We start from the raw sequence: 57,671 nt of genomic DNA, 5'->3' as shown, positions 1-57,671 counted from the left end.
AAGCATTAAAAGCTTCATAAAAAATAAGTCAGGGGTGGATAATAAAAATAAAAATATATCTATAAACACTCCTACAAGAACCATGTTAACTATGCCGCCAGCCTGCGGCAATTCTTTTAGCAAAAGGGAGGTCGTCCCTATTATAAAAATTCCAATTATAATGCTCCATGTGCCAACCGTCAATCCCAGTTGACTTTGAAGCCCAATATGAAGGACATCCCATGGAGCGCTTCCTAATTCTGCTCTAATCATCATAGCGATGCCAAATGACATAATCATTAGTCCTGCTATAAAAATAAGCCACCTTGAAAAAAGGTGTTCTCCACTAGCGAAAGTTCTCTCCATTATTTCCCTGCTCTCTATTTTATCTAAAGATAACACTTTGTAAAATAATACGTTTACTTTCCAATCATGTGCCATTATAGCATGAAAACAAACATTTTTGCATGACAGGAGCTTACTGGTTATGTCTCAATTTCTTTGTGCCTATGTCTCAGACAGTTTGTCTGATATACTAGAACTGATGTTCCATAAAAATATAAAAAGGAGATTTCCATAATGAATCAGCAGCAGCCTCTGGCATATAGATTACGGCCACATACGATTGATGATGTTATCGGACAACATCATTTGCTTAATAAAGGAAAACTGCTCAGAAGAATGGTTGAAACAAAAAAACTCTCTTCCATGATTTTATATGGACCTCCAGGCACTGGAAAAACTTCTATCGCCTCTGCCATTGCAGGAAGTACAGATACCCCTTATAAACTCATGAATGCTGTGGTTCATAATAAAAAAGACATGGAAATCGCTGTAGAAGAAGCAAAGATATCTAATCAGCTAATCGTCATTATGGATGAAGTTCACCGGTTAGATAAAACAAAACAAGACTTTTTGCTGCCGCATCTTGAAAGGGGTCTAATTATTTTAATAGGAGCTACTACAGCAAATCCGTACCACTCCATTAACCCAGCTATTCGCAGCCGCTGTCAAATATTTGAACTGCATCATTTAACATCAGATGAAATTACTGAAGCTCTATATCGAGCATTGAAAAATAAGGAAAATGGATTGGGGGCCTATCCTGCTGAATTAACTGAAAAAGCAGCAGCACACCTTGCTGCTGCCAGCGGCGGCGACATGCGCACTGCTTTAAATGCCCTGGAATTAGCTGTGCTTTCCACTCCTAAAAATGAAGAAGGTATTATCTTCATTGATTTACCAACAGCAGAAGAGTGTATCCAAAAGAAAAGCTTTCAACATGATAAAGATGGAGATGCCCATTATGATGTATTATCAGCATTTCAAAAATCAATTCGAGGTAGCGATGTAAATGGTGCACTTCATTATCTTTCTAGGTTAATTGAAGCGGGTGACCTAATTAGTATTGGCCGGCGGTTAATTGTTACTGCCTACGAAGACATAGGTGTTGCCAGCCCGCAAGCAGGTCCTCGGGCTTTAGCAGCAGTCGAGGCTGCAGAACGACTAGGATTGCCGGAAGCCAGAATCCCGTTGGCCGCTGTAGTTGTAGAACTATGTCTTTCCCCTAAGTCTAATAGTGCTTATAAAGCTTTAGACAAAGCAAGAGAAAGACTTCTTGAAAAAGGTACACCAGAAATACCTTTGCATTTAAAAGATTCTCATTATAAAGGTGCCAAAAATTTAGGAAGAGGGACAGCATATCAATATCCCCATAATGATCCCAGGGGCTGGCTTCCCCAACAATACCTTCCAGATGCTCTTCTACATGACGAATATTATACTCCAAAAGATACTAGCAAATTTGAACGCTCTTTATCAGAAATTTACCATAACCTAAAACATAAATAATAGGCCGGACTTTGTTTTAGTCCGGCATCACCACTCCCTTTATCTTTATTTCCTTTCAAAGAAAATTCCATCGCTTTCACTTCATTTTTACTAGGTTTAAACATCAATGTTTTAACTTTCTTTTATTTGCATTCAGTTTTAGTACAGAGGGCGACAGTGATGTATTCATTTTAACTCTGCCTCCTTTTTTTGAGCTTTAAATAAAAACACTATATCTTTAATAATGTCATTTTAACTGATGATTCTCCCTGTGCAGTTTGAGTGGGAAGTGTGCATAACAACCATCAACGTTTGCCCAGGATTTTATTTGTTATTCAGACGTATAAATTTTAATTTTAGCGCCCAAACTGTTAACGGCAAATCTACTTTGACTTACAAAAATGAACTATGTATTAAATTATGAGATTTACTAAGCTCAGCTATATATTTTAGCTATATATTAAGGAGGAAATAAGAATGAACGTTAGACAGGATGCGTGGTCTGATAAAGATGACCGACTACTAGCAAATACTGTGTTAAAACATATTAGAGAAGGAAGCACTCAGTTAAAAGCTTTTGATGAAACAGGGGACATGTTAGACAGAACTTCTGCTGCGTGCGGATTTCGTTGGAATGCCATTGTCCGGCAAAAATATGAACACAAAGTAAAAGAAGCAAAACGAGAACGAAAAATGAGAATGCGTGCGTCTGCAAAACAGGCAGCCAATCATATTAACCCAGCTCGTCATAGTAGTTTTCTTACTACCATGGATCAAATTATTAATTACTTAGAAGGGACAGCTGATCAATTAGAACAAGGTTTTCACAACCAGTCTGTAGAAGAAATTGAAAAAGAAATCACTTCTTTAGAACATTCCAAAGAATCCTTACAACAAGAGATAAGTAATATGAAAAAGGAATATGCTGCAATGAAACGCGATTATGAAACTATCGTTCATATGATGAATCGAGCAAGAGAAATGGCTATGACAGAAGAAACCATACCATCTTCTAATATTTTTAGAATGGACCGTAACGGTAATTTAGAAAAGCTTTCCATTTAACATACGATATGATAAGAGAAACACTGACTTGTCGTCAAACTCCTGGTGGCGCAAGTCTTTTTTTGTGTGTTCTTCAGATAACATTCTTCCTGATAATATCAATGAACTGTCTCCGTTATTAAGCAGAGACAGTTTTTTCTATAAAACATGAAGGAAAAAATTATTGGTGCATTCGCTGAATCTCTATTCCATCCAATAATTTATTTATAACATGACCAGCTGCGATTAACCCGGCAACAGAGGGTACAAACGCATTAGAAGAAGGAGGCATCTTTGCTTTTCGAATGCTTCCTTTTTCTGCTGTTTCGGGAACTACTTTACTTCGTACTTCTTCTTTAATTTTAATGGGTGTTTCATCGGAAAATACCACATCTACTCCTTGGTAAATTCCGCTTTTTCTTAATTCTCTTCTCATCACTCGGGCCATTGGATCATTTTCTGTCTCAAATAAATCTACTATTTTTAATCGGGAAGGGTCCATTTTATTAGCTGCTCCCATACTTGATATGATTGGAATTCTGCGTTTTTGGCATTCCTCAATTAAATGTATTTTGTAAGAAATAGTGTCTGAGGCATCAATTATATAATCGGGTTGGAATGCAAAAAAATCTTGATAAGTGTCTTCAGTATAAAACATTTTTACTTCTTCTATTTCACTCTCAGGGTTAATGTCGAGGAGTCTCTTTTTCATCACTTCAACTTTAGGTTTTCCGACAGTGGAGGTAAGTGCGTGCAACTGCCTGTTAACATTGGTTATATCGATGTCATCTTTGTCGACAAGAATAACACGCCCAACTCCCGAACGAACGAGAGCTTCAGCTGAGAAAGAACCTACTCCCCCAACTCCCAGGACAGCCACTGATTTACCTTTTAACCGATTTAAGCCCTCTTGTCCAATTGCTAGCTCATTTCTAGAAAACTGATGAAGCATTGCAGTCTCTCCTTTTTTCACTGTTTCACGTAAAAACCCCCGGGGAGTATTTCCCCAGGGGGTTGATTTTCAAAGATGGAAGAGTCCCGATGTGCCGTCAAACTAACTTAGTTTTGAAGCCTGCTCTTGGCAGGTGGGTGCCCTGTTCAATCCTTCAAACGTCCACTTTACAGAGGCTTGTTATCCAGATTGAAACTGCAGGCTCCCAATGTAAAAATGTTGGCTCAAAACGATGAGTGTCCCACGTACACCTCAGGACTCTTCAAATTGATTTGAGTATATAATAGCACGGACCTTTTATTCAGGTCAAGAGATTTCCAAGCCTACAATCATTCTGTATAACAAAAAAGTGATAATATTCCTGTTTTTAATGACTTCCTTTAATTATTGTTTATTTTAGGTATAAACCGGGTATAATTATTTCGTTAATCATTCACTTTTCATGCAATAATTAGAAAACCTCTGCCTGTTCTGTAAGCATACTGTTATAATTATTGGAGGCAATATATTTGAAAAACCCCGCTTATCACCTTGAAAGACAGCAGTTTCCTTGGCAATAACGGCATTGTAGTACTTCTTCTGTCTTGAAAACCGGAATTTTAACAATAACATCTTAAAAGTGTAAAGAAAGGCAGGTAGTATGACAAAAGAACAATCCAACGTAAATAAACCACTTGCGAGCCATGAAATTATTCAAATTGAGCAGAAAATCGAATGGCTTGAAAAAATTCAGGTCGAATATAAAGATTTTATATATCTTTATCCCCATTCAATCGAAACACCCCTTCACCGCTATCTTTTAAAAGAAGTGTTTGACATTTCTTATAAGTGGTCTCCCGGACAAATTGGTTTCTTATATCTTCATACTACTGGAGGAGTCAGAACCTTTCATACCCGGTCCGACCCCTCCGATTTTGTGCAGCAGTTCAGGGAAACTGAGCATTTATAGCTCATCTTTATTCTTCTTCAAATTGTATTACTTCCAAATTCAGCTCATCAAGCTGACTGCTGCTGACCTCACCAGGAGCCCCGGTTAATGGGCAGCTTGCGCTGGCAGTTTTTGGGAATGCAATGGTATCGCGGAGATTGTTTCTGCCGGCCAGAAGCATGATCAACCTATCAAGTCCAAGAGCAATTCCTCCATGTGGCGGTGTGCCATACTCAAAGGCATCCAATAAAAATCCAAATTGCTCACGAGCTTCTTCTTCACTGAATCCAAGAGCTTCAAACATTTTTTCCTGCAGATCTCTTTGGTAAATACGTTGTGAGCCTCCTCCAAGCTCGTAACCATTTAACACAAGGTCATATGCTTCTGCACGAACTTCTTCTGGATTGTCATTTAACTTGGGAATATCTTCACGAATCGGACTTGTAAACGGATGGTGCATCGCTACATAGCGGTCTGCATCTTTGTCATACTCCATAAGCGGAAATTCTGTAACCCATAGAAAATTGAATTTACTGTGGTCGATCAAGTTAAGTTCTTTACCAAATTTCAAACGAAGTGCTCCCATTGCATCATAAACTATTTGTTTTTTATCTGCCCCAAAAAATAACAAGTCACCTGTTTCCGCATCGAGTGCTTTTCTAATTTCTGCTGTTTCTTCTTCACTGAAGAATTTTGCAATTGGTCCTTTCAAGCTGTCTTCTTCAACTTTTAACCATGCAAGCCCTTTTGCACCATATACAGCAACAAAATCCGCCAAATCATCAATTTCTTTTCTTGACATCTCATTTGCTACGCCTTTTACATTGAGTCCTTTTACAATTCCACCATTTTTCACTGCATTCGCAAACACTTTAAAATCACTGTTTTTTACAATATCCGAGAGCTCCACCAGCTCCATGCCAAAACGTGTGTCAGGTTTATCTGATCCATAACGATTCATTGCCTCTTCATACGTTAGACGTGGAAACGGAGTAGAAATATCCAGACCGTGTACCTCTTTTAAAATCTTTTTCATCATCTCTTCTATCATCGACAGAAAATCTTCTTTATCCATAAAAGAAGTTTCAATGTCGACCTGTGTAAACTCTGGCTGCCGATCCGCTCTTAAGTCTTCATCACGAAAACAACGTACAATCTGGAAGTACCTTTCAAAGCCAGACACCATTAGCAGCTGCTTAAATAATTGCGGTGACTGTGGAAGGGCATAAAACTCACCACGATGAACACGGCTTGGCACCAAATAGTCTCTTGCTCCTTCTGGAGTGCTTTTCGTTAACATTGGTGTTTCTATATCTAAAAATTCATTCTCATCAAGAAAATCACGAATCAATTTTGTCGTTTTATGACGAAGTTTAAATGTTTCCTTCATTTCCGGGCGACGCAAATCTAGATAACGATACCTTAAACGAACATCTTCTGATACATCGGTTTCACCGTCCACTTGAAATGGAAGAGGTTTTGAGTTATTTAAAATATTTAATTCGTCTACTTGAACTTCTACGGTGCCGGTAGGAATTTTCTCGTTATATGTTTCTTCATCCCTCTTAACCACTGTGCCTTTTACATCAAGTACGTATTCACTTCTTACTGTATCCATTTTTTCCAATGCTTCGTCAGATATTTCAGGATTAGCCACGATTTGTACAATACCAGTACGGTCTCTTAAATCCACAAAAATAACTTGGCCAAGGTCTCTTCTCGTTTGTGCCCATCCTTTTAGTTCCACTCGTTGTCCGATTAACTGCTCTGAAATCTCTCCACAATTATGTGTACGTCCTATCATTACTTTTCTTCCTCCATTTTCTCTCTTATATAATTTGTAAATTCTGTTAACGGAATTTCTTTTTGTTCTCCTCTTTCCATTGACTTCACATTAATAATTCCTTTTTGGAGCTCATCCTCTCCTAACACGGCAGTGTAGGAAGCCTGCAATCGATCAGCTGCTTTAAATTGGCCTTTTATTTTTTTATTTAAATAGTCTTTGTCTGCAGAAACACCAGCTCTTCGTAGCTCAGTTAATAACACTGCGGCTTTCTGGGCAGGCTCTTCTCCTAATGCAACAAGGTAACAATCCAACCCTTTCGTGACAGGGAGCTCCACATTTTGGGATTCAAGTGCCATTAATAGCCTTTCAATACTTAATGCAAATCCAATACCTGGAGACTCAGGACCTCCAATATCTTCGACAAGACCGTTGTAGCGGCCGCCTCCCATTAGCGTTGTAATAGCTCCAAAACCTTCGCCTTCAATCATAATTTCAAAGGCTGTATTATTATAATAATCTAATCCGCGTACGAGGCCGGAATCTACTTCATAAGGAATGTCCATTTTATCCAGCAAACTTTTCACCGAGTTAAAATATTGACGAGACTCTTCATTTAAATAATCCAAAATAGAAGGAGCACTTTCCATGAGCGGATGATTTCTATCTTTTTTACAATCAAGAATACGCAGCGGATTAGTCTCTAGCCTGGATTGACAATCACTGCAAAATTCATTGATATGCGGCTTGAAATGAGCAATTAGTGCCTCACGATGAGCTTTTCTGCTGTCTATATCACCAAGACTATTAAGTACAAGTTTTAGCCCTCTCAATCCTAATTCCTTATAAAATTCCATTGCCATCGCAATGACTTCTGCATCAATTGCAGGATCATCACTTCCAATTGCCTCTACTCCGAATTGAAAAAACTGGCGCATCCTGCCCGATTGTGGCCTTTCATAGCGAAACATAGGTCCAATATAATACAGCTTTTCAGGCTGAACCGCACTGCCGTAGAGCTTATTCTCCACATACGAACGAACAACTGAAGCTGTGCCTTCTGGTCTTAATGTTAAGCTGCGGCCGCCTCTATCAGCGAATGTGTACATTTCTTTTTGAACAATATCTGTAGTATCACCTACGCCGCGTTGAAATAATTCTGTTTGTTCAAATATAGGTGTACGAATTTCTGCATAATTGAACCTTCTGCAAATATCATGGATTTTAGCTTCGATAAACTGCCATTTTTCAGAGGTGCCCGGTAATATATCCTGCGTTCCTCTTGGTATGCGGATATCCATATGTATCGCTCCCTTTCCAAGGCTTTTTTATTGTCATTAAATAAACTTGGTTCGCCTCCAAGTCTTAAGGAGAAAGCAGCAGCTTTTCTTATCCTGATACTTGAAGTCGTTTTTACTTTCTTAAACGTATAAAAACAAAAAAACTCGTCTCTCGCAAAAAACGAGGGACGAGTTAGTACCCGTGGTGCCACCCTGGTTGAAGCACATTTATTTTATGCTTCCACTTGTCACAGTTAACGCCTGGTTTTACGTCTTTCCCTACTCACTTTTGCTTTCGAAAAAGAGCCTAAAGAGTGTCTTTCAGCAGGAAGCAAACAGAACTGCTCTCAGCTGCTGCAGCTCCTCTCTGTTTATGCTTTTCCCCTGCTTACTTTCTCCTTCATCAGCATCTCTCATATTAACTGATATCTATCTTACGAATGTAGGTGATCTTTGTCAACCTGCTATTTAGAAAGGACTTTCTAAAATAAGTGTAACTGGTCCATCATTGGTGAAGCTGATCTTCATCATTGCCCCAAATTTTCCAGTTTCTACTTCAATACCTTTTTCTCTAAGAATTTCATTAAACTGATTGTATAGAGTTTCGGCCTTTTCAGGCTTAGCAGCTTCCATAAAATTAGGGCGTCTTCCTTTTTTGCAATCGCCGTATAAAGTGAATTGAGAAATCGATAATATTTTCCCGTCTGTATCTACGAGACCTTTATTCATTTTTCCCGTTTCATCTTCAAAAATCCTTAAATGAATAAGCTTTTCAGCCATCCATTCCAAATCTTTTTCAGTATCATCATGGGTGAAACCAACTAAAGCCACTATCCCGTGATCGATAGACCCTGTAATTTCACCTTCTACAATGCACTCCCCGTTCTGGGAACGCTGAACAACTACTTTCATATCTCAACTAATCCTTTCAAACAGTAACTTTTTTCATTAATGCATAACTCTTCGGACAGAATAAATATCTGGTAATTTTTTGATTTTCTCTACTACTCGGTGCAAATGATCAATATTATGAATGGAAATGGTCATATCAATAACTGCCATTTTATTTTTATCAGAACGTCCGCTGACCGCGCTAATATTAGTCCTGGATTCAGTAACAGATTGAAGCACTTCATTCAGCAATCCACGCCGGTCGTATCCTGTAATTTCTATATCCACGCTATAATTTTTTCGCTTCTCATTCGAACCTTCCCATTCAACAGGAAGCAGACGCTGCTTTGCTTCTTCATTATTCACATTAGGACAGTCGACTCGATGAATCGAAACGCCCCGTCCTTTTGTAATAAACCCTATAATTTCATCACCAGGTACAGGGTTGCAGCATTTTGAAAGACGTATTAAAAGGTTGTCCACGCCTTTTACTCTAACACCTGTGTTTGTCTTCTTGGAGACAGTCTGTGTTGAAACATCTTTTACAGCCTCTGCGACAGATTTTTCTTCTTCTTCGCGCTCTTGCTGCTGACGAAGCTTCTCTGTAAGACGAGTGACAATCTGTTTTGGGCTGACTCCGTTGTATCCTACAGCCGCAAACATATCTTCTTCTCCGCTGAAACTGAATTTATCAGCTGCTTCTTGAATATTTTCTTCAGTTAAAATATTTTTTGGTTCAAAGTCCTGGGCCTTTAACTCTTTCTCTATCATTTCCCGGCCTTTTTGAATATTTTCTTCGCGTCGTTCCTTTTTAAAGAATTGTTTGATTTTATTTTTGGCATGCGAACTCTGGGTTAGTTTTAACCAATCTTTACTTGGACCATAGGAATGCTTAGAGGTCAGCATTTCAACAATGTCCCCTGTATTTAACTGATGATCAAGAGGGACCATCTTACCGTTCACCTTTGCCCCAATTGTGCGATTTCCTATTTCTGTATGGATTCTGTAAGCAAAATCTAGAGGAACCGAACCCCTTGGCAGCTCTATAACATCTCCTTTTGGAGTAAAAACAAAGACCATATCGGAAAAGAGATCTATTTTAAGTGATTCCATAAACTCCTGGGCATCTGTGGCATCGTTCTGCCATTCAATAATTTCACGAAACCACGTAAGTTTATCTTCTAACGATTTTTTTCCAGATACATTTTTCCCTTCTTTATATGCCCAATGCGCCGCTACCCCAAATTCTGCTACCCGGTGCATTTCTTCTGAACGAATTTGTACTTCAAGCGGTTCACCTTTCGGGCCGATCACAGTTGTGTGCAGGGATTGATACATGTTTGCTTTAGGCATTGCAATATAATCTTTAAAACGTCCCGGCATTGGCTTCCAGCACGTGTGTATAATGCCAAGCACAGCATAACAATCTTTAATGCTTTTCACTATAATTCTGACGGCCAGAAGATCATATATTTCATTAAATTGCTTTTTCTGCTTTACCATTTTGCGGTAAATACTATAAATATGCTTTGGACGGCCATAAATTTCGGTTGGTTCTACATTAATGTCGCCCATGCTGTTTTTTATATTCGCGATTACTTCTTCGATATATTGTTCACGTTCTGCTCTTTTTTGCTTCATAAGGTTAACAATTCGATAGTATTGCTGAGGATCTAAATATCTAAGAGCTGTATCTTCAAGCTCCCACTTTATAGTAGAGATCCCTAAACGATGGGCAAGCGGAGCAAATATTTCTAATGTTTCATTGGAAATACGGCGCTGTTTTTCTGGCGGCAGGTGTTTTAATGTCCGCATATTATGAAGACGATCAGCCAGCTTGATCAATATTACTCTTATATCCTTTGCCATCGCCACCACCATTTTTCGGTGGTTTTCGGCTTGTTGTTCTTCTTTTGATTTATATTTAATTTTTTTAAGCTTGGTTACACCGTCAACAAGCATTGCAACTTCTTCATTAAAAGTCTCTTGCAGGTCTTCAACAGTTACGTCCGTATCTTCTACCACATCGTGCAAAAAAGCTCCAGCTATCGTATCCGGGTCCATTTCAAGTTCAATCAAAATACCTGCAACTTGAATAGGGTGTAAAATATATGGTTCTCCTGATTTTCGATACTGTTCTTTATGAGCTTCTTCAGCATATTTATATGCACGTTCCAAAAAAGAAACGTCTTCATTCGACAAATAATATTGAGCTTTTTCCAACACTTCATCGATGGTCATGGAATCACCCTGCATGCCTTTCTAAAATCATTATTTCTTTATATTATCTTTAAGTTTGATGTTTCTGTAAAGTATTATGAAACCTGTCGAATTTTAGCAAAACTCTGCTGGTCTTCTAGTAAAGGCTCCAAAAAAATTCCGCGCTGCTGCAACGAGGTATTAGTACACCCTGTACAATGAACCCGATGTTTTGCTTATACCGTTTACCGATAAAATTTTTTACGCTCCTAACAGCGTTAAGCAAACCACAAGCATATTAACATCATTTTAATAGACTTTATTCACTTTCTATTTAGAAAAACTCGCCGAACGGCGAGCTTAAGCAGGAAAACAAATATGATATACATAATTGCAGATATCTTAACTACAGTTTCAGCTTACATTGCCACCTAAAGACTCTTCGGCAGCGGCGTTATTAGTATATCCAGGACGTTGAAAGCAGTAGTTATTTTACACTGTTTATCGATACTTCCCTAAAGTTTAACAAAATACGCTTTTGATAGGAATGTCTTATTTAATCAAATGTCACAAGGGAATATATGTCATAATTATCAAGGTTTTCCCGGCCATTTAAATAAAGCAGTTCTATCATAAATGCAAGACCGGCAACATTTCCTCCTAATTGTTCGACTAACTTCACTGTAGCATTAACGGTTCCGCCTGTAGCGAGCAAATCATCTGTGATTAATACATTTTGCCCCGGCAGGATAGCGTCTTTATGAATGGAGAGAGAATCTTTCCCATATTCAAGACCGTAATCTGCATCAACAGTTTCTCGAGGAAGCTTTCCCTTTTTACGCACCGGCACAAAACCTTTCCCAAGTGCATAAGCAATCGGACATCCTACTACAAAACCTCTGGCTTCTGGCCCTACGACCACATCAATATCTTGATTGGAAGCAAAAGCAGTCATTTCCTTGATTGCTTTTTTATAAACTTCTCCGTTCTGCATTAATGTTGTTATATCTTTAAAACGAATCCCTTCCTTAGGGTAATTTTCTACTACAGTGATATACTCTTTAAAATCCATTGCCAACCTTCTCCTTCAAATCATTTTTCAAAGTAACATCTGTTACATACGGTGTCAGTTTCTCCTTTAATTCATTATAAGTAGAATACAACAATTCCTGTTCAGCATGTTTTTTTTGAATATGATTCTGGTAATATAAAGAATTTGTTAAATCTTTTTTTGATGGTTTCTTGTTAATAGTAACAATACCGTTGTTCATTGTAACAAAATCCAGTTCAAAAAACACTTCTGTCATAAAAGAAACCGAGGAAGGAAGCCAGCCTTTGCGACGAGCTAATTCATCTCCATGTTTTTTTACATCAAAAGCTTCCCGCTTCTTTAAGAATGCGTAATACCATTTAAAGTCCTCACGTGTTGGAGTGGATTGAAAATATAGTTGATTTTTTTCTTCAAAGAAAGCATAAACTCTTTCTATTCCAGAAATACGTGACAGCTGGTTTTCTAACTCAGATATACTAGAAGGCATGTCAGCAATCACTAGATTATGAGCTAAGATTTCCTCTTCGTCTAACCGGTCAGGCAATATCGGTTTCTTATTTTCTAAAACTGGGAGCAGGCTTGAATATGTACTCTCTTGAAAAACTATTACAGCCGTATCTTCATCAGGCAGTTGATTAATTTGTTCTTCTAATTCATTTGGACTTTTCCTTTTATCAAACAGCTGCCATTCGTTTACCGCTACGTCCTGCAAGAATAATTGGGGTTTTCTAAAACCATTCCACTCATTAATGGACAATTCCCCTACAGCATCTGCTGACGCTCTCTCCGTTATTCCATCTGCGAGATGACCTAAACGAAAACCTATGCAGTCCAGTCGGACAGAATCAGAAGCTAATTCCATTTTCAAATGGTTTTTCTCACTTCCAATTTTTCGTTTAGATGCCACTTCTACATCGTTCAGCATAAAAACAGGCTTAGGATTACCTACGCCAAAAGGAGCCAGTTTTCTCATTTCTTCTAAAGAATTTATTGATACATCTTCGATTGAAATAGGCATATCAATTTTAGTTAAAGGAATTAATGCACTTTCGTCTAAGTCTCTTTGTGCCTGCTCACAGAGCCTGTTTCTCAACTCTTCAATATCATGCATGTTCATTGTAAGACCAGCTGCCATTGGGTGGCCCCCAAAATGAGGAAGAAGTTCTCGATTTTTAGATAACTGCTTGTATATATCAAAGCCCTCTATACTGCGCGCAGATCCCTTTGCTTCTTCTTTTTCTTCATCAATAGCTAATACAATAACCGGGCGGTAAAACCTTTCTGTTAATCTTGAAGCCGTAATACCAATTACTCCTGGATTCCAGCCTTGTTTTCCAACAACGATCACTTTATTATTTTCAGGTGGAAAATTGTTTTCTACTTCTTCTATTGCTTCATTAGTCATTTCATTGACAATGTTTTGGCGTTCTTTGTTTAAACTGTCAATGATCCGGGCCCATTCGTTAGCTTCTTCTTGATGAACAGAAGTAAGGAGATGTACAGCTGGATCAGCCGCTTCCATTCTTCCAGCAGCATTAATTCTTGGTCCCATCGCAAATCCAACATGTTCTTCCTGAATATCTTCTCCATCAATTCCGCAAATAGACTTTAATGCCTTTACTCCCGGTTTTTGTGAACTTGAAAGTTCTTTTAATCCGACTTTTACCATTGCTCTGTTTTCATCTAATAATGGTACCAGATCACTTACCGTTCCTAAGGTAAAGATGTCAAGCATATGTTTTGGAAAATATCCAAGCAACGCTTGAGCTACTTTTAAAGCGATTCCTGCTCCAGCCAGTTCTTTAAAGGGATAAGTACAGCCCGGCTTTTTTGGGTTAACAATAGAGTATGCTTCAGGCAATTCCGGAGGCGGCTCATGATGGTCTGTTACGATTACATCCAGTCCTATATCATTTGCTGCTTTTATTTCTGAAACAGCTGCTATTCCAGTATCTACAGTAATGACTAATGAAGCTCCTTCTTCCCTGGCTGTTTTCAATGCTGGGATATTTGGTCCATACCCTTCTGTAAATCTGTTTGGTATGTACCAGCCAAAGTCAGCTTTCAACTCTTTTAACAGCATAATCATAATAGTTGTACTGGATACACCATCAGCATCATAGTCACCGAACACAAGAATTTTTTCCTTGTTTTGTACTGCTTGTTTGATTCTATTAACTGCTTGCTCCATCCCATCCATTAAAAATGGATCATGTGTTTGAGTTATATCTGAATATAAAAATTTTTGTGCTTCCTCTTTATTTTTATACCCTCGTCTCCATAAAATTTTTGATGTTAAAGAAGATAGGTGTAAATCCTGCTGTAATTCTTCATACCCGTTAAGTTCTTCTTCCGTCCATTCCCAACGTGTTTTTGGTCTTAACATAAAACCACCCCTGACCCACTTATTATACTAAAGCCGATCAGGGGATACAATCAGTCAACACATGTTTCCTATGATCGTCTTTCCTTTCTCTTAGAGGCGGCATCTTCTTTCATGGTGCTTGCAGATCTTGACTTCATTGAATGGCCATCCCTGTCTGCAGGGTTTTGAGCTCTTCTTTTCCAATGTTTAACCTCTTGCTGTAATCGATATACTCGTAACATCCCAAGAGATCCAACTATAATAGCACCCATTAACACAGAGCCTAGTATAACTAAAATTAATGGCCATTCAGCTGAGCCGAACAAATAATTCACTTCCACACCATCCACATTAATTACTGCAAAAATAGCAATTACAAGAGCAGTTATAATTCCTAATATTAAAACAGATTGTCCCCTCATTTTCCTGCTCCTTTCATTTACTCGTCAGCCTTCATAAGGATTGATGTGAATAAATACATCTTTAACGTGCTCATCTTCTAAAAGTTTTTCTTTTACCTTTTTACCAATAGCGTGTCCCTCTTCAACTGTAATTGCTGGATCAACTGCTATTTTTATATCAATTATCACATAATGTCCGTGTTCCCTTGCAAAAAATTCATCAATTTGTATAACACCTTCAATTTCTTCAGCTTGTTCTCTCATTTTCACAGTGTCTTCAACATGTAATACATGATCCAATGCATTATGAATAGATTCTTTACCTAACTTCCAGGCCATTTTCATAATTAAAATAGCTACAAAAACTCCTGCAGCGAGATCACCATATAACAACCAGGAAATATTTAATTGATTCCCTAGAAGCGAAGCCCCTATCCCTAACAGTGCAGCCAGGGATGAAAATACATCCGAACGATGGTGCCAGGCGTCTGTTAAGAGTGCGTCACTTTTATATTTTTTACCCAGAAAATGTTTATAGCGAAACATACTTTCTTTTAAAAGAATGGAAAAAACAACAGCATATAAAGCAGCTGGCTTAGGTACAGTAACAGGATTCCCTGCATCTTTTAATGCATCTAAACCTATTTCAAAACCAACGATAAACAATAGTACTGCAACAATAATAGCTGTAACCGTCTCTGCTTTTCCATGGCCATATGGATGGTCTTTATCTGGAGGGAGTTTGGCAGCACGCACTCCAATTAACACTGCAACAGATCCCACTACATCTGAGGCAGAGTGAACTGCATCAGCGAGAAGTGCACGGCTGTCTGCTACCCATCCTACAACACCTTTTATTAACGCCAGAAAAATGTTACCAAAAATACCGACCAGTGCTCCAGTCCGTACCATTTTATAACGCTGTTCATCATAGTTTTCCAATTTCCCACCACCAATTTAACGTCACCTTTAAATTATACCAATTAAAAGGTCATGGTATGTACCATGACCTTTTAAACAACTATAACTCCGGTTCTAAATCTTCTGGGTCTTCTTTTTTCGGCTTATTCTTTTCTCGTTCCAAACTTTTCCACTTCCAAACCAGCCATAACTGAGAAGCTAGAAATAATGAAGAATACGTACCAGCTATTAAACCTACCAATAAAGCAAATGAAAAGGAACGAATTGCTTCTCCTCCAAGTAGAAATATACAAGCTGCTGCAAAGACAACTGTTAATACTGTGTTGATTGACCTTGCCAACGTTTGGTTCAAACTAATGTCTACGACAGAAGCCAAATTATCAAAAGTCTTTATTTCTTCTTGCTCACGCATATTTTCCCTAATTCGATCAAACGTCACTATCGTATCGTTTATCGAATAACCCACAATCGTTAACACAGCTGCAATAAAAGGAACGTTAACTTCAAATTGCAGAATTGAAAATATAACTATGATAAAAAAAGCATCATGAAGCAGAGCGACTATAGACGCAACCCCATATAAAAATTGGAAACGAATACTTACATAAATGATTATCCCTACAGAAGCAATCAAAACTGAAATTAGTGCATTTTTAGCTAATTCCTGCCCCACCTGCGGCGAAACCGTACTCACACTAGGTTCATTATCATACTTGTCCATAAAATAATTTTGAATTTCAGCTATTTCACTTTGGTCTAACGTACCAATAAAACTTGCATAAGCCATTTCATTGTTATCTCCAGCTAGAGTGACATCATCGGGTTTATAACCGCTCCCGGCTTCGGAAAAGTCTTCATAAACCTGGTCTTCCGTTAATGTGTCACCTGCTAATACTTCTACTTTTGAGCCGCTCTCAAAATCAATACCAAGGTTTAATCCTACAGTGGACAATAATATTATTCCTAAAAGCGTAAAGGCTAGAGAAAACATGAAGAACTTTTTTCGGTGTTTAACAAAAGGCAATTGTTTTTTAGTCTTAAAGTTCACTGATTTCACTCTCCTTTACTCCAAAAACCTGGGGTTTTTTATTAAAGATTCTGCTTTTAACCCATAGTCCGAGAAGAAGCCTGGATCCATAAACTGCAGTCAGAAAGCTTGTTAATATACTTACAATAAGCATTACAGCAAATCCTTGTACAGAACTTGTACCATAGTAAAACAGGACCCCAGCTGCAAGAATGGTCGTAATATTAGCGTCTAAAATGGTTGAAAGCGACCTTCTTGAACCAGATTTAAATGCTGACATGATTGATCTGCCTGATCTTATTTCTTCCTTTATTCGTTCATACGTAATGATATTAGCATCTACTGCCATACCAACACCTAAAATAAGAGCCGCAACACCTGGAAGTGTCAATACGCCTTGCATCCAATAAAAGATTGTTAAAACAATATAAATATATGCGCTTAACGTTACTGCTGCAATTACACCCATAAAACGGTAGTAAACCAGCATGTATGCCAGAATAAGGCCAATACCAATAAAACCTGCAAAAATCGTTTTTTCCATTGCATCTTCTCCAAGGGAAGCACCAACAGCATTGGAGTAAATTTCTTCAAGTTCTACTGGCAGAGATCCTGAATTAAGCACTTCTGCCAAAAACTCTGCTTCTTCTAGTTCAAAATCTCCTTCAATTTGTATGTTTTTATGATAAAGGGGCTGATTTACAGTTGGAGCTGATAAGTATTTAGGTTCCGCTTCTTGCGATTCTTCTGTAAAAGAATCTCCTTCTTCATAATCAAGCCAAATGACAAGACGATTATTAGGAGGGTTATACTCATTCAGTATGTTTTCTGTTACTTTCCCAAAAGCATTTCCATCTCGTAACGTTACGGTCACAACCGGTTGATTTGATTGATCAAAACCTACACTTGCTCCATTTTCTTCAAGGTCTTCACCGGAAAGATGCTCGTTGTCATCTACATCCCGGAAGCTTAAATCAGCTTCGGTAGCTAAAAGCTCCCGAGCTGTTTGCTGATCTTCCACCCCGGCAAGCTGGACCCTGATCCGATCTTCACCTTCTATCGTAATATTTGGTTCAGATACACCCAGCACATTAACTCTTTGGTTTAAGGCACTCACTGTTGCTTGCAAGGTTTCTTCTGTGATTTCCGATCCATCCTCTGCCGGGTTCACTTCATATAAGATTTCGAAACCGCCTTGTAAATCCAGTCCCAAATTAATTCCTTTTGCGGTATTCATAACGGTTTGTGAAATAATCCCGCCCAAAAGGATTACAATCACAAAAAAAACCACAATTCTCCATTTTTTCACCATTGGTGCTTCATCCTCCTTCGGCCGGCTTCCCTAATGCCGTACAAGTAACAAAGGGAAAGGCCGTCTCAAAACAGTAGTTTCCTTGTTATACTATGTTTTAAACATCCTATTTGAAAAGCGTAAGCGCCCTAAATAGCCAATAGTCCTGCCTTTCTTTCTAACAAGTTAGCTTGCTTTTTTGAAGAAAGGTAATTAGTCATTGGCTGGGCGCTGATAGTGAATATCTTTTTTAATCCAACTATGATTCTTAAAAAATTATGTAAATGATTACCTTTGAAAGCAGCATTTTAATTATACTGATGCCTGGTTTTTTATGTCAAATGACGTTTATTTGAAGTGTGGCTTTCAATTTCTCCCATTAAATCGTCCAAACTTGAGGGATCAGAATAATGCAAGCTGCTTTCTTTGTAGGAAGAAATAGTTAATCTGTTCATATATTCACTAAGTCTTAATGTTAATATTATATTGATTAAAACATGAAAACGCATATAACCGTCCATTTTTTTTATTTTTTCCATCACACAATTCCACACTTCTTCTTTATCTGCATGGTGGTAGCCGAGCATATGAAATTCCTCTACTTTGCTCTTTAACGCAGGTTCAGCATCTGATTTCCAAACTTCGAACTGTTGTTCATCCATATTAACTTCCTCCCAACATTCTCTAAAAAAATGTCATGCTTGTCCGCGCATTTGGCATATATATTTCTAGAAGCGGATTGAATTTTACCCTAATGAAACGTTTATTATTAAGACCGGCAAAATAGGGCCTGTTCACAAAGTACGCAAGGGGGCTTCTATGTTGGTGCGTTAATTCTAGCCGCATAAAAAATGGTCTGATGAAGTGCTGCAACTGAAAAAGACGGGGGACGAAAAATGAAACAAACCTTTATTCAAGGAACAATCATATTGATTGCAGCCGGTTTGATTACTCGTATACTCGGCTTTATAAATAGAATTGTTACTGCTAAAATTTTAGGCGCTGAAGGCGTAGGCTTGTACATGATGGCTTTTCCATCTCTTTTACTTATTATTACCTTAACACAATTAGGACTTCCTGTAGCGATATCAAAATTGATTGCAGAAGCAGATATTGAAAATGATACGAAAAAAATGAAAAAAGTACTTGTAGTATCCCTTTGTGTAACAGGATCATTAAGCATTTTCTTTACTATTGCTTTGCTGACAGCAGCACCTTTTTTTGCAAAGTATTTCTTAACAGACGATCGTGCCCTTTTTCCCTTGATTGCTATTGCTCCCATAATACCAATTGTTGCCATTTCCGCAGTACTTAGAGGATATTTTCAAGGTCATCAAAACATGAAACCAACAGCCATTTCACAAGTTATAGAACAAACTGTACGTATTTCGCTCGTTGCAATATGTACGAAAGCTTTACTTCCATATGGGCTCGAATATGCGGCGGCCGGTGCCATGCTTTCAGTCGTTGCCGGTGAACTTGTATCACTAATGTATATGACCAAATGTTTTAAAAGCAGTAAGCCGCTCAAAATTAGAAGCCAATTTTTAGAGGCTCTTAAAGAAAGTAAGACTACTTTTCAAAATTTAATGGGAATTGCTTTGCCAGCAACCGGAAGCCGAATGATTGGGTCAATATCATTATTTTTCGAACCTATAATAATAGCACAAAGTCTTGCACTTGCTGGAGTGGCCACGGCTGCAGCAACAGCCCAATACGGTGAATTAAGCGGGTTTGTCATCCCACTCTTGTTTCTGCCCACTTTTATTACCTATTCGTTTTCTGTTACATTGGTTCCTGCTGTCAGCGAGGCGGCAGCCAATAAAAATTATACAGTTATTCAAAATCGGCTTCGGCAGACCCTTCGCACTGCTTTATTAGCAGGAATGTTTTCTTCTATGTTTTTATACGTATTTGCAGAATTGGTGATGACAGTAATGTATGACGCTCCTCACACCGCCTATTATATTAAAATCCTGGCCCCATTTAGCATTTTCCTATACTTACAAGGTCCTCTTCAGGCAGTTTTACAGGGGTTAAATCTTGCTCGTTCTGCGATGGTTAACACTCTAGTCGGGGCCATCATTAAAATGGCTGCCCTTTTTGTTCTAACGTCGCAGCCAGAATTAGGTATTAAAGGAGCTGCCTTAGCAGTTGCAATTAATATGATGCTTGTAACTCTGCTTCACCTTTATGTAGTCTCAAAAGCAGTTGGTTTTATTTTTGAAGGAGCTTATGGTTTTATTGTATTTTTAATAGCTCTGTTGTCTGTGTCAGGCACCCAATTCATAGTTAAAAATTTTTTAGAAGGACAAACAGCTGTAGTACAAATCGTTTCTGCGGGAATTATTTCATCTGGAATTTATTTTATTTTATTAATGGCAGCCGGAATAATAAAATGGAACCAGCTTAAAAAGCTCGTTCCTAAAATGTAATTTGTACTCTTTATTCATCCTTCAAGTCGATATATAAAATCCCATTTTCCTGCAACACACAGTAAGAAACAGATTTTAAACTATCAATGCCCGCCTTTCTCAATTCTCTTCGCAGCCAAAGTTCATCTTTTTTTGCCCTTTCAAGCTGCTCCATTTGCATTTCTCCATCAATAACTAAGGGGATAGGATAGGAACGTTCCTGTTCGTCCTCTTCTTTTTGTTTTTCAAACACAGATAATTCCCCAGAAGGCTCTAATATAGCAAATTCCACATCAGAGACGTCTTTTACATTATTTTCTCTAATCTGCATTAACAAATCATCAAAGTTATAGCGCTGTTTTTTCATTTCTTTTTCATCAATTTTTCCATCTTTAATTAAAACCGTCGGTTTTCCATCAATTAGGTGGCGCAGCTTTGGACTTTTTAATGACAAATAAGCTAGGACTATTTGAATAATGGAGAGGACAATAATGGGAGTGAAAGCTTCAAATATAGGAATTTTCACATTTTCTATTGAAACGACAGCCAGTTCGGCAATCATAATAGCTACTACAAAATCGATAACAGAAAGCTCTCCAATTTCTCTTTTTCCCATCACTCGTAAAATGATCAGTAAGATCATATATACGAGAAGGGTCCGCAGCACAATTGTAAATACCTCCACACTCTCCACCTTCTTGTCTCACATCGTCTCCGTTATTGTTACCTATTGCCCTTTTATACATGTATTCCTTAATAAAATAATAGATATCTCATGTACACGTAGACGGTTGAAATGATTAGCGATATGAGTGCAGTCGGAGCACCGATTTTAAAAAAGTCCAGGTAACTAAATCCTTTCCCTTGTTTAGAAGCTAAGCCAGCAACTATGACATTTGCTGTTGCGCCAATAATTGTGGCATTTCCTCCTAGACATGCTCCAAGTGCTAAGGCCCACCAAACCGGCTCAAGATCTCCCATTCCATAGCCTTCTAATTCAAGGATTACTGGAATCATTGCCGCAACAAAAGGAATATTATCTACAAAACCTGAAACAATACCTGATATCCATAATAAGGATAAAGACGTCTTTGTCATATCCCCTTCTGTCATAAATATTATTCCTCTAGCCAGTTCCTCTAACAATCCAGTCTCTTCCAGCCCGCCAACAAGCATAAACAAACCCACAAAAAAGAATATTGTCGTCCATTCCATTTGTTTAAAAACAGCCTCAGGATCAGCTTCTTTTTGTGTTAGAAACATTAAAAAGAGAGCACCGCCCATTGCAATGGCAGTTAATTCCACTTTTAATAAAGGCTGAAGCAAAAAAGCAGATATTGTAATTATCAAAACCCAAACTGATTTTCTTAATAAAGGTTTGCTTGAAATAAACTCAGCCGCTTTTAAATTCATCAATTCCTGCCTTGCTTCTTGACTATTTTTTCGATTTAAAACTTTTTTATAGTAAAAGGTCAGTCCTATCATCGTAAGTATAAATATCATAACAGCTGGGGGGCCTAAGTGTATTAAAAAATCGTTAAAAGATAGATCTTTTGCTGCCTGTCCAATCATCAAATTTGGAGGATCACCAATTAACGTTGCCGTACCTCCAATATTTGATGAAATAATAATGGCCATAAGAAAAGGTATAGCTTTTAAGCGCAGCATATTAGTTAATGTAAATACCACAGGAGTAATCAGCAGTACAGTTGTTACGTTGTTAAGAAACGCAGAGCCTGCAGCAGTTAGTAAGGAAAGTAATACTAGAAGTGGAAGCGGCTTACCCTTCACTAACTGTGCTGTACGCACAGCCGCATATTGAAACATACCGCTTTGACTGCTGATTGATACAATGATCATCATAGACAATAATAAAGCAATTGTGTGCCAATCTATATATCGAAAAAAAATAAGACCTAAATCAAGCACTCCGAAAATAACCATTAATAGGCCGCCGGCACATGCCACTAAAGCACGATCTCCTTTTTCTGTTATGAGAAAATAATAGCTGAGCAAAAAAATGAAAAGAGCAGTTAACACTTCTTCCACGTAAGCGACCACCTTTTTAGGGGTTTGTACTAGCCTATGTACAGCGGTCGCTATTCTGAACTGATATTTTCTCATTGCGGGAATTAGAGAAGGCTTTAAGTATGCGGTTACATTTTAATTTTCTCATAAATTTTCCTGTTTTTCTGACATTTCAAAAACAAAAATCTTCTATTTTAATCCCCTTGTCCATATACCTTTAATAAAAGATTAAAAAGGGGGATTGATATGCAGCGTTCGAGCCGTTTTAATGCGATAGGAACAGGAATGACAGTAATAATCGGACTCCTTATCGGCTGCAGTATAATATTTTCTATACTGCTTCGATTCACAGCTATATCTGAAGGAGCTATACAATGGTTATTGTTCATACTAGCTCTTTTCAGCTTTGGTATAGGAGGATTTGTATCAGGAGTTCGTTCAAAAGAAAGAGGCATGTTTACTGGGGTATTAACAGCGTTTGGAGTATTATTAATTATCGTCTTGTTTCAGTATCTTGGATATGATAGTTCCTTAAGTGGTTTACAAGCGGTTTTTTTCTCAAGTTTCCTTGCTTCTTCTGCAATTGGAGGGGCGATAGGCGTAAACGCTGTATCTCTTTAAAAACGGCCGGTACAATCAAAAACTGTTCCCCCGCTTTGAGAGGGGAACAGTTTTTAGAATGTGTGTCGAATAATTAATTTAGGTTGTGAGATTTTTAAAGCTTCTTATGTATGAAGACCAAATTAGTCTTCATTGACGACATCACGCACAGAATTGCGATCAAAAGTAAGCTTTTGATTGTTCTCTACAAGGATAACAATTTTGTTCTCATCTAACGCATCAATCGTTCCATGCAGACCGCCAATAGTAACAATACGGTCTCCTTTTTGTAAGTTGGCATGCATTTCTCTAACTTGCTTTTGTCGTTTTTGCTGCGGTCGAATCAGCAAAAAATAGAAAATAGCAAACATGAGAATCAACATAATAATTGCTTCCATTATTATCCCTCCCTTCATAGCCTTCCCACAGTAAAGCTACAGTCTTACAGAACAGGGCTTTCTTCATTTAGAAATTTTTAGCATTTTGGCTGTAAAAACCATATTGCTCAAAAAATTCCTCTTTAAAATCAAGCAGCCTGTCCTCTCTTATAGCTTCACGTACCTGTTCCATTAATTTTAACAGGAAATAGAGATTATGGTAAGAAGTAAGTCGAAACCCAAACGTTTCATTGCATTTAACAAGATGTCTAATATAAGCTCGGGAATAATTTCTACAAGTATAACAATCACATTGCTCATCAATAGGCCGAAAATCCCGTGAATATTTAGCATTACGAACAACTAAACGTCCGCTGCTAGTCATACATGTTCCATTTCTTGCAATTCGAGTTGGCAATACACAGTCAAACATGTCTATACCACGGATTGCTCCATCAATTAGAGAATCAGCAGAGCCTACGCCCATTAGATACCTTGGCTTATCCTCTGGTAAGAGCGGAGTAGTGAAGTCGAGCACTTCATTCATAACATCTTTAGGCTCACCAACAGACAATCCGCCTACAGCATAACCCGGAAAGTTTAAAGAAATCAAATCATTTGCGGATTGTTTCCTTAATTCTTCATATTCTCCCCCTTGCACAATACCAAATAAAGCTTGGTCACCTGGCCTTTGGTGGGCTTTTAGACACCGTTCTGCCCACCTTGTTGTGCGCTCAACGGAGGCTTTCATATATTCTTTATCTGCAGGGTATGGAGGACATTCATCAAAGGCCATCATAATATCAGGACCGAGAGCATTTTGAATATTCATTGCTTTCTCAGGAGACAAGAATAGTTTTTCCCCGCTGATATGATTTCTAAAATGAACTCCTTCTTCTTTAATATCACGAAGTTTGCTTAAACTGAAAACCTGATAGCCGCCAGAGTCTGTCAGGATAGGTTTTTCCCAATTCATAAACGAATGAAGCCCTCCTGCTTCAGCTATTATATCTTCTCCGGGGCGGAGCCACAGATGATATGTGTTGCTTAAAATAATTTGTGCTGCCATTTCATCTAATTCATCTGGACTTAACGTCTTCACTGTAGCCAATGTACCTACCGGCATGAAAATAGGAGTTTCTATTGTACCGTGCGGGGTATGAATTTTTCCTAATCGAGCCCCTGATTGTTTACACGTCTTCATTAATTCATAGGTCACTGCCGCCATGTCTTGTGACTTCCTTTCATTATTAGCATCGCATCCCCAAAGCTGAAAAAGCGATAACGTTCTTTTACTGCTTCGTCATAAGAAGATAAAATAAAATCTCTTCCGGCTAAAGCACTGACGAGCATTACAAGTGTAGATTTCGGCAAGTGGAAATTAGTAAGCAAGGCATCTATTCCTTGAAAGGTATAGCCCGGATATATAAAAATATCAGTCCAGCCAGAATCTTTTTTGTAGGATCCGCCTCCCTTTTGTGCTACTGTCTCTAAAGTTCTGGCAGAAGTGGTACCGACTGCTATAATGTTATTTCCATTTTCTCGTGTTTCATTTAACAAATGAGCTGTCCCTTCACTCATTTGATAAAATTCAGCATGCATATGATGTTCTTCTATTGTCTCAGATGCCACTGGACGAAATGTACCCAGCCCTACATGCAGGGTGATTGTGGTAATGTGCACTCCCATCCTTTTAATTCGATTTAAAAGATCCTCTGTAAAGTGCAGGCCGGCGGTAGGAGCAGCAGCTGAACCATCATGCTTTGCGTATATTGTTTGATACCTGTCTTTATCCGAAAGCTTTTCCTTAATATATGGGGGAAGAGGCATTTCACCAAGCTCATCAAGTATTTCTAAAAACACTCCTTCATACTCAAAGCGAAGCATCCTTCCACCGTGTTCTAATACCCCTGTGCATTCCGCTTTTAATTTACCATTGCCAAAAGAGAGCCTAGTCCCAGGTTTTACTCTTTTTGCAGTCTTTACTAGTGTTTCCCACTCATCTTGCTGTTCTTGGTTTAAAAGAAGCACTTCAACCTGTCCGCCTGTTTCTTTTTCGCCAAACAAACGAGCAGGGAGAACTCTTGTATCGTTTAAAACAAGACAGTCCCCTTCCTTTAGATAATTTAGTATAGCTGGAAACTGTTCATGTTTATACTTTTTCACTTCTGGGTCAAGCACCATTAAACGTGATGCGTCTCTTTTTTTTAATGGAGTTTGAGCAATTAATTCCTCTGGTAAAGTGAAATTAAAATCTTCCACATTCATTTTTCTGTTCAACCTCTTTTCTAACGTTTCCCCTTTTTTAGTGAATGAAGGAAACAAACCTCAACAATTATTTTAGGAAAACCCGGCTTCCCCCTTGTAAAGGACACCGCCTAAAAAACCACGTCCTGCGGCAGCAGTATCATGTGTCCTTTCTATACGTTAAAAGCCATTATTTCTCTTAACAGTACAAAAAAAGTTTTCGATGACAAGCAGTTCAACGAAACCTCCCAAGAATATAAAACAAAAGAGAAAGTACAATACTTATCACAATAGAAGTAACGATCGGAAAATAAAATGTCGTGTTTTCTTTTTTAATAATAATATCGCCTGGTAATTTACCAAGTGAAATAAATTTTCCGCCTACTTGCCAAATTAACCCGAATATAATAAGAGCAATGCCAAGTCCAATTAACAGTTTTGGCAGATCAGTCATGTCCGGGCACCTCCATCTGTAAATGCTCATAAACTTGAGCAGTAACCATTCGTCCTCTTGGAGTTCGAATTAGAAAGCCAATTTGCATTAAATATGGTTCATATACGTCCTCTAACGTATTGGCTTCTTCTCCGATAGTAGCCGCAAGTGCTTCTACCCCTACAGGCCCTCCCCGAAATTTTTCAATAATGCTTAAAAGCAGCTTATGATCGATTTCATCTAAGCCAAGCCGGTCAACTTGTAATCTTTCCAATGCATTGGAAGCTAAGGCGGCTGAAATTTCACCGCTCCCCTTTACTTGAGCAAAATCCCTAACTCTTCTTAATAAACGGTTAGCTATTCGCGGAGTCCCTCTGGATCTTTTTGCTAATTCTAAAGCTGCGTCTTCTTCAATAGGGACCTCCATCAATTCACTGCTCCGATTTATTATCTTTGACAGCTCTATTTCATTGTAATATTCAAGCCTCGAATGGACACCGAAACGGTCTCTTAAAGGGGAGGAAAGCATTCCTGCGCGAGTTGTTGCCCCTACAAGAGTGAAAGGAGGGAGGTCTAAACGAACAGATCTTGCAGTAGATTCTTTTCCGATAATAATATCTATACAGAAATCTTCCATGGCAGGATATAAAACTTCTTCAACTGAACGAGGCAGACGATGGATTTCATCAATAAATAATACATCGCCCGGCTCTAATGCTGTCAATACAGCAGCTAAATCTCCAGGGCGCTCTATAGCTGGTCCTGAGGTATTCCTTATGTTTACACCCATTTCATTAGCAATAATCATAGCCAGTGTGGTTTTCCCAAGTCCTGGAGGTCCATACAAAAGTACGTGGTCCAGGCACTCTTCTCTTATTTTTGCCGCTTCTATAAACACCTCAAGGTTTTCTTTAACTTTTTCCTGTCCTATATACTGGGAAAAATCTATTGGTCTTATGCTACTTTCAGCGGCGTCATCTTCTTGATGAGCTTCTTGCGAAACTACACGTTCTTCCATCTAATCACCACCTTTATGCTGCTTAACAAAATACATGCAGGAGGAGTTCGAAACGGTTTGTATTATGATAAATTCTCCTTTTCCAACTTCTATACCTCTTGTTAAGAAAGCATCCATTGTAATGCTGTTCTTACATATTCATCTGCACTAAGGTTTTCCTTTTTTAGTTTCGGCTTTACTTTGGAGATTTCTTTTTCCCCGTATCCAAGTGCTTTAAGGGCTTCCAAAGCTTCTTCAAGCGCGTCTTCTTCCAATGTTGGAGCTTGTTGATCGATTAACGAAACTGTTGAATCAGAAGCATCACCGATAATTTCCTGTAGCTTTCCTTTTAAATCAAGTATCATCTGCCTGGCCGTTTTTTTTCCAACTCCAGGGAATTTTACAAGGAATTTTTCATTTTCTTCTTCTATGGCCTGCATGACCTGAGCAGGTGCCCCAGCAGCAAGTATAGCCAGAGCCCCTTTTGGTCCAATTCCCGATACCTGTAATAGCTGTTCAAACAATCCTCTCTCTTTTCTAGAAGCAAATCCATACAAGCGAAGCGCATCCTCTTTAACATACTGATATGTATAAATTGTTATCTCTTGCCCATTTTTATCAAATACAAATGGATTTGCACAATAGATAAGGTATCCAATATTATTTACTTCAAGTGTAATCGTTTCTCTTTCTGTGTGTACAACCGATCCTCTTAGAAATTCATACAAAACAAGTTTCTTCCTTTCCCTTTAATAACACGAACATGCTTTCTTTTATAATAGCAAAGTGTGGTAACAATGAAAAACAAATTAATGTTTTTCATACGGTTTTTTTAAAATTATTTGATCTTCATGCTGATCAATAAGTTCCCAATTTTTATATTTGTTCCAGAAATCTTCTACTGCCCATACTGTTTCGTACCTTTTTTCTGTTACGACTACCCCATTTGAAGTCTCTTTTTCTAGGATCACTTCATAGATAGCAGGATATCCAGGATGATAATTATCAGCCATAGTCCCTTTTATCGGTATTGTGAAAATAAATCCAGTTATTAACAGCATTATGCAAAAACGAAGTACTGATAATATCATAAGCCTGCTCCTTTATTATTTATAGAAAAAACCTTTTTTATGGAAATCTTCCCCCATAAAAAAGGTTTTTATTCCTAAATACCTTAATAAGATAATCTAGCCAGTTGTTTTTCATCCACTTCAAAATTATGATATACGCTTTGCACATCATCATTATCTTCCAAAGCGTCAATCATTTTTAACATTTTTTCGGCGTGCTCATCAGTAAGCTCTGCTTTGGTCTGGGGTATCATAGTTACTTCTGCTTTGGAAAATTGGAAGTTCTTACTTTCCAATTGTTTTTTTACATCTTCAAAATCATTTGGAGGTGTTTGAATGTAAAAACTTTCATCGTCTGAATCAAATTCTTCTGCCCCAGCTTCTATCGCTTCAAGCATAAGCTCCTCGTCATCAATTTCGTCTGTACGATCTATTATTAATTGCCCTTTTTTGTCAAAAAGAAAGGAAACACAGCCATTTTCCCCCAGGTTCCCTCCGTGCTTTGTGAATGCATGGCGGATATCAGCAGCTGACCGGTTTTTATTATCAGTAAGTGCTTGAACCATAACCGCAGCTCCTCCAGGACCATAGCCTTCATATGTTATTTCTTCGTATTGTACGCCTCCTGTTTCACCAGCTGCTTTTTTTATGGTACGTTCAATATTATCATTAGGGATATTCTCCGCTTTCGCTTTCGTGAGAGCCATGCGGAGTCTTAAATTTGTATTGGGATCGGTCCCGCCTTCTCTCACTGCAGCAAAGATTTCTTTAGAAAGCTTTGTGAATATTTTTGCTCTTTTTGCATCCTGGCTTTCTTTTCTTCTTTTAATATTGTGCCATTTGGAATGTCCGGCCATTGTTCATTCCTCCTCTATATCTCCAATAACTTAATATAGCATAAAGTGTCAGAACAATGAAAGCATTCCACCTATTTTAAAATAGCATAATGAAGCGTTCCACAGTAGAATTAATCCTGCTGTGAAACGCCTGAATTAGTTAGCTTTCCTGGAATGGCTCTTGAGCAGCATCACTTAGATCTTCAATCATTGCATTGATAGTATCTCCTGCTTCATCTAATCCCATGCCATTCTGCAGGTTATCATCGATTTCCTGGATGTTTCCAAAATGTTCTTCATCAGTAGTGACATATACGTTTTTATCTTCATCTAAATCTTCTTCAACTTGACTTTTAATTTTTTCAGCTAATTCTTTCGCTTTTTCTTCATCTTCATACGTGTCAATACCAATGAGGACATCTTCGTCCCGAACAATGACTCGACAATCATCTACACCTTCTAATTTTTCCACTTCACTAGAAATTTCTTCAGCTACTTGTTGATTTTCTCCCTGGCCGCCGGCTTGACCATCATTGACATTTCGAGTATTTAATGCACCGCGGTCTCCCACCATGCCATCTCTGTCACCAATTTGTCCGCGATTGTTCATCCGGTTCCCTTGATCATAGTTCCTGCCGCCTTGCTGACGATCATCCACAGTCATCATATCGGTTACTGGACCTTCACCGCGGTAATTATCTCTTCTATAGTCTCCCCCGGCATTTCGGCCATCCATATTATTGTCATAACCGCTGTAACGTGCAGGAGAAGCTCCCATTTCATTATTGTCATCAGCGGCTCCACATCCAGTTAATCCACTTGCAATGATAGTAAATGCTGTCATTGTTAATGCAGCTTTTTTCATTTAAAAACCTCCTTTCATCACTTAGCTTGACTCAAGGAGGTTATTTTTAAGCTGTTATTTGAAGGTAAGAGTGGTAATTGCTTTATTTTTTAATCGTTGTCTCTATTATAATTATTCATCCAAGGTGAATACATCCCGCCGTAGTTATTGCCGTTATTATTGTTGTAATAATTATTATTATCGTTATTATTGTCATAATAATTGTTACTGTAATAATTACTGCCGTTATGATTATTGTTATTATAGTCGTTGTTATTACCATACTCTCCATAATTACCATAACTTGGATGATTTTGATTCATCATGTGACTTGGTCCATAGTTAGGAAACCCGCCCACATGTTCTTGACTATAAGGCATCGGTATATTATGCATCATGTTTTCATCACAGGGACCGCTGGTGATAGGATACATTGGCTGTTGCATAGGTGAATGCATAGGCATCATATGATGGGTAGGACCGCATGGCGGACAGCAAGGAATCATTGGCGGCATAGGTGCACAATGGCCGGGTCCCTCCATCATGTATGGCATTGGGTGAAAAGGCATAGGCGCATGCTGTATTGGCTTGCTTTGCATTTTTGGCATTTTTGGCATTTTTGGCATTTTTGGCATTTTTGGCATTTTTTGTTCCTTTGGCTTTGCAATTGGCTTTTCTTCTTTTTTCTTAGGAGCATACTTTTCTTTTACAGGCTGTTCTTTAGGCTTTTCTTTCTTGGGTGCTTCAATTGGCGGCTTTGACGGATATGGTTTGTATAAATTAACATTCATATTGAAATACTGTTCTTTAGACGGACTAACAATCGGAGGTTTTGGAGGCATTGGATTAGCCTGGTTAATCGGGGGCATTTTCGGCTTATGTGAAACTTGCGGCTGTTTTGGTGCTGGTTTTGGTGCCGGCTTTGGTGCTGGCTTTGGTGCTGGCTTTGGTGCCGGCTTTGGTGCCGGCTTTGGTGCCGGCTTTGGTGCTGGTTTTTTTTGAGTTGGTTGTTTAGGTGCCGGTTTTTTTGGTATTTGCTCTTCTTTTTTCTTTTCTTTAGGTTGGTATTGCTGATTAACTTCAGGTTTCTGCTGTTCTTTCTTTACAGGAACACTTTTGGTTGGAATTTTAATTTTCATCCCAGGCATTATTTTATCCGGATCAGCCAGATGAGTATTCGCCTTTTTTACAGCCTCAAAATCGACATTATATTGCTGGGCAAGTTTCCATAAAGTATCCCCTTTTTGCACAATATGAATCTGCATTATATTTCCTCCTCCTAGAAATGATCGAAGCCGGTATGAAGAAGTTATTGGTAATTCGGTCTCACTTCTTCCCTTCCGTTCCCATCGTCTATGGCAAGCATATGCGTGAGGAAATATATATATGACTTCCCTTCAAACCACACACCTGCATGGCTGAATCAACTGTTCATACAGGAAGGTATCCTGTAAAATTAAACTAATATTTTTTACCACATTGGAGGTTTAAGATTTGGCTCAAGAGAACAAAATACCCGGAAATAAAAGAAGAGAAATGATTTTAGAATGGCTCTCAGATGCTGTGCATCCCATTACAGGAAGTGAACTTGCCTTAAAAACAAAGGTGAGCAGACAAGTTATTGTGCAGGATATCTCGTTATTAAAAGCAAAAAACCATCCGATTATTGCCACTTCTCAAGGCTACCTGTTAATGAATAAACAACAAAATGCATCCATTAAAAAGCAAATTGCATGTTTTCATTCCTCTGATACTTCCGTTACAGAAGAGGAATTGAATATTATTGTTGACCATGGTGCAACAGTTAGAGACGTTAGTATCGAGCATCCATTATATGGAGATTTAACCGCTTCATTAATGTTATCAACCCGAAAAGATGTACAGCAATTTATGGAAAGATTAAATGAAACTCAAGCTCCGCTGTTATCTGAATTAACAGATGGCACTCATTTACATACGATTGAAGCACCTTCAGCAAAAATTATTGAAGAGGTTGAAAATGCTTTAGAGGTGAAAGGTTTTCTTTTAACATAAGAACAAACAATCGAGTAGGAGGGGTGGTTAACCCCGTCCTCTCACACCACCGTACGTACGGTTCCGTATACGGCGGTTCAATAGTTTGATTGTGCTTTCTCGAAAAGTCGGTTTAGATTTTTTAAACCGACTTTTTCGAGAATCTCATTTGAAATGGCTCTGTGTAGAACATAACTACATGCGATACGCCAGTACCCTTGCCGTATGTTTGCCCACTCCCAAGCCTTTGGTTTAGGAACTTTAAGTTTTATCAGACTCTTATACTTTGTCTTCACTTTCTTCCAGCGTTTCCATATGATTTGCCTTATTCTGCGTCTGATCCATTGATCTATGCGCCGAATATATCCCTTCATATAACTAATCCCATAGTAGTTTATCCATCCGGTCATGACTTCGTTGACTTCCTTGATAATGTCACGGATGTTCCCACTTCGGTTTCGTTTGGTCCGCTGTGTTAGCTTCTTCTCAAGGTTCTTTTTGGACTTTTGATGGGGGCGAAACCCTACACCTTGCTTGGTGCTATGCAGACAGAATCCGAGAAACTTCCTTCAGATTCCACCTCACGATGGACACCCTTGCCTTCCGCTAACAGTTCCTACTGCCAAGCCTGTAGTGGACTTGCACCACCTAGCTGTTAGACATGCCGGGCGCACTATGAAAAAGCCTCTCCCTTATTTCGGGACGGGCTTTCCTTCTTTTATATCGTGAGAGAGAAAACAGGGATAACTCCCAAGTATACGTACTCCACAACCAAGGGCTTCCACTTCAGCAATAACTCCTGGTATTAATACCTCATCCATTTCTTGATCAACATCTATGATAAAGAAATAATTTCCTATTCCAGTTTTCATTGGTCTTGATTCAATTTTCGTGAGATTTAATTTTCGCCAGGCAAATGCGGAAAGTACTTGATGTAGTGCTCCTGAATAATCAGAAGGAAGGGTAATCATCAATGTTGTCTTTCCGTTTTTCTGTTTTTTATCTTCTAGAGATACCTTGCTGTCTTTATTAGAAAGCAATACAAATCTGGTGTGATTATTATCATAATCATGAATATTTTGTTTAACAATTTTTAATCCGTATTTCTCTGCAGCCAGATAATTTGCAATAGCAGCGCCATTAATACCCGGATGTTCAGAAATATCTTTTGCTGCAGAACTTGTAGAATTAGTATAATAAACTTTCACATTTGGTAACTTGGTATTAATAAATTCATCACACTGAGCGATAGCTTGAGGATGAGAATAAAGATCACTTATATTCTCCCAGTCCTTTTCTCGTGCAGGGTGCACCATCAAATGTTGTTCAATTGGTACTGTAATTTCCCCAATAATTGGAAGATCATGTTTATGAATTAAGTAATCAAGAGTCATATTTACAGACCCTTCGATGGCATTTTCCAAAGGTACGACTGCTATATCAATATCTTTTTCAGCTGTAGCAGCCATACAAGCCGGTATAGTACTATAAGAATAACGATCACTGTCAGGCATAACAGCTTTAGCAGCAGCTTCGGTGAAAGTTCCTTCCGGTCCCAAATAACCTACTTTTTTTGTCATCTGCTCCACTCCCTTTATTTTAACGTACTGATCTAAAATTTATTTTTCGTTATAAAGAACCGGAACCAACAATTTCAGCATTTTCTACTGCTTCCATTGCTTGAATTCTTTTTACCAAATCTCTAATCTCAACCTTTAACGCTGAAGTATCTACTGTTAAAGTCACGTTTGCGCGGCCCTGTAAAGGTATAGATTGATTAATCGTTAATACATTAGAATTAGCTTTAGCAACTTCCTTTAATAAAGCAGATAAAGATCCTGATTTATCTGCTAACTGTATAGACAAAGTAATTATTTGTTCTTGAATCATTTGATGAAATGGGTAGATAGCGTCTTTGTACTTATAAAAGGCACTTCTGCTTAAATCTACTTTCTGTACAGCTTCAGCCACTTTCTGAACTTTTCCGCTTTCTAAAAGAGCTTTTGCATCTAATGTTTTTTGCATGGCTTCCGTTAACATATCCTGTCTTACCAAATAAAAATTGTCAATTTTTTCTGCCATATTTTCACCACCGCAGGTACTAGTAAACATAAAGTGATTGTACCGCACTGATTATTAATTATAAAGTTGCAAAAACTTTTTGATAACGTTTATTGTGATACAAGAAGACTTTACCAAAATAAAGTACCTGTGCGTATTATAGAAAGGGGCTTGGTTAATGCGAAATACATATACCAGAATTGCCCCTGCTACTATATTATCTTTATTCAATAAACTCAAATTCGAAATCAAGCAGCCTTACAATGTCTCCATCTTTAGCTCCCTTTTCTCTTAAAGCCTCGTCAATACCCATATGACGCATTTTCCTCGAAAAACGTCTTACTGATTCATCACGTGTCATATCGGTCATTTTGAATACTTTTTCTATTTCTGGACCGGATAACACAAACGCACCATCATCATCACGGGAAATAGTAAAGGGTTGTTGTTTTTTCTCATATCGATAAATAACTCTTTCTTCCTGCTCTTCTTCATCATACACAGGAAATTCCGGAGTAGTATCTACAAGGTCTGCTACTTCTCGCAGCATATTAGTTAATCCTTTTTTAGTCAAGGCTGAGACAGGGAACACCTTATATTCCTTTGGCATCTTTTTTTTAAAACGGATTAAATTATCATCAGCTTCTGGCATATCCATTTTATTTGCCATAACTACTTGAGGACGTTCAAGCAGCCTTAAATTATATTGTTTAAGCTCAGCGTTTATCTTCTGAAAATCCTCAAATGGATCTCTGCCTTCTAATCCAGACATATCAACAACATGTATAATTACTTTTGTACGTTCAATATGCCGTAAAAATTGATGGCCTAATCCGACGCCTTCATGCGCGCCTTCTATTAACCCCGGTAGATCAGCCATCACGAAGCTGCGGCCATCTTCCACAGCTACCACCCCCAAATTCGGGTTTAAGGTGGTGAAATGATAATCAGCAATTTTTGGTTTAGCAGCTGAAACCACAGATAATAAGGTTGATTTACCTACGCTTGGAAAACCAACAAGCCCCACGTCTGCTAATAATTTTAATTCAAGATTTATATTTCTTTCTTCAGCCGGCTCGCCTTTTTCGCTTAATTCAGGGGCAGGGTTTGCAGGAGTAGCAAATCGAGTATTTCCTCTTCCTCCTCTTCCTCCTTTTGCAACCACGGCACGTTCTCCGTGTTCTGTCAGGTCTGCTAAGACTTCCTTGGTATCATCATCAGTTATGGTTGTACCAGGCGGAACTTTTATTATAAGATCTTCTGCATTTTTTCCGTGCTGATTTTTTGGGCGGCCGTTTTCTCCGGCTTTTGCTTTAAAGTGTTTTTGATATCGAAAATCCATTAAGGTACGAAGCCCTTCATCTACTTCTAAAATAACATCCGCACCTTTACCTCCATCTCCTCCGGCCGGTCCACCGTCAGGAACATACTTTTCACGACGAAAAGCAACCATCCCGTCACCCCCGTCACCAGCCTTTATATAAACTCTTACCTTATCTACAAACAATCTTTTCACCTCATTTTATTATTCAGTACAACAAATAAAACTTCTTTCTCATTACAAACAACATTTGCAATCGAACATTCTTCAGATGAGGACAATAACGTCAGCCATTTTTGTACTTTCTCTATATTGTGTACTTCTCCCATAAAATCAAACTCCAAGTAAGGCTGCTCTACTGCATGAAAAGTAACGAGTAATTGATTATCAGCTCCTTGAGCTACTGACTGATCAAGTATGTTAAAAAACTCGTTACTATTTCATACCAGCTGTTTTCATGATCCGAACAGTCCTTAACATACTGAGTTACTTCTATATCAACCTTAAACCAATGGGAATACCAATTAAAAGTTAGTAAATAAGCAGCCACTTTAGGAATTTCTAAGTATGATAACCTGCTTTCGTGCTCTGCCTTTCTTATAGTTTCTTCTAGCATTTCTTCTACTTTTCCATATCGCTCTAAAGACATATTTCCTTTTATTATTTGTAATACATTCATCCAATCATGCCTGGAATGACTCAGAATTTCTAATTGCTTTTTTGCATCCACTGCTTAGCACTCCTCATTTTTTGACGTTTGAGGATAAACCATATTGTACCATACCCGAATAAACGGGGGTAGCGGTAACATAGTTCTCTAAAAATCCATTTTTTTAGATGTTTATACATATTTCTTGCCCCTGTGGAAACGATAAATAACGTTATACTCTACACCAATACAAACGGAGGGTTATTATGCCACAACAAAACCAGCAAGTTCAACAAGCTCAACAAGCTATTCAACAAGCCCAGCAAAACATGCAGAACGCAGGGAACGATCCTCAGAAACTTCAACAGTCCCAACAACAACTTCAACAGGCACAACAACAGCTTCAGCAAGCTCAGCAGCAAGGAAATTCTCAAAATCAGCAGGCTATTCAACAGGCTCAGCAAGAACTTCAACAAGCTCAGCAGGATTTGCAACAGGCTCAACAACAAAGCTAACGTAAGAATAAATTTTAAACAAAAAGGACTCCCAACTAATACATTCAAATTAGCGGGGAGTCCTTTTCCGTTTTTATTTAACTTAAAATGAAGGTTGACATCATTACAGCCGCCACATATACTAACAACATAAAACCTACTAAATTTATATGAATTATAAAATCAGGTGGTGAAACCTTTGGCTGATGTCGTTATAGATAATGTAGAAAAATCATTTTTCGACAAAGAAAAAAAATCTTCTTTTACCGTTTTTAAAAATATATCAACTGAAATAAAATCCGGAGAGTTCGTTTCTCTACTTGGTCCTTCCGGTTGCGGCAAATCAACTCTCTTAAACATAATTGCCGGGCTTGAAAACCCTACTTATGGAAATATTAACGTAGCTGGTAAAGAAGTGACAGAGCCTGGTCCTGATCGAGGGGTGGTATTCCAAGAGTCTGCCTTAATGCCATGGTTAACGGTTTTAGATAATGTAATGTTCGGTCTTAGAAAAAAAATGAAAAAAGAAGAAGCGAAAGAAAGAGCTAAATACTTTTTAAAACTAGTGCATTTAAGCAAATTTATTGACTCATACCCACACGAACTGTCTGGCGGTATGAAACAACGTGTATCTATTGCAAGAACACTTGCGCTTGATCCAGATATTCTTCTTATGGATGAACCATTCGGTGCTTTGGATGAACAAACGCGCTCTATGCTGCATAAAGAAGTGCAATACATTTGGGAAGAAACGCAAAAAACTGTTGTTTTCGTCACCCACAACATTCGTGAATCCATCCTCCTTTCCGATCGAATTGTATTAATGGGGACACGTCCTGGAAGAATTGTCGAAATATTTGATGTACCACTAGAAAGGCCAAGAAAACCTTCATCTAAACAATTTGGAGAGCTTGAAGAAAGAATTCAGCAAAAACTAGCAGGAGAAATTGAAAAAGTGATGAGAGAGGAGATGGGCGATGATTACAACAGTAAGAAGGGTGCTCTTCTTTATCATTCTGATCGCAATATGGGAAATAATATATAGACTTAATTTATTGTTGGAATTTTTTCCAGGCACAGCTTTTCCATCACCACTGAATTCAGTAAACGAACTCTATATAGGTTTTTTTGAGACAGGAATCTTAACAGAAGCACTTACTACCAGTATTCAAAGATTAGTGATGGGATTTATCATTGCTATAATTATTGGGACAGCTCTAGGCCTTTTACTAGCTCGATCAAAATTAGCTGATGAAACACTTGGATCTCTTGTCATTGCCCTTCAATCCATACCAAGTATTGTTTGGCTTCCAATTATGTTGATGCTATTTGGTACAGGAACTCTTTCTATTATCGTTATTGTCACTTTAGGGGGAACATGGGTTATGACCTCTAATATGAGGCTTGGAATTAAATCCGTCCAGCCTATTTTAATCAGAGCTGCCAGAACACTAGGTTATAAAGGGTCTGAACTTGTATGGCGTGTCATGATACCAGCTGCAGTTCCATCTTTTTTATCAGGAACAAGACTTGCATGGGCATTTGCCTGGAGAGCGCTAATGGCAGCTGAATTAATTGGTTCGGGCGGCTTGGGGCGTACCTTAATGGACGCTAGAGACTTTTATAATATGGATTTAGTTATAGCAATTATGATTATTATAGCTACAATCGGTCTTATTATGGAATATGTTATATTTGATCGCATAGAAAGAAAAGTATTTTCTCGCTGGGGATTATCTTAGAATATATTCAACAAAAGGGAGAGGTTAAATGATGAGAAACTGGGTTCTTGCTATCTTACTATCTATAGCAGCAATAGGAATTTCAGCTTGCGGCGGCGGTGATTCTGCTTCCGGGGACGGAAAAAGCAATAGCGGAGAAATTAATATAGGTTACTTTCCCAACCTGGACCATGCTGCAGGTATAATTGGTAAACAGGAAGGAATTTTTGAAGAAGAACTTGAAGGAACAGATGTTGAATTCAAAAATTTCCCAAATGGAAATGATTTCATTGAAGCTCTCGATTCTGGTGATTTAGATATTGGTTACGTTGGACCGGGACCTGCTATTAATTATCATTTAAGCGGCGGCGATGTAAAAATATTAAGCGGTGCTGCAAATGGTGCTACACTGATCGTTTCAAGTGAAGATTCTGGAATTAAATCCTTAGATGACTTTGATCGAAAATCATTTTGCACTCCAGGCAATGGATGCACACACAATGTTCAGTTAGAAATCATGCTCCAGGAACTTGGTTTGGAATCAAATAGAGTAGGTGGAACTGTCGAACATCAATCCCGGGTCGATCCGGCTTCTATGATGGTTCGATTTGAGCAGGGGGAAGTTGATGCTGCAGCTGCACCTGAACCATGGGGCACGTATCTTGTCGAAGAAATGAATGCAAATGTTGTAACAGAGTGGGATGAAGTATTCCTAGGAGAAACTCTTCCTAGTGTTGTCCTCGTAACTTCAGAAAAATTCATGGAAGAGAATCCTGAGAAAGTAAAAAGTGTTTTAGCTGCTCATGAAAAAGCAGTAGAATTCACAGGAGAAAATGAAGAAGAAACATTAAACTCTGTAAATGATCTTGTTTATGAACTCTCTCAAACCCAATTTTCTGATGATGTTCTGCACAACGCCTGGGAACGTATGAACATCACTACAGAAGTTTCCGCAGATGCTCTTCAATCTTGGGCTGATGCTTCTTATGATCTTGGGTTTATTGAAGAAGAGCCGGATTTAGAAGGTCTTGTTGATACTTCATTATTAGAAGAAGTAACAGAAGATAACTAAGAAAAGCCCCTTGTCAGCCTCGACAGGTAAATGTTCTCCAGGCAATAAAAGCGCTCTTACTTCCACATCTGCGTTGTGAACAGGACGTTAGCTAACTTAGCAGAAGGTACCTAAGGAAGTTAGACTAAAAGCGTCACCTCCTGTAACAACGTCGAACTGGCTTGCACAGGAGGTGCTGACTTTTGCTAGGTCGCGAACACGATGTTCACGATCCTAGCAAAAGTTCCTTAAACCGTTTTGGGCCTCCGAGAGGCTGGGCGCTGAAGCTAGACATCAAAGCGCAAAATTATATACTTTCTTACCTTATATATGAAAAAACCACCTTTACCTGCTCTAAGCAGGTAAAGGTGGTTTATTTTTCGTTTGATAATAATTGATGGACAACTTCTTCTCCTTGATTAATACAATCTGGCAGGCCTACACCTTCATAAGCTGCTCCAGCAACAAAAATACCAGGGTAAGATGTTTGCATTTCATTAATTATTTTATGCATTCTTTTTGAATGATCTACTTCATATTGAGGCATTGCATTCCGCCAGCGCGTAACCTTGTAGTATTCAGGCTTCCCAGTCACGTTCATTACTTTATTTAAATCTTTTAAGACGATGTTTATAATGCTTTCATCATCTTTATCAACAATATTTTCTCCCCTAGGCTTTCCTACATAACAGCGAAGCAGAGCTTTCCCTTTTGGTGCTGTATGCTCCCATTTTAGATGAGTCCAGGTGCATGCAGTAATTGTATAATCACTCTTTTTTGAGACAACAAATCCGGTGCCGTCAAAATCTCCGGGGATTTGCTGTTCATCAAATGCCATAGCAACGGTCGCTACAGAAGTTGCTGGAATAGAAGCAAATAATTTTTGAAGAGATTTCTCTTTAAACAACTTAGCAGTTACATGAGGAGGGGTTGTCAATAAAACTTTATCATATAACAAAGACTCTCCGTCTTTAAAATGAAGCTCATAATGGTTCTCCTTAGAAATAATTTGCTTTACCGATTTGTTTTTAAATACAGCATCCTCATCTAAATGGTTTTCTATCCCCTCCACTAATGATTGAAGTCCGTTTCTAAGCGTTTGAAAAGCACCTGATGGCTTTTTTTTTGATTTTTGCGGGGGCCTTGCTGCTTTCATTCCTAAAATTAAGCTGCGGTGTTTTTGTTCAACTTGATGAAATTGAGGAAACGTTGACTGTAAGCTCAAACGATCGATATCCCCAGCATAAATACCAGAAAGAAGCGGCTCAATGAGATTATCGACGACTTCACTTCCAAGCCGGCGGCGAAAGAATTCTCCTAGTGACTGATCACTATCTGCTGAACTCTTTGGTAAAACAAGGTCTAATGCAGCTCTTAGCTTACCTGCCGGTGAAAAAAGGTTTGTTGTCAAGAAAGGACCTAGTTTTGTTGGAATCCCCATAACTGCTCCGCCAGGAATGGAGTGGAGTTTGCTGCCTTTTAAAACGTATGCTTTTCCTGTATTGTTAAAAATAAGTTCCTTTTCTAAACCTACTTCTCTAGCAAGTTTCGCTGCACTTTCTTTTCTTGCTAAAAAAGAATCTGGTCCTTGCTCAATAACAAAACCATTATAATAATCTGTTCTGATTTTTCCACCAAGCTGATCAGAACTCTCAAATAAATGATACTCTATATCTATGTTTTGGCTCATAATTTCCTTCTGCAAATAATAAGCGGCGGTCATGCCAGTAATTCCGCCGCCAACAATTGCTACTTTCATAATAAACTCCCCGCTAACTTTTAAACTTTCGTCTCATTCATTTTCTTTGTAATCACATTTACAAGAGCTTCAATGAATTCAGGACTTGTATTAGGCATGGCAGGGCGATAGTAAGAGGCCCCTACTTCATCACAAGCCTGCTTACATTCGACATCATTATCAAACAACACTTCGAGATGATCAGCAACAAAACCTACAGGGCAGTAAACAAAAGAAGTATAGCCATGATTTTTATGAAGTTCTTTTGTCAAATCCTGTACATCAGGCCCGAGCCATGGATCCGGCGTATTTCCTTCACTTTGCCATCCGATAGCATAATGTGGAATATCTGCTTTTTCAGCAATCCATTTGGCAGTTTCTTCTAATTGAGCAGGGTAAGGATCTCCTGCCTGAATAATTTTCTCAGGAAGGCTGTGTGCAGAAAATATTACGCATGTGTTATCTGTATTATTTATTTCATTAAGTGTATTTCTCACTTGTTTAACCCAATAATCGATAAATTTCGGCTCATCATACCAGCTTTCTACCGAATGAATAACTGGTCCATTTATTCTTTTTGTCTCTTCCTGGGCACGGCCATTATAGGATTTAATACTGAAAGTAGAAAAATGCGGGGCAAGGACAATACTGTATGCCTCTTCCATGCCATCGTGCTTCATTTTTTGAACTGCGTCTTCTATAAATGGGTCGATGTGTTTTAAACCCAGGTACCAATGAAATTCTATATCATCATATCGTTCATTTAAACGGTCCTTCAGTCGCTCCCCTTGATTGTCTGTTATTTTAGCCAATGGAGAAATCCCTCCAATAGCTTCATACCGAGAGATGAGGTCTTGGAGAGCTTCTTCAGATGGCTTTCTTCCTCTTCTTATATGTGTATAGTAAGGCTCTACTTCATCTAAGCTTCTTGGTGTGCCGTAAGCCATAACTAGTAATCCAATTTTTTTCATAATTTCAATCCTCCGTTCTTTTTGTATAATTATGCACAAAAGCTGTTAATTTCTTCAATGTTTCTGGTTCTACTTCCGGGAAAACCCCATGACCGAGGTTAAATACAAATCCTTCCTGCTGCATGCCCGCGTCAAGAATTGGTTTTACTTTCTCTTCTATAACATTCCAAGGCGCTAATAATATAGAGGGGTCCAGGTTCCCCTGCAAGGATTTAGTAACACCAAGTTTTCTCGCTTCAGAAATAGAAGTTCTCCAATCAAGACCTATAATTTGTAAAGAGAGGTCATTCCATTCTTGAAGAAGGTGACCAGCTCCAACACCGAACATCGTGAACGGTACATCTTCTTTTTGTAGGGTTTCAAAAATGCGTTTCATAACAGGTTTCACGTAAAAACGATAGTCTTCTGCATTTAAAGCGCCTACCCAGGAGTCAAAAATTTGAATAGCTTGGGCGCCTGCCTTTATTTGAGAGGACACGTAGCGAATGGTCATATCCCCTAATTTATCCATTAGAGTAAACCAGGCTTTAGGTTCGGCATACATGAAAGCTTTGGTTTTATGATAATTTTTAGATGGGCCGCCCTCAATCATATAGCTTGCTAATGTAAATGGCGCACCGCTAAAGCTGATTAAAGGTACATTCAACTGCTCTCTCAGCAGCTTAATAGTATCTAGTACATAAGGTACCTCTTTTTCTGGTTCAATAGCTCCCAGCTTTTCCACGTCCTGCGGTTGTTTAATCGGATTATCAATAACTGGCCCTACTCCGGGCTTTATGTCTACCTTTACTCCAATTGACGGCAGAGGTGTCATGATATCTTTATATAAAATTGCAGCGTCATTATTATATTGATCCACTGGCAATTTCGTAACATAGGCACAAAGTTCGGGATCATGGGTAATTTCAAATAAAGAATAGTTTTCTTTAAGCTTTCTATATTCAGGCTGTGAACGTCCTGCTTGTCTCATATACCAAACCGGTATATGATCTGTATTTTGTCCATAAGCAGCCCTTAAATAATTATCATTAAAATTTAATTTACCCATTGCCTAGCACTCCTTTAATTAAAAACGCTTGTAAACGTCATTCTTCCTTCATTGTTTCCATACCCTTTTTACCATACTCTTCTCTAAATGTCATGTACAGTACTCATAGACTTTGTTCATAAAATAGAAAGAAAAAACAGGACTGTGCCTATACACAGTCCTGCATGATCAGCCGGTTCCAAATAAAGAACCTACGCTAACTTCTGCAACGTTTGATGGCTCTCCTTCTTGTTCTGTTTGTGGATTATATGGCACAATCATATAATCCTGTAAATTGAAGATATTGACTCCTTCAATCGTAAATTCACCGCCGCCTTCTACTTCTTCAATAACCTCACCTTCCCCGTCGTTCACTTCATAAACCTGATAAACGACACGTTCATCTTCTGCCGGCGTCCATTTTAAATGAACATTAAACAACCCGCCCCCTTTTAAGCTGAGAGATGCAGACAAATCATTCACTTGTGCTATTTCTACCGGCTCTTCTAAGTCTTTCACATCTTCTGGTTTTTGAAATACGGTTTGAATGCCGTCATCAGCAGGAACTTTATTAATAATTTCTTTAAATAAACGTGTGGGATATGAACTCCCTGCCTGAAGATGCTGGTCTTCAGTTGTTTTGTCATAACCCATCCAGACAGCTCCCGTCCATTGTGGTGTAAATCCGGCAAACCAAGCATCCCTTGTGCCTCCTTCTACTTCTAAAAAGGAAGTTGTTCCCGTTTTTCCGGCTAATGGATAGTTACTGCTGCCAGCCGTACCTGTGCCTTCTTTTACTACGTTTTCCAGAAGCCTTGTCATATACCACGCATTTTGCGGACTCATCACTTCTTTTGTTTCTGGATCTGCTTTTCCTATTTCTTCACCGTTGCGGTCAACGATTTTTTCAATAAAATAAGGATTTATTTTAGTACCATGGTTGGAAAAGACAGTATACGCAGACGTTAACTCCATTGGGGTAAGTCCTTCTGACAGCCCTCCAAGAGCCACGGCAAGACCATTATCTTCTATGTGAAGACCAGCTTCTTCCATCCATTCTGTGCTCTCTTTTTCTCCCATTTGATCATACAACCAGACGGCTGCAGTATTCGTAGATTCAGTGACAGCATCAGCCATAGTTATTTCTCCGCGGTATTCGCCATTATAATTTTTAGGAGAATAACCATCAAAATCCATCTGTTCATCTTTTAACAAGGAATACGGATGATATTTTCCTGATTCTAATGCGGGAGCATATACTGCAAGTGGTTTCATTACAGAACCGGGCTGTCTTTTTACTGTTACTCTGTTAAGACCCCTGCGCACATATTCTCTGCCGCCTTGAACAGCCGCAACTCCCCCGCTTTGATGATCCATCATGAAAAATGCCCCTTCGGCATCTTTTGCTTCCTCTGGAAAATAAGATTCTTCTTGAAGCAAATCGTAGGAAGCTTGCTGCATTTCTTTATTCATCGGAACAACAATATCGTATCCGCCTCTATATATTTCTTCAGCAGTTATATGGTACTTGTTTTCTGCTTCTTCTAACATCATATCAATATATGTGTAATAAGCTGTATTTTTTTCTGCTCGGTTAATTGACTCAGGAACTGTTTTGCCCTGATAAGTTGCTGCTTCTTCTGGTGTTATGAATCCGTGCCTCTCCATGATAGCTAAAACTGTACTCCGTCTTTCTTTTGAACGTTCCGGATCCTCTACTGGTGAGTAATTTCCTGGGGCTTTAGGGATACCAGCAAGCAAAGCTGCTTCGTCAACTGTCAAATCTTTTACATCTTTTCCAAAATAAAGTTCTGCAGCTGACTTTATACCATAAGCACCGTGGCCGAAATATACTTGATTTAAATAATATCCTAGAATTTCATCTTTGCTGAATTTTCGTTCGAGTCCCATGGCGATCAGCACTTCTTTTGTCTTACGAAGAAGAGTTTTATCGCTTGATAGAAAAGCATTTTTTGCTAATTGCTGTGTTATCGTACTTCCGCCTTCTACTTTTGAGCCTGCTAAAATATCACGATATAAGGCTCTAAGAATAGCGCGGGGGTCAATTCCCTGATGATCATAAAATCGAATATCTTCTATAGCCACAAAAGGCTCTCTCACATGTTCAGGTATTTCATCTATGTTAATCAAATCCCTATCTTCGGCATAAAGCTCTGCAAGCTTTTGTCCATCGCTGTCAAATATTTCGGTAGTTTCGTTCATTACTAATTGTTTCTCATCTATAGCAGCTGCCCCAATAACGACAGAAGAAAGATAAATCCCGGAGCTTAATATAATAAAAGCTAAAACAGCAAGCCCCCAGACTATCCATTTATTTCTCATGATATTACTCCTTTATCAGCTGCGCTATAAGCGCAGACTCAATAGGTATTTACTCGAATCTATTATAAAGCAGATAATAACATTTCGACATATCTTTTCATATCCTTTTATATTATCTGTTACTTTTTAATATTTATTTGAAAAATTCGGTAACACCTATTGAAAGTTTGAAAAAATTTTTATTTCACTAATCCATGACGATGGGCATAAACAGCAATTTGAGTTCTATCATCTACTTCTAACTTTGATAATATGTGGCTAACATGAGTTTTTACTGTTTTAATACCAATATACAATTCATCAGCGATTTCTTGATTAGTCTTCCCTTCTCCTATCAACCCCAATACTTCAAGCTCTCTTGAAGTTAAGGTTTCATGCAGCTGTTGATCGGGATGGCGCATTCTTTACATCATTTTTTTTGTAACTTCTGCTTCTACTTTAGATTCCCCATTCATTGCTGCACGTATTGCTTCGGCTATTGCTTGAGCTTTTGAAGTCTTTAATAGATAACTGAATGCCCCGGCTTCAATTGCTGGATATACCTGTTCATCATCATAGAAACTGGTAAGAACAATGACCTTTACATTGGGAAATTCTTTTGTAATCAGCTGTGTAGCTTCATGCCATCCATAATAAGATCCATTAAAACGACGTCCGGCTTATGTTCTCTTACTAACTTTACGCCTTCTTTTCCGTTTGCCGCCTCTCCGGCAACATCTATATCTTCTTCCGTTAATAGATAAGCGGCTACTCCCATGCGCACCATTTCATGATCATCGATTAACACTACTTTTATCAATACGCTTCTCCTCCTCTTTATCTTCAACAACCGGAACATTCACTTCTACCTGTGTGCCTTTTCTTGGATAAGATAAAATATGAATAACTCCCCCAATTTCATTCACTCTTTCTTTCATCACCGAAAGCCCATACGAAGATTGCTTTTGATCTTTTTCTAAGTGAAATCCTACTCCATCGTCTATAATTTTCATTCTAATCTGACCTGAATAGTATTTTAATTGAAAGTCCACTTGAGAAGCCTGTGCGTGCCTTAACATATTAGAAAGAGCTTCTTGTGCAATTCTAAATAAATGGTCTTCAACCCCTTTTCCGGTGGCTGGGATATCTTGAATATTCCATTTCAACCGCAGTTTTGTTTTTTCAGCGAGCTCTTGCAATAAATTTTTCAAACCGTCTTCTAATAATTTACCTTCTAAACTTGCTGGTCTTAAATGCATAAGCAAGGCCCGCATTTCTCCCTGCGCATTGCCTGCCATTTTTTCAATTAAAGATACTTGCTTCATTCCTTTTTCAATATCATTCGGTATTGTTTTTTGCAGTGCTGCTGTGGTCATCGATATTGCAAATAGCTGCTGACTAACTGCATCATGTAACTCTCTTGCAAGTCTATGTCTTTCAGCAGCTGCTGCAGATTGTTTTATTGAAGCCTGCCATTCGGCTCTTTCTGCTGAAAGCTTCTGTACAGATCTTGCTTGTTCTTCCATTCTGCTTGCCACAGCATTCAGATGATTTCCCATAACCCCGAATTCATCTTCCCCATCCACTGTAGTGACCTTAGAAAAATCTCCTTTCTCTAAAGCAAGCGTACCTTCTAATAATTTATTTATACGAAGTTTTTGTCTTTTTCCACTGCGCCATCCAATAAATAAAGCCAACAGGAAGGAGATAAGTACCCATATTATAAGTGTTGGCACGCCAAACCAGCTTTTAAATGAAAGTAATAATAACAAATCATCGGTACTAGATAAAAAAATAAAAAATAAAAGCACAGCTGTAATGACCGCTGTTCCAAGAGAATAACGGATATAATCCCATTGGATATTTACCATTTTTCTCATTATACATACCTCACATCTATATCTCCGATAATCACGGAAATGATCACTTTTATTTTTCTGTCAGCTTCTTTATAATGGTCCGTACTAAAAGATAGCTGCTTATTAAAACCTTCCTCACGATGATTTAAGATATTCATATCCCCAATAGTAGCGCTCGCTTGCACAGAAATACCTAAATCATAAGGTACATATAAATCTACATCTCCTATTCCGCCATGCAGAACAATAACTGTTTCTCCTTCATCAATAATAGCTTTTGAGAAATCAATTGAAATATCTGCAATCCCGTATTTCACATTCATATCTTGCAAAGCAAACCTTTTTTTCATTAATTTATAATCACCAATAAACATATTTTTGTAAGAAGGTGTTATTAACGGTTCGTTTTTTCCGTTTCTTTTAGCGGACTTTGTTTCAGCAGCGTGTGTAATATTTTTCTCGTATGATTTTTCAGTCTGCTCATTTTCTACATGAACTGGCCGTGATAAATCCGGTGTTTGGTCAACTGATTGTTCTGCGGTCTGGTTATATTCTTTTTCCAGAGGAGGCAGATCCTTGTCAATATCGATATCTTTTGAGGAATCATTACGTTTTAAAAGCTTCAATCCAAAATAAAGAAAGACCGCAGCGATAATTATACCTGTTAAATCAAAATGAAAAATTTTATTGCTTACAGAGATTACAGCTAAAGCAGCAAATAACCCCATTAGCCATTTTCGTTCTTTTTTATAAAAATGATATGCTAGCGAAAACGCAATAATAGGCCAAATAAAAGAGCCAAGATCTATATCTATATACAATTGCTCAAATAAAATATTTAAACCTAATATAATAATAATTAACCCTAAAACTATGTTTCCAGAGTTACGCATGAGCGCATCTATCCTTCCCTATTTCTTAAATTTTTTGGTATATTAAACCAGAACAATTTTTTATACACTTAGTGTAATATGTAAGCTAATCTCATGCGACCAGCTAGAGTTTATTTTTTTCTCCGTCTGTAGACGGAGAAAAGGGGATAACTTTCGTTATTCACGCAATCTTCATATTTCCCATGTATAATAAAAGAGTCGTTTACATAAAGAATGTCAGTACGCTGATAGGAGGTAGCTCTTTTGAATGAAGTAAGTATTTGGCTTGCGTTTGGAGCAGGTATTATTTCTTTTCTTTCGCCTTGTATTTTTCCACTGGTTCCTGCTTATTTAGCTCAATTAACCGGAACAACGGTTTCTAATAACCAAATTAACGCCCAAAGACGGTTGATTTTAACGAGAAGCATAGGATTTATTCTTGGATTTACAATTATTTTCATGCTCTTAGGGGCTTCATCAACATTTTTAGGCCAGCAATTTGCGAGGTGGAGCAATTTAATAGAACAGCTAGGAGGAATTGTTATAGTCATATTCGGATTACAAATGGCTGGAATTATTTCTATACGCTCTTTGTTATCCGACAAAAAAGTGCATTACGAACCAAAAAAATCAACTAGTTTTACGAGTTCCGTACTGCTTGGATTGCTGTTTGCAGCTGGCTGGTCCCCATGTATCGGATTAGTGCTGGGTGCGATTCTTACTTTAGCGAGCCAGGCCGACACAATGTATACAGGAATATTTATGCTGTTTGTTTATTCTATTGGAATGGGAATCCCATTTCTGTTAGTGGCGCTTCTGTACTCAAAATCACTTAACAGATTAAAAAGATTAAATAAATGGGTGCCAATTATACAAAAGACAAGCGGCTACATTATGATAGCACTTGGGATTATGCTCTTTACTGGTTACTTTCAAATGCTTTCCAGTTACCTAGCTAGGTTTGTTCCATTCGGATTATAAATAAGTGCACACCATTCAGCTGTGATAAAATAAAGAGAACACTGGAGAATGAGGGGGTTGTTTTTTTGGAAACAAAGTTATTTGAATTGCTGGAGCAGAACTATAATGAAATAGTGGAAATAAGAAGATACCTCCACCAATATCCAGAGCTTTCTTTTGAAGAAGAACACACACCAGAATATATTGCGGATTTTCATAAAAACCTTGGCCATAGTGTAAAAACTAAAGTTGGAGGAAGAGGGGTTACCGCCGTTTTGCAAGGGGGAAAACCTGGCCCGGTCATCGCATTAAGAGCCGATTTTGACGCGCTCCCTATTCAAGAGGAAACAAACCTTCCTTTCCGCTCTAAAGTGGACGGGGTAATGCATGCATGCGGCCACGATGGACATACAGCTGCTTTGCTCGGATTAGCGAAAGCAATAAATACTCTGAAAGATGAATGGAAAGGCACAGTTGTCTTTATTCATCAGCATGCAGAAGAGTACGCACCAGGCGGAGCTATTGACATGATAAATGACGGCTGCCTTGATGGCGTCGATGTCATATTTGGTACACATTTGTGGGCTACAGAACCGTATGGAAAAATTCAATATAAAAATGGACCGATGATGGCAGCAGCAGACCGATTTGAAATAGAAATAATAGGGCAGGGAGGGCATGGTGCTATGCCGCACCTTACTAAAGATGCCGTTGTTATTGGCTCCCAGCTTGTCACAAATATACAGCAGATTGTCAGCCGCCGTGTTGATCCACAAGAGCCTGCTGTTGTTTCTGTCGGCTCTTTTGAAGCACCTAATGCCTTTAATGTTATCGCGGACCGTGCAAAGCTGATCGGTACAGCGAGAACCTTCAGCGAAGATGTTCGTGATTTATTAGAACAGGAATTAGAAACCATTACAAAAGCAACTTGTCAAGGCGCAAATGCAGAAGCGGATTTCAAATATCACCGGGGCTATCCTGCTGTAGTAAATCATGAAGCAGAAACAGCTTTTCTTGCAGACTGTGCTTCTCAAGTTCCCGGCGTTACAGAAACGGAAGAAATGAAGCCGCAGATGGGTGGCGAAGATTTTGCTTATTATTTAAAACATGTGAAAGGCACTTTCTTCTTCACCGGTGCTCAAAATCCAGACTGGGAAACAACCTTTCCTCATCACCACCCTAAGTTTGACATTGATGAACGTGCCATGCTTATAGCTGCTAAAGTATTGGGTAAAGCAGCACTCGAGTATAATAATCAATAAAAACGAAGCCCAGGGCAATCAGCCCCGGGCTGTTTAAGTAGCCTTTCCTTCTTTTGAAAGAAACCATTTTAAACGATAGCCTTCTCTTGCTGCTTCCCCCAGCTGACCGAGTAATCGATAATTGGCAGCAGCGCCTACCACTGCTCCAAAACCAGGCATCAACTGCAGTAATTTTACCAAATCAATATGATCTCGATATTCTTGCTGGAATGAAGTCCAATCCATTTCTCTTGCCATAGATAAATTTCTTGGTTTGTCTCTTACATACTCATCCCAATTTTTCAGCCTTTCAGCCGTTTCCTGTCTTTTTTCGGGGCTGGAAAAAGCAGCTTGAAAAATGTGAAGCATATAGAGCCTATCTCTAAAGTCGTACACATCCAGCCCATATATTTGTGCCGCTGAAAATAGAAATCTCATTTTAAAGCCCAGCAATAAAGGAAAATCAGCAGCTCCTAAAAAAATTCCTCCTGCTCCAGTACCTGCTCCTTCTGCTGCAGCTCCTTTTTGAAACACTGGTATAAGTTCTTGAAGTTTCGTATCAGCTTCTTTAAGTGTGTCAGCTTTTTCATAGTTTCCCTTTGGAAGATATTCTGAACCATTTATCGCTCCATCAACCATCTGCTTTACCGCTTGACCCATTAAGTGGTGAATTTTTTTCGGAACCAATTGATTCATTCTGCTTTGAATATTTTTAGTGAAGGTTTGCGGTATGCTCGAAGGCTTATTTAATTTTCTGAGCCATACTTGCACTTCTTCATAAGCCTCTTGTTCATACTTATCCATAATTTCCCTCCTAGTTAGTCTGGAGTACACGCCTTTTTCGGTTATACACTGGATAAGTTACACTAAAAATCAATCCTGCTGCTAAAATTACGAAACCTGGCATAACTGTAACACTTACTAGCCAATATACAGCCGTTAGCAATACTGTTTGAAAGATTAATAATTTTTTCGTTAAACGTCTGAAAGCAATTTGTTTCTCAGTGTTTGAAACCGGATAAAGATCCGGCCACATTGCCGTATCGAGGTGATGCCATAATGTCTTTAATTGAACACTTGTCATGTATAAGAACAATAAACCAGCTCCTAACCGAAACCATTCTGACGGAAAGGCATACATAACTAAAGCACTTGTTAAAAGCAGCCTCATATACATTCCAAAATACTCGCCAGAGCGAATAAAAGCTTTTCCAAACAAAACAGAGTACACAGAGCCTGATTTCCATAAGAAACGATCCGAAATAGCAGATAATAATCTCCTTTGTTTCACCCCCATTTTAATATGAGGTACATCCGTAAAAGACTGAACGAATCTGTAAAACGCCGACAAGCGTTTTTCTTCTAAGCGGAGCAGCACTTCCCATTTTAATGGATGAAGTTTTAAAAGTTTTTTATGGTAAAAGACATATAAAAATACCATAATCATTAAAACCGATATTACAAACCATAGCGGTGCAGACGCGAATAAAAAATAACAAAATACCGCGTTGAATAATGACCTTACCGCAATGTGCTTTTTTCGCTTGTCTTCATCTTGAATCCTGACTTCTGCCCAGTGTGCAGCATTATTCCAAGCATTACCAACCAGAAGAAAAAACAATACTATATAAATATAACTGTTGTCTGATGAAACTCTGTCTTGAAAGAGCGGGCCCAGCAAAAGCAATATAATAGTTAAAGTGACTGACTGCAGGACAAAAGAGTATATAACAGATTTTCGGAAATAAGAACTTAATTTTGTTTCTAGAGGCAGTAAAAAAACTAGATCTCCTTCTTTCAAAAATGTACGAAGAGGACACCTTGTTAATAGATAGGTAAATATTCCTACCAGCACCAGAATGACCGGGAATGCTTCTGGCAGCCATTCAATAAAAGAAGGATAAAAATATCCCCCGGCTAAAAACAACGCGTATAAACTGAACATAAAACCACTGTTTCCTAACAAACGCAGATAGCGGACAGCCTCATTCCAAAAACCTTTTGATCGTTCTTCCCACAAACGAGTAACATCCATTATATTTCTCCTTTAGTTACTTCTATGTATAAGTCATCTAAGTTAGCATCTGCCATCCCAGCTTGTTCTCTTAACTCTGTTAGTGTACCGTTTAAATGGATGTGACCCTCGTGCAGCAAAATAAACCGATCACAATAACGTTCGGCAGTAGAAAGTATATGGGTAGACATTAAAATACCAGCCCCTTCTTCTTTCATCTGAACCATCATATCTAAAAGTGATTTGATTGCCACAGGATCCAGCCCAACAAAGGGTTCATCTACTATATATAATTCTGGTTTCACTAGAAACGCGCACATTATCATAACCTTCTGCCGCATACCTTTAGAAAAATGACTCGGAAACCAATCTTTCATTTTTTCCATTCGATATTCCTTTAAAAGAAGATATACTCTATCTTTAAAAACTTTTTCTTCTAATTCATAAGCCATTGCTGTTAATTTCAGGTGTTCCCATAACGTTAATTCGTCATATAACACAGGAGTTTCAGGGATATATGTAAATGTTTTTCGGTATTTTTCTGGGTTTTCCTGAAAACGGATTCCATTGATCCGAATATCACCTTGACTTGGTTCCATTAATCCGAGCACATGTTTAATTGTTGTACTTTTCCCAGCTCCATTTAAACCTATTAAACCAACTATTTCCCCTTTATTTAAGGTGAAATTAAGTTCATGCAATACAGGTTTATGAATATTATAGCCACCACTTACGTGATCTAATTCCAACAGCTTCGTCATATTCTTTCTCCTTTAAATAGCTTTTTAATATCTTTGCCAATCAATTATTTTATTCATACAGCTTATATTTTACCTTGTCTCCAACAAAAGGAAAAGAAGGGCCCCAAACCAAAAAAACCTTTAAAACGACTTAAAAGCCGTTTTCAAAGGTTTTTCAATTAATTCTTCGGCATAGGGGTTGGAGTTGGTTCCATTCCGCTGTCTTTGTAATCTTCATCAATGGAGTCTCGAATTTGTTTGTCTGAATAACCTTGTTTACTCATTTCCATAGCATCCGCCGCTATCTCAAGACACACCCCGCATTTCATTCCATGATCATTCCATACGATGCTTCCATGTTCGTTTACATTGTCTATGAAACAATCAAAAGCATGTTCATGCCCAGCAGACTCTCCGCACCCGCAATAACATGGAATGTGCTCTAATAGTTCTTGATGATCAGCTGTTTCTTCATATATCACTGGAATAGAACCTTGTGCATGTTCTAAAAATTGTGGACTTTCTGCTGCTGACGCAGTCGTTTCTATAATATCAAACCCTTTTTCTTCTTGCTCCCCTATTGGAGGGCCGGCATTTTCAGATTCAGAGCAAGCTGCTAACGCAACGGTCAAACCAAAAAGTAAGATAGCTTTTCTTATAATTTTCATAACCTTCACCTTTTCATGTCTTTTTCAACAATTATTTTATCATAGCTTGACCCTTTATTTACTGACAATTATATGGCATTCCAACAAACGATGCTAAAACATTTAATGGACATAAAAAAGAGAACACTCCCTAAATAATGAAGTGTTCTCCATCCCAAATGCAAAAGTTTAATTTACTTTCCGTTCTTTTCCTTCCCAAAACTCTTTTCGAAGCTGTACTTTTTGAATTTTCCCCGAAGCTGTCTTTGGAAGAGTATCTATAAATGAAATGCCTTTTGGTGCTTTAAAATGTGCCATTTTACTTCGAGCATAATTAATGATTTCTTCTTCCGTAATATCAGTGCCTTCTCTTTTCACTATAACAGCATGCGGAACTTCTCCCCATTTTTCATGAGGTACTCCAACTACAGCAACTTCCACAATGTCAGGATGATTATATAAATATCCCTCTACTTCGATCGATGAAATATTTTCTCCGCCGCTGATAATTATATCTTTTTTTCTGTCAACGATTTCAATATAACCATTTGTATCTATAACTGCCATATCTCCAGTATGAAGCCACCCGTTCTTTATTGTTTGTGACGTAGCTTCTGGATTTTTCAGATAGCCTTCCATAGCATTATTCGAACGTACGATAACTTCGCCTATCGTTTTACCATCAGCAGGCACTTGGTTTCCATCATCATCTGCCACTTTCACTTCTGAACCAATCATAGAGTATCCTGTTTTTGCTTTCGTATATTGTTTTTCTTCCACTGACAAATGGGCATGCTGCGGGCGGATTTGAGAAATTGTTACCAGCGGCGAAATCTCAGTCATTCCATATACTTGTATAAATTCCCATCCAATTTCCTCTTCTACTTTTGTTACGAAGGTAGAAGGCGGAGCGGAACCAGCAATGACAATCCGCATCTCCTGGTCAGTATTTAACTGTTCTTTATTGAGGCTGTAATATTCGAGCAGCATATTTAAAACAGTAGGAGCCATATGCGCTACAGTAACGTTATACTTTTGGATATTTTCGAAAACAGAAGCAGGCTCTGCTTTTCTTTGCATTACCTGGGTAGCTCCATTTGCAGTGTAGTAAAAAGGAGAACCCCAGCCGTTCACATGAAACATCGGCAGCACGTGCAGGAGTGTGTCCTGGTCAGAAACACGTAAATGATGCATAGCTGACATGGCATGCAGATAATTGCTCCGGTGGGTTAATAACACTCCTTTTGGATTTCCAGTAGTACCGCTTGTGTAAAGAAGACTCGCTATGTCGTTTTCATCGAGTTCTGCTCGTTCAAACTTTTCAGAAGAAAATTGATTTAACCAGTAATCATAGCTAATATATTTATCCGTATTAGATTCGGCCCCATGAACAATAATTGTTTCAACAGTTTCGAGGTCTTGAATAATCGGCTGGATTAATGGGTACAATTCGTTTTCTACAAACAGAACTTTGCTTTCACTATGATTTAAAATAAATTGATAGTCTTCTGGCTTTAATCTTGTATTAAGTGGAGTCATGACAGCACCAAGCTGAAATACTCCATAAAAACCCTCTAACATTTCAAGGGTGTTAGGAGCAAGGTAAGCAACTTTATCTTCCTTGTTTATATTAAGCGCTTTCAAACCATGTGATAATTGGTTCACCCTATCATTTAATTCCGAATAAGTCACTTTTCTGTCTTCATCAATAACGGCTACCTTTTCTCCGTATAATTCAACTGCCCTGTCAAGAAACTGTGTTAGTACAAGAGGTACGTACACAACCATTCCTCCTTTACCTTTTTCTCTAGTAGAATAATAGTATTATATCATTGTACGACTTTAATTGTAAGAATTTCATTAATAATACAGTTATATTACAGCTTCTTCTGTTGTTTTCATTTACATGTGCTGATAAGATAATGGAAAATACACACTTTTAAAAGGAGAGAAGAAGATGAGCCGAGATGAAAACTGTATTTTTTGTAAAATAGTTTCAGGAGATATCCCTGCTTCCATTGTATATGAAGACGAAGATGTAATTGCATTTGCTGATATTGGACAGGTTACCAAAGGACATACGTTATTAATACCTAAGGATCACCAGCCTAATGTATATGAATTGAAAGAGGAGACGGCTTCTCATTTATTTCGTGTCGTGCCAAAGATTGCGAACGCAATCAAAAAAGAATTCGATCCTGACGGGTTAAACCTTGTTAATAATAACGGTGAAGCTGCCTCACAATCTGTCTTTCATTACCACCTGCACTTTATCCCCCGCTATGGATCAGAAGATGGTTTTCAACCGACCTGGCAGGATAATAGTGATAAATATTCTGCAGAAGACCTTCAACAAATTGCAAAAGGAATCAATCAGCACCTTTCATAAACTTGAAATATCTATTTGTCTCCTGCTGGATTATCCCAGCAGTTTTTTTGGATTTTTAAGAAATACTACATTTTATTGGTAAACAGGATAAGAAAAATATAGCACTTCTGAAGTAGTTTTGTTAGGATATTCACAAAAGCAATAATTAAATATAGTAAAGCTTTAAAGGAGTGGAGAATATGACGAGAGCCCATAATTTTAATGCAGGTCCTGCTGCTCTTCCAGCTGAGGTTCTAGAGAAGGCGCAGAAAGAACTAGTTGATTTCAATAATACGGGAATGTCCGTTATGGAGTTAAGCCACCGCAGTCAGGATTACGAAGAGGTTCATAATGAAGCAATTTCTTTAGTTAAAGAACTGCTGAACGTTCCAGAGGGTTATGAAGTACTGTTGTTACAGGGAGGCGCAAGCCTTCAATTTTCCATGATCCCAATGAACTTCCTCAAAAAAGGGAAAACTGGAAACTACATACTTACTGGGTCCTGGTCGGAAAAAGCTTTAAAAGAAGCGAAAGCGTTTGGTGAGTCAAAAATTGGGGCATCCGCAAAAGACAGCAATTATACCTACATTCCGGAGGCAAACAACATAGAAATGAGTGAGAGCGATGCATACGTTCACATCACTTCTAATAATACAATTTTCGGAACCCAATGGCAAAGCTTCGATTTAAACACACCAGCACCTTTATTTGCTGACATGTCAAGTGATATTTTAAGCAAACCAATTCCAATCGAACGCTTTTCATTAATATATGCAGGAGCTCAAAAGAACCTGGGTCCGTCAGGCGTAACATTAGTCATTATTAAAAAAGAACTTTTAGAACAATCGGAAGAAAATATTCCTACGCTGCTTAATTATAATACCCATGCTGAAAAAAATTCTTTATATCATACCCCGCCTACATTTGCCATTTACATGCTTAATAAAGTATTACAATGGGTGAAAGAAAAAGGCGGAGCAGCCGGGATGCAAAAACGCAATGAAGAAAAAGCTAGCATCCTCTACGATGTAATTGACAACAGTAATGGATTTTACAGAGGTCATGCTGAAAAGGACAGCCGTTCTTTTATGAATATTACATTTAACCTGGCAAGCGAAGAATTAAATCAAAAATTTCTAACTGAAGCAAAAAATGCTGGATTTGTTGGATTAAATGGCCATCGTTCGGTCGGCGGATGCCGGGCTTCCATTTACAATGCTGTTTCTGTAGAATCCTGTCAAGCGTTGAGGGATTTCATGATTAATTTCCAACAAAACAATTAATAATTTTTATTACGCAGTAAATGTTTTTTAAGCCTGTCGTGCAGATAATAAACTCTGCAGGCAGCTTTTTATTTATTGTCAAAGAAAATCGTTCCCTTTTTTACGTTAAATTGCAAAAGAATACTTTTCTTTGTCAGAATTTTTCTCTATACTGTTATAAAAGAATAATATTTTAATAAATATTAAAAAAAGAGAGAAAGGATAGGTGGTAGAGTGGATTCGAAATCATTAATTACTGGCTTAATAACTGGTTTTATAATTGGAGGGTTTTCTGCCTTAATTACTGCTCCTGCTTCAGGTAATGAAACAAGAGATTCATTTAAAAATCTCAGCTGGAAGTCTCTGAACCGAAAAGCAGCCAGAACAGGAAAAGAAGCAGTCCAAGACTGGCGTTACGCGGCTACAGAAGGATTTGAAGCATTTGATGGGCTGACACAAGAAATGAAAAGAACTTACAGTCGATACAAAGAAGAAGTCGAGCCTGAAGTAGAAGCCATTCAGCAACAGGTGAAAGAAATCTCCGATGCGATT

At 38.3% G+C, this 57,671-nt stretch carries 55 protein-coding genes, 1 other RNA gene, 2 pseudogenes and 1 other annotated feature (2 of these 59 cut by a window edge); of the genes and pseudogenes, 15 read left to right on the top strand and 43 right to left on the bottom strand.

Features of this window, described 5'->3' with window-relative positions:
- Positions 1-345, bottom strand: the beginning of a protein-coding gene (locus ACE1TI_RS08125; protein ID WP_375007080.1) for a YczE/YyaS/YitT family protein. 357 nt of this gene lie to the left of the window's left edge; the window shows 345 of its 702 coding nt (coding positions 1-345); the start codon lies at positions 343-345; its stop codon lies beyond the left edge, outside the window.
- A 213-nt stretch (positions 346-558) separates the two neighbouring features.
- Between ACE1TI_RS08125 and ACE1TI_RS08120 the strand changes: the two genes are divergently transcribed.
- Together ACE1TI_RS08120 and ACE1TI_RS08115 are read left to right on the top strand one after the other, a co-directional pair.
- Complete coding sequence (locus tag ACE1TI_RS08120) at positions 559-1,830, top strand: replication-associated recombination protein A (protein WP_375007079.1); 1,272 nt, start codon at positions 559-561, stop codon at positions 1,828-1,830.
- Between the two features lie 456 nt (positions 1,831-2,286).
- The gene (locus ACE1TI_RS08115; RefSeq protein WP_375007078.1) at positions 2,287-2,874 is read left to right on the top strand and encodes an RsfA family transcriptional regulator; all 588 of its coding nucleotides are present in this window, start codon (positions 2,287-2,289) and stop codon (positions 2,872-2,874) included.
- A gap of 160 nt (positions 2,875-3,034) precedes the next feature.
- Here ACE1TI_RS08115 and ACE1TI_RS08110 read toward each other — a convergent pair whose 3' ends face one another.
- Positions 3,035-3,805, bottom strand: a complete 771-nt coding sequence (locus ACE1TI_RS08110) for a tRNA threonylcarbamoyladenosine dehydratase (RefSeq protein ID WP_375007077.1) — start codon at positions 3,803-3,805, stop codon at positions 3,035-3,037.
- A gap of 79 nt (positions 3,806-3,884) precedes the next feature.
- Positions 3,885-4,067, bottom strand: a non-coding RNA gene (gene ssrS / locus ACE1TI_RS08105) — 6S RNA.
- 378 nt (positions 4,068-4,445) lie between these two features.
- On the opposite strand from ssrS, the gene ACE1TI_RS08100 reads away from it, so the two are divergent.
- Positions 4,446-4,754: a hypothetical protein gene (locus ACE1TI_RS08100; RefSeq protein WP_375007076.1), complete on the top strand. Its 309-nt coding sequence runs from the start codon at positions 4,446-4,448 to the stop codon at positions 4,752-4,754.
- A 7-nt stretch (positions 4,755-4,761) separates the two neighbouring features.
- Here the strand turns inward: ACE1TI_RS08100 and aspS are convergent, their stop codons facing one another.
- The 11 genes from aspS to ACE1TI_RS08045 form a co-directional block, all read right to left on the bottom strand.
- Positions 4,762-6,537 carry an aspartate--tRNA ligase gene (aspS, locus tag ACE1TI_RS08095; protein WP_375007075.1) on the bottom strand — a complete coding sequence of 592 codons (1,776 nt, stop codon included), beginning with the start codon at positions 6,535-6,537 and terminating at the stop codon, positions 4,762-4,764.
- A complete protein-coding gene (hisS, locus tag ACE1TI_RS08090) occupies positions 6,537-7,817 on the bottom strand; it encodes a histidine--tRNA ligase (protein WP_375007074.1) in 1,281 nt (426 codons plus the stop codon). Before hisS ends, aspS begins: the two co-directional genes overlap by 1 nt.
- A gap of 160 nt (positions 7,818-7,977) precedes the next feature.
- Positions 7,978-8,209, bottom strand: a binding site (T-box leader).
- Positions 8,210-8,264: 55 nt separating this feature from the next.
- Positions 8,265-8,708: a D-aminoacyl-tRNA deacylase gene (gene dtd, locus ACE1TI_RS08085; RefSeq protein ID WP_375007073.1), complete on the bottom strand. Its 444-nt coding sequence runs from the start codon at positions 8,706-8,708 to the stop codon at positions 8,265-8,267.
- Between the two features lie 36 nt (positions 8,709-8,744).
- On the bottom strand, positions 8,745-10,943 hold the full coding sequence (locus ACE1TI_RS08080) for a RelA/SpoT family protein (protein WP_375007072.1): 2,199 nt from the start codon (positions 10,941-10,943) through the stop codon (positions 8,745-8,747).
- Between the two features lie 499 nt (positions 10,944-11,442).
- Positions 11,443-11,958: an adenine phosphoribosyltransferase gene (locus ACE1TI_RS08075; protein ID WP_375007071.1), complete on the bottom strand. Its 516-nt coding sequence runs from the start codon at positions 11,956-11,958 to the stop codon at positions 11,443-11,445.
- Complete coding sequence (recJ, locus tag ACE1TI_RS08070) at positions 11,948-14,323, bottom strand: single-stranded-DNA-specific exonuclease RecJ (RefSeq protein WP_375007070.1); 2,376 nt, start codon at positions 14,321-14,323, stop codon at positions 11,948-11,950. The genes ACE1TI_RS08075 and recJ overlap by 11 nt, the downstream gene beginning before the upstream one ends.
- A gap of 68 nt (positions 14,324-14,391) precedes the next feature.
- Complete coding sequence (locus tag ACE1TI_RS08065; RefSeq protein ID WP_375007069.1) at positions 14,392-14,724, bottom strand: LapA family protein; 333 nt, start codon at positions 14,722-14,724, stop codon at positions 14,392-14,394.
- A gap of 24 nt (positions 14,725-14,748) precedes the next feature.
- Positions 14,749-15,615 (bottom strand): cation diffusion facilitator family transporter, encoded by an 867-nt coding sequence (locus ACE1TI_RS08060; RefSeq protein WP_375007098.1) that lies wholly within the window; start codon positions 15,613-15,615, stop codon positions 14,749-14,751.
- A 109-nt stretch (positions 15,616-15,724) separates the two neighbouring features.
- Positions 15,725-16,672, bottom strand: a complete 948-nt coding sequence (secF, locus tag ACE1TI_RS08055) for a protein translocase subunit SecF (RefSeq protein ID WP_375007068.1) — start codon at positions 16,670-16,672, stop codon at positions 15,725-15,727.
- A complete protein-coding gene (gene secD, locus ACE1TI_RS08050) occupies positions 16,662-17,963 on the bottom strand; it encodes a protein translocase subunit SecD (RefSeq protein ID WP_375007067.1) in 1,302 nt (433 codons plus the stop codon). Before secD ends, secF begins: the two co-directional genes overlap by 11 nt.
- Positions 17,964-18,274: 311 nt before the next feature.
- Positions 18,275-18,604, bottom strand: coding sequence for a post-transcriptional regulator (locus tag ACE1TI_RS08045; RefSeq protein WP_375007066.1), 330 nt, complete (start codon positions 18,602-18,604; stop codon positions 18,275-18,277).
- A 234-nt stretch (positions 18,605-18,838) separates the two neighbouring features.
- Between ACE1TI_RS08045 and spoVB the strand changes: the two genes are divergently transcribed.
- Positions 18,839-20,377: a stage V sporulation protein B gene (gene spoVB / locus ACE1TI_RS08040; protein WP_375007065.1), complete on the top strand. Its 1,539-nt coding sequence runs from the start codon at positions 18,839-18,841 to the stop codon at positions 20,375-20,377.
- Between the two features lie 10 nt (positions 20,378-20,387).
- Here spoVB and ACE1TI_RS08035 read toward each other — a convergent pair whose 3' ends face one another.
- Together ACE1TI_RS08035 and ACE1TI_RS08030 are read right to left on the bottom strand one after the other, a co-directional pair.
- The gene (locus tag ACE1TI_RS08035; RefSeq protein WP_375007064.1) at positions 20,388-21,041 is read right to left on the bottom strand and encodes a DUF421 domain-containing protein; all 654 of its coding nucleotides are present in this window, start codon (positions 21,039-21,041) and stop codon (positions 20,388-20,390) included.
- A 68-nt stretch (positions 21,042-21,109) separates the two neighbouring features.
- Complete coding sequence (locus ACE1TI_RS08030) at positions 21,110-22,405, bottom strand: ArsB/NhaD family transporter (RefSeq protein ID WP_375007063.1); 1,296 nt, start codon at positions 22,403-22,405, stop codon at positions 21,110-21,112.
- A gap of 225 nt (positions 22,406-22,630) precedes the next feature.
- Between ACE1TI_RS08030 and ACE1TI_RS08025 the strand changes: the two genes are divergently transcribed.
- Positions 22,631-23,005 carry a TIGR04086 family membrane protein gene (locus tag ACE1TI_RS08025; RefSeq protein ID WP_375007062.1) on the top strand — a complete coding sequence of 125 codons (375 nt, stop codon included), beginning with the start codon at positions 22,631-22,633 and terminating at the stop codon, positions 23,003-23,005.
- Between the two features lie 122 nt (positions 23,006-23,127).
- Here ACE1TI_RS08025 and yajC read toward each other — a convergent pair whose 3' ends face one another.
- The 10 genes from yajC to safA all read right to left on the bottom strand — a co-directional run bounded on the left by yajC (position 23,128) and on the right by safA (position 31,053).
- Positions 23,128-23,382 carry a preprotein translocase subunit YajC gene (gene yajC / locus ACE1TI_RS08020; protein ID WP_375007061.1) on the bottom strand — a complete coding sequence of 85 codons (255 nt, stop codon included), beginning with the start codon at positions 23,380-23,382 and terminating at the stop codon, positions 23,128-23,130.
- Between the two features lie 67 nt (positions 23,383-23,449).
- The gene (gene tgt / locus ACE1TI_RS08015; protein WP_375007060.1) at positions 23,450-24,589 is read right to left on the bottom strand and encodes a tRNA guanosine(34) transglycosylase Tgt; all 1,140 of its coding nucleotides are present in this window, start codon (positions 24,587-24,589) and stop codon (positions 23,450-23,452) included.
- Entirely contained in the window at positions 24,577-25,629 is a 1,053-nt protein-coding gene (gene queA, locus ACE1TI_RS08010) for a tRNA preQ1(34) S-adenosylmethionine ribosyltransferase-isomerase QueA (protein WP_375007059.1), read from the bottom strand. The genes tgt and queA overlap by 13 nt, the downstream gene beginning before the upstream one ends.
- Before the next feature lie 214 nt (positions 25,630-25,843).
- On the bottom strand, positions 25,844-26,062 hold the full coding sequence (locus ACE1TI_RS08005; RefSeq protein WP_375007058.1) for a DUF2905 domain-containing protein: 219 nt from the start codon (positions 26,060-26,062) through the stop codon (positions 25,844-25,846).
- Entirely contained in the window at positions 26,055-27,059 is a 1,005-nt protein-coding gene (gene ruvB, locus ACE1TI_RS08000) for a Holliday junction branch migration DNA helicase RuvB (RefSeq protein WP_375007057.1), read from the bottom strand. The genes ACE1TI_RS08005 and ruvB overlap by 8 nt, the downstream gene beginning before the upstream one ends.
- A gap of 101 nt (positions 27,060-27,160) precedes the next feature.
- Positions 27,161-27,766 (bottom strand): Holliday junction branch migration protein RuvA, encoded by a 606-nt coding sequence (gene ruvA / locus ACE1TI_RS07995; protein ID WP_375007056.1) that lies wholly within the window; start codon positions 27,764-27,766, stop codon positions 27,161-27,163.
- Between the two features lie 81 nt (positions 27,767-27,847).
- The gene (locus ACE1TI_RS07990) at positions 27,848-28,129 is read right to left on the bottom strand and encodes a BofC N-terminal domain-containing protein (RefSeq protein ID WP_375007055.1); all 282 of its coding nucleotides are present in this window, start codon (positions 28,127-28,129) and stop codon (positions 27,848-27,850) included.
- Between the two features lie 83 nt (positions 28,130-28,212).
- On the bottom strand, positions 28,213-28,965 hold the full coding sequence (locus ACE1TI_RS07985) for a YebC/PmpR family DNA-binding transcriptional regulator (RefSeq protein WP_375007054.1): 753 nt from the start codon (positions 28,963-28,965) through the stop codon (positions 28,213-28,215).
- A 139-nt stretch (positions 28,966-29,104) separates the two neighbouring features.
- A complete protein-coding gene (locus tag ACE1TI_RS07980; RefSeq protein WP_375007053.1) occupies positions 29,105-29,809 on the bottom strand; it encodes a YhcN/YlaJ family sporulation lipoprotein in 705 nt (234 codons plus the stop codon).
- Positions 29,810-29,898: 89 nt separating this feature from the next.
- On the bottom strand, positions 29,899-31,053 hold the full coding sequence (safA, locus tag ACE1TI_RS07975; protein WP_375007052.1) for a SafA/ExsA family spore coat assembly protein: 1,155 nt from the start codon (positions 31,051-31,053) through the stop codon (positions 29,899-29,901).
- Between the two features lie 229 nt (positions 31,054-31,282).
- Between safA and ACE1TI_RS07970 the strand changes: the two genes are divergently transcribed.
- On the top strand, positions 31,283-31,822 hold the full coding sequence (locus ACE1TI_RS07970) for a transcription repressor NadR (protein ID WP_375007051.1): 540 nt from the start codon (positions 31,283-31,285) through the stop codon (positions 31,820-31,822).
- Positions 31,823-31,899: 77 nt separating this feature from the next.
- Here ACE1TI_RS07970 and ACE1TI_RS07965 read toward each other — a convergent pair whose 3' ends face one another.
- The 5 genes and pseudogenes from ACE1TI_RS07965 to ACE1TI_RS07945 form a co-directional block, all read right to left on the bottom strand.
- Positions 31,900-32,349: a group II intron maturase-specific domain-containing protein gene (locus ACE1TI_RS07965; protein ID WP_375007097.1), complete on the bottom strand. Its 450-nt coding sequence runs from the start codon at positions 32,347-32,349 to the stop codon at positions 31,900-31,902.
- Between the two features lie 144 nt (positions 32,350-32,493).
- Positions 32,494-33,381, bottom strand: a complete 888-nt coding sequence (gene pheA / locus ACE1TI_RS07960; protein WP_375007050.1) for a prephenate dehydratase — start codon at positions 33,379-33,381, stop codon at positions 32,494-32,496.
- 49 nt (positions 33,382-33,430) lie between these two features.
- The gene (locus ACE1TI_RS07955; protein ID WP_375007049.1) at positions 33,431-33,883 is read right to left on the bottom strand and encodes an ACT domain-containing protein; all 453 of its coding nucleotides are present in this window, start codon (positions 33,881-33,883) and stop codon (positions 33,431-33,433) included.
- Positions 33,884-34,085: 202 nt separating this feature from the next.
- Positions 34,086-35,369, bottom strand: coding sequence for a GTPase ObgE (obgE, locus tag ACE1TI_RS07950; RefSeq protein WP_375007048.1), 1,284 nt, complete (start codon positions 35,367-35,369; stop codon positions 34,086-34,088).
- A 5-nt stretch (positions 35,370-35,374) separates the two neighbouring features.
- Positions 35,375-35,913, bottom strand: a pseudogene (locus tag ACE1TI_RS07945) (Spo0B C-terminal domain-containing protein).
- Positions 35,914-36,098: 185 nt separating this feature from the next.
- Between ACE1TI_RS07945 and ACE1TI_RS07940 the strand changes: the two are divergent.
- The 4 genes from ACE1TI_RS07940 (at position 36,099) to ACE1TI_RS07925 (ending at position 39,119) form a co-directional block, all read left to right on the top strand.
- Complete coding sequence (locus tag ACE1TI_RS07940; RefSeq protein ID WP_375007047.1) at positions 36,099-36,347, top strand: hypothetical protein; 249 nt, start codon at positions 36,099-36,101, stop codon at positions 36,345-36,347.
- 178 nt (positions 36,348-36,525) lie between these two features.
- The gene (locus ACE1TI_RS07935; protein ID WP_375007046.1) at positions 36,526-37,371 is read left to right on the top strand and encodes an ABC transporter ATP-binding protein; all 846 of its coding nucleotides are present in this window, start codon (positions 36,526-36,528) and stop codon (positions 37,369-37,371) included.
- Positions 37,304-38,068, top strand: coding sequence for an ABC transporter permease (locus ACE1TI_RS07930; RefSeq protein ID WP_375007045.1), 765 nt, complete (start codon positions 37,304-37,306; stop codon positions 38,066-38,068). Before ACE1TI_RS07935 ends, ACE1TI_RS07930 begins: the two co-directional genes overlap by 68 nt.
- 28 nt (positions 38,069-38,096) lie before the next feature.
- Positions 38,097-39,119, top strand: coding sequence for an aliphatic sulfonate ABC transporter substrate-binding protein (locus tag ACE1TI_RS07925; protein WP_375007044.1), 1,023 nt, complete (start codon positions 38,097-38,099; stop codon positions 39,117-39,119).
- Positions 39,120-39,471: 352 nt separating this feature from the next.
- Here ACE1TI_RS07925 and hemY read toward each other — a convergent pair whose 3' ends face one another.
- The 7 genes and pseudogenes from hemY to liaF all read right to left on the bottom strand — a co-directional run bounded on the left by hemY (position 39,472) and on the right by liaF (position 47,908).
- On the bottom strand, positions 39,472-40,857 hold the full coding sequence (gene hemY / locus ACE1TI_RS07920; protein ID WP_375007043.1) for a protoporphyrinogen oxidase: 1,386 nt from the start codon (positions 40,855-40,857) through the stop codon (positions 39,472-39,474).
- A gap of 20 nt (positions 40,858-40,877) precedes the next feature.
- Positions 40,878-41,807, bottom strand: a complete 930-nt coding sequence (hemH, locus tag ACE1TI_RS07915; RefSeq protein WP_375007042.1) for a ferrochelatase — start codon at positions 41,805-41,807, stop codon at positions 40,878-40,880.
- Positions 41,808-41,811: 4 nt separating this feature from the next.
- Complete coding sequence (gene hemE / locus ACE1TI_RS07910; protein WP_375007041.1) at positions 41,812-42,855, bottom strand: uroporphyrinogen decarboxylase; 1,044 nt, start codon at positions 42,853-42,855, stop codon at positions 41,812-41,814.
- A gap of 168 nt (positions 42,856-43,023) precedes the next feature.
- Complete coding sequence (locus ACE1TI_RS07905; protein ID WP_375007040.1) at positions 43,024-45,177, bottom strand: transglycosylase domain-containing protein; 2,154 nt, start codon at positions 45,175-45,177, stop codon at positions 43,024-43,026.
- Between the two features lie 179 nt (positions 45,178-45,356).
- Positions 45,357-45,976: pseudogene (locus ACE1TI_RS07900) on the bottom strand (response regulator transcription factor).
- The gene (locus tag ACE1TI_RS07895) at positions 45,951-47,036 is read right to left on the bottom strand and encodes a sensor histidine kinase (RefSeq protein ID WP_375007039.1); all 1,086 of its coding nucleotides are present in this window, start codon (positions 47,034-47,036) and stop codon (positions 45,951-45,953) included. Before ACE1TI_RS07895 ends, ACE1TI_RS07900 begins: the two are co-directional and overlap by 26 nt.
- A complete protein-coding gene (gene liaF, locus ACE1TI_RS07890) occupies positions 47,036-47,908 on the bottom strand; it encodes a cell wall-active antibiotics response protein LiaF (protein WP_375007038.1) in 873 nt (290 codons plus the stop codon). The genes ACE1TI_RS07895 and liaF overlap by 1 nt, the downstream gene beginning before the upstream one ends.
- Positions 47,909-48,151: 243 nt before the next feature.
- Here liaF and ACE1TI_RS07885 point away from each other — a divergent pair, with 243 nt between their 5' ends.
- The gene (locus tag ACE1TI_RS07885) at positions 48,152-48,868 is read left to right on the top strand and encodes a cytochrome c biogenesis CcdA family protein (RefSeq protein WP_375007037.1); all 717 of its coding nucleotides are present in this window, start codon (positions 48,152-48,154) and stop codon (positions 48,866-48,868) included.
- 65 nt (positions 48,869-48,933) lie between these two features.
- On the top strand, positions 48,934-50,109 hold the full coding sequence (locus ACE1TI_RS07880) for a M20 family metallopeptidase (protein ID WP_375007036.1): 1,176 nt from the start codon (positions 48,934-48,936) through the stop codon (positions 50,107-50,109).
- 33 nt (positions 50,110-50,142) lie between these two features.
- Here ACE1TI_RS07880 and ACE1TI_RS07875 read toward each other — a convergent pair whose 3' ends face one another.
- The 5 genes from ACE1TI_RS07875 to ACE1TI_RS07855 form a co-directional block, all read right to left on the bottom strand.
- Positions 50,143-50,892: an EcsC family protein gene (locus ACE1TI_RS07875; RefSeq protein ID WP_375007035.1), complete on the bottom strand. Its 750-nt coding sequence runs from the start codon at positions 50,890-50,892 to the stop codon at positions 50,143-50,145.
- Positions 50,893-50,902: 10 nt separating this feature from the next.
- On the bottom strand, positions 50,903-52,123 hold the full coding sequence (locus ACE1TI_RS07870) for an ABC transporter permease (RefSeq protein ID WP_375007034.1): 1,221 nt from the start codon (positions 52,121-52,123) through the stop codon (positions 50,903-50,905).
- The gene (locus ACE1TI_RS07865) at positions 52,123-52,863 is read right to left on the bottom strand and encodes an ABC transporter ATP-binding protein (protein ID WP_375007033.1); all 741 of its coding nucleotides are present in this window, start codon (positions 52,861-52,863) and stop codon (positions 52,123-52,125) included. Before ACE1TI_RS07865 ends, ACE1TI_RS07870 begins: the two co-directional genes overlap by 1 nt.
- 158 nt (positions 52,864-53,021) lie before the next feature.
- Positions 53,022-53,510 carry a PCYCGC motif-containing (lipo)protein gene (locus tag ACE1TI_RS07860; protein ID WP_375007032.1) on the bottom strand — a complete coding sequence of 163 codons (489 nt, stop codon included), beginning with the start codon at positions 53,508-53,510 and terminating at the stop codon, positions 53,022-53,024.
- A gap of 168 nt (positions 53,511-53,678) precedes the next feature.
- Positions 53,679-55,271 carry a long-chain-fatty-acid--CoA ligase gene (locus ACE1TI_RS07855; protein WP_375007031.1) on the bottom strand — a complete coding sequence of 531 codons (1,593 nt, stop codon included), beginning with the start codon at positions 55,269-55,271 and terminating at the stop codon, positions 53,679-53,681.
- 175 nt (positions 55,272-55,446) lie between these two features.
- On the opposite strand from ACE1TI_RS07855, the gene ACE1TI_RS07850 reads away from it, so the two are divergent.
- The 3 genes from ACE1TI_RS07850 to ACE1TI_RS07840 all read left to right on the top strand — a co-directional run.
- Complete coding sequence (locus ACE1TI_RS07850; RefSeq protein WP_375007030.1) at positions 55,447-55,878, top strand: HIT family protein; 432 nt, start codon at positions 55,447-55,449, stop codon at positions 55,876-55,878.
- A 179-nt stretch (positions 55,879-56,057) separates the two neighbouring features.
- Positions 56,058-57,140 (top strand): 3-phosphoserine/phosphohydroxythreonine transaminase, encoded by a 1,083-nt coding sequence (serC, locus tag ACE1TI_RS07845; protein WP_375007029.1) that lies wholly within the window; start codon positions 56,058-56,060, stop codon positions 57,138-57,140.
- 213 nt (positions 57,141-57,353) lie between these two features.
- Positions 57,354-57,671 carry the 5' portion of a YtxH domain-containing protein gene (locus tag ACE1TI_RS07840; protein ID WP_375007028.1) on the top strand. The gene runs 39 nt beyond the window's last position, so only the first 318 of its 357 coding nucleotides appear in the window; the start codon lies at positions 57,354-57,356; its stop codon lies off the right edge, out of view.

This window comes from Alteribacillus sp. JSM 102045 (genome assembly GCF_041949975.1).
Classification (GTDB): Bacteria; Bacillota; Bacilli; order Bacillales; family Marinococcaceae; genus Alteribacillus.
This window is presented reverse-complemented; position numbering and strand designations above follow the sequence as displayed.

Coding starts and splice junctions, on each gene's coding strand:
- ACE1TI_RS07875 (WP_375007035.1), bottom strand. CDS start 50,892: ATGGATAAGTATGAACAAGAGGCTTATGAAGAAGTGCAAGTATGGCTC.
- ruvB (WP_375007057.1), bottom strand. CDS start 27,059: ATGGAAGAACGTGTAGTTTCGCAAGAAGCTCATCAAGAAGATGACGCC.
- ACE1TI_RS07990 (WP_375007055.1), bottom strand. CDS start 28,129: ATGATATTATCAGTACTTCGTTTTTGCATAATGCTGTTAATAACTGGA.
- spoVB (WP_375007065.1), top strand. CDS start 18,839: ATGAAACAAACCTTTATTCAAGGAACAATCATATTGATTGCAGCCGGT.
- ACE1TI_RS07925 (WP_375007044.1), top strand. CDS start 38,097: ATGATGAGAAACTGGGTTCTTGCTATCTTACTATCTATAGCAGCAATA.
- ACE1TI_RS08100 (WP_375007076.1), top strand. CDS start 4,446: ATGACAAAAGAACAATCCAACGTAAATAAACCACTTGCGAGCCATGAA.
- ACE1TI_RS07870 (WP_375007034.1), bottom strand. CDS start 52,123: ATGGATGTTACTCGTTTGTGGGAAGAACGATCAAAAGGTTTTTGGAAT.
- ACE1TI_RS08110 (WP_375007077.1), bottom strand. CDS start 3,805: ATGCTTCATCAGTTTTCTAGAAATGAGCTAGCAATTGGACAAGAGGGC.
- hemH (WP_375007042.1), bottom strand. CDS start 41,807: ATGAAAAAAATTGGATTACTAGTTATGGCTTACGGCACACCAAGAAGC.
- safA (WP_375007052.1), bottom strand. CDS start 31,053: ATGCAGATTCATATTGTGCAAAAAGGGGATACTTTATGGAAACTTGCC.
- liaF (WP_375007038.1), bottom strand. CDS start 47,908: ATGCGTAACTCTGGAAACATAGTTTTAGGGTTAATTATTATTATATTA.
- ACE1TI_RS08065 (WP_375007069.1), bottom strand. CDS start 14,724: ATGAGGGGACAATCTGTTTTAATATTAGGAATTATAACTGCTCTTGTA.
- ACE1TI_RS08115 (WP_375007078.1), top strand. CDS start 2,287: ATGAACGTTAGACAGGATGCGTGGTCTGATAAAGATGACCGACTACTA.
- queA (WP_375007059.1), bottom strand. CDS start 25,629: ATGAATGTGGAAGATTTTAATTTCACTTTACCAGAGGAATTAATTGCT.
- ACE1TI_RS08045 (WP_375007066.1), bottom strand. CDS start 18,604: ATGGATGAACAACAGTTCGAAGTTTGGAAATCAGATGCTGAACCTGCG.
- ACE1TI_RS07955 (WP_375007049.1), bottom strand. CDS start 33,883: ATGGCAGAAAAAATTGACAATTTTTATTTGGTAAGACAGGATATGTTA.
- ACE1TI_RS08080 (WP_375007072.1), bottom strand. CDS start 10,943: ATGCAGGGTGATTCCATGACCATCGATGAAGTGTTGGAAAAAGCTCAA.
- dtd (WP_375007073.1), bottom strand. CDS start 8,708: ATGAAAGTAGTTGTTCAGCGTTCCCAGAACGGGGAGTGCATTGTAGAA.
- hemE (WP_375007041.1), bottom strand. CDS start 42,855: ATGGGTAAATTAAATTTTAATGATAATTATTTAAGGGCTGCTTATGGA.
- pheA (WP_375007050.1), bottom strand. CDS start 33,381: ATGACAAAAAAAGTAGGTTATTTGGGACCGGAAGGAACTTTCACCGAA.
- ACE1TI_RS08120 (WP_375007079.1), top strand. CDS start 559: ATGAATCAGCAGCAGCCTCTGGCATATAGATTACGGCCACATACGATT.
- ACE1TI_RS07980 (WP_375007053.1), bottom strand. CDS start 29,809: ATGAAAAAAGCTGCATTAACAATGACAGCATTTACTATCATTGCAAGT.
- ACE1TI_RS07850 (WP_375007030.1), top strand. CDS start 55,447: ATGAGCCGAGATGAAAACTGTATTTTTTGTAAAATAGTTTCAGGAGAT.
- ACE1TI_RS08075 (WP_375007071.1), bottom strand. CDS start 11,958: ATGGATTTTAAAGAGTATATCACTGTAGTAGAAAATTACCCTAAGGAA.
- ACE1TI_RS08025 (WP_375007062.1), top strand. CDS start 22,631: ATGCAGCGTTCGAGCCGTTTTAATGCGATAGGAACAGGAATGACAGTA.
- tgt (WP_375007060.1), bottom strand. CDS start 24,589: ATGGCGGCAGTGACCTATGAATTAATGAAGACGTGTAAACAATCAGGG.
- ACE1TI_RS07895 (WP_375007039.1), bottom strand. CDS start 47,036: ATGAGAAAAATGGTAAATATCCAATGGGATTATATCCGTTATTCTCTT.
- aspS (WP_375007075.1), bottom strand. CDS start 6,537: ATGATAGGACGTACACATAATTGTGGAGAGATTTCAGAGCAGTTAATC.
- ACE1TI_RS07865 (WP_375007033.1), bottom strand. CDS start 52,863: ATGACGAAGCTGTTGGAATTAGATCACGTAAGTGGTGGCTATAATATT.
- recJ (WP_375007070.1), bottom strand. CDS start 14,323: ATGTTAAGACCAAAAACACGTTGGGAATGGACGGAAGAAGAACTTAAC.
- ACE1TI_RS07985 (WP_375007054.1), bottom strand. CDS start 28,965: ATGGCCGGACATTCCAAATGGCACAATATTAAAAGAAGAAAAGAAAGC.
- ACE1TI_RS08005 (WP_375007058.1), bottom strand. CDS start 26,062: ATGACTGATCTGCCAAAACTGTTAATTGGACTTGGCATTGCTCTTATT.
- serC (WP_375007029.1), top strand. CDS start 56,058: ATGACGAGAGCCCATAATTTTAATGCAGGTCCTGCTGCTCTTCCAGCT.
- secD (WP_375007067.1), bottom strand. CDS start 17,963: ATGGTGAAAAAATGGAGAATTGTGGTTTTTTTTGTGATTGTAATCCTT.
- hemY (WP_375007043.1), bottom strand. CDS start 40,857: ATGAAAGTAGCAATTGTTGGCGGCGGAATTACTGGCATGACCGCCGCT.
- hisS (WP_375007074.1), bottom strand. CDS start 7,817: ATGGATATCCGCATACCAAGAGGAACGCAGGATATATTACCGGGCACC.
- ACE1TI_RS07905 (WP_375007040.1), bottom strand. CDS start 45,177: ATGAGAAATAAATGGATAGTCTGGGGGCTTGCTGTTTTAGCTTTTATT.
- ACE1TI_RS07860 (WP_375007032.1), bottom strand. CDS start 53,510: ATGAAAATTATAAGAAAAGCTATCTTACTTTTTGGTTTGACCGTTGCG.
- ACE1TI_RS08060 (WP_375007098.1), bottom strand. CDS start 15,615: ATGGTACGGACTGGAGCACTGGTCGGTATTTTTGGTAACATTTTTCTG.
- ACE1TI_RS07940 (WP_375007047.1), top strand. CDS start 36,099: ATGCCACAACAAAACCAGCAAGTTCAACAAGCTCAACAAGCTATTCAA.
- ACE1TI_RS07930 (WP_375007045.1), top strand. CDS start 37,304: ATGATTACAACAGTAAGAAGGGTGCTCTTCTTTATCATTCTGATCGCA.
- yajC (WP_375007061.1), bottom strand. CDS start 23,382: ATGGAAGCAATTATTATGTTGATTCTCATGTTTGCTATTTTCTATTTT.